General features: G+C 42.8%; 51 protein-coding genes and 1 tRNA gene. 17 read left to right on the forward strand and 35 right to left on the reverse strand.

All coding sequences use genetic code 11. From position 1 onward, the window contains the following. Nucleotides 1-359: 359 nt before the first annotated feature. The 10 genes from rplA to JMY05_RS09520 form a co-directional block, all read right to left on the reverse strand. Complete coding sequence (gene rplA / locus JMY05_RS09475) at nucleotides 360-1,061, reverse strand: 50S ribosomal protein L1 (protein WP_045443901.1); 702 nt, start codon at nucleotides 1,059-1,061, stop codon at nucleotides 360-362. Next, nucleotides 1,062-1,493 (reverse strand): 50S ribosomal protein L11, encoded by a 432-nt coding sequence (rplK, locus tag JMY05_RS09480; protein WP_010201717.1) that lies wholly within the window; start codon nucleotides 1,491-1,493, stop codon nucleotides 1,062-1,064. It abuts the gene before it with no gap. A 91-nt stretch (nucleotides 1,494-1,584) separates the two neighbouring features. After that, nucleotides 1,585-2,115 carry a transcription termination/antitermination protein NusG gene (gene nusG, locus JMY05_RS09485; RefSeq protein WP_045443893.1) on the reverse strand — a complete coding sequence of 177 codons (531 nt, stop codon included), beginning with the start codon at nucleotides 2,113-2,115 and terminating at the stop codon, nucleotides 1,585-1,587. Between the two features lie 57 nt (nucleotides 2,116-2,172). Beyond that, nucleotides 2,173-2,661, reverse strand: coding sequence for a preprotein translocase subunit SecE (gene secE, locus JMY05_RS09490; RefSeq protein WP_083475710.1), 489 nt, complete (start codon nucleotides 2,659-2,661; stop codon nucleotides 2,173-2,175). Between the two features lie 51 nt (nucleotides 2,662-2,712). After that, nucleotides 2,713-2,788, reverse strand: a tRNA-Trp gene (locus tag JMY05_RS09495). Nucleotides 2,789-3,167: 379 nt separating this feature from the next. Beyond that, on the reverse strand, nucleotides 3,168-4,358 hold the full coding sequence (gene tuf, locus JMY05_RS09500; protein ID WP_055124836.1) for an elongation factor Tu: 1,191 nt from the start codon (nucleotides 4,356-4,358) through the stop codon (nucleotides 3,168-3,170). Nucleotides 4,359-4,582: 224 nt separating this feature from the next. Then, complete coding sequence (gene fusA / locus JMY05_RS09505) at nucleotides 4,583-6,709, reverse strand: elongation factor G (RefSeq protein WP_045447991.1); 2,127 nt, start codon at nucleotides 6,707-6,709, stop codon at nucleotides 4,583-4,585. 345 nt (nucleotides 6,710-7,054) lie between these two features. Further along, a complete protein-coding gene (rpsG, locus tag JMY05_RS09510; protein WP_021814163.1) occupies nucleotides 7,055-7,528 on the reverse strand; it encodes a 30S ribosomal protein S7 in 474 nt (157 codons plus the stop codon). Nucleotides 7,529-7,734: 206 nt separating this feature from the next. After that, on the reverse strand, nucleotides 7,735-8,109 hold the full coding sequence (gene rpsL / locus JMY05_RS09515) for a 30S ribosomal protein S12 (RefSeq protein WP_011281154.1): 375 nt from the start codon (nucleotides 8,107-8,109) through the stop codon (nucleotides 7,735-7,737). A gap of 458 nt (nucleotides 8,110-8,567) precedes the next feature. Next, on the reverse strand, nucleotides 8,568-9,761 hold the full coding sequence (locus tag JMY05_RS09520; RefSeq protein ID WP_045447988.1) for an EcsC family protein: 1,194 nt from the start codon (nucleotides 9,759-9,761) through the stop codon (nucleotides 8,568-8,570). A gap of 496 nt (nucleotides 9,762-10,257) precedes the next feature. On the opposite strand from JMY05_RS09520, the gene JMY05_RS09525 reads away from it, so the two are divergent. Both JMY05_RS09525 and JMY05_RS09530 read left to right on the forward strand, forming a co-directional pair. Beyond that, nucleotides 10,258-11,493, forward strand: a complete 1,236-nt coding sequence (locus tag JMY05_RS09525) for a beta-ketoacyl-ACP synthase II (protein ID WP_201614914.1) — start codon at nucleotides 10,258-10,260, stop codon at nucleotides 11,491-11,493. A 38-nt stretch (nucleotides 11,494-11,531) separates the two neighbouring features. Next, nucleotides 11,532-13,202, forward strand: a complete 1,671-nt coding sequence (locus tag JMY05_RS09530; RefSeq protein ID WP_227678156.1) for an anthranilate synthase component I family protein — start codon at nucleotides 11,532-11,534, stop codon at nucleotides 13,200-13,202. A gap of 124 nt (nucleotides 13,203-13,326) precedes the next feature. Here JMY05_RS09530 and hisC read toward each other — a convergent pair whose 3' ends face one another. The 8 genes from hisC to JMY05_RS09570 form a co-directional block, all read right to left on the reverse strand. Further along, a complete protein-coding gene (hisC, locus tag JMY05_RS09535) occupies nucleotides 13,327-14,460 on the reverse strand; it encodes a histidinol-phosphate transaminase (protein ID WP_201614918.1) in 1,134 nt (377 codons plus the stop codon). A 79-nt stretch (nucleotides 14,461-14,539) separates the two neighbouring features. Further along, nucleotides 14,540-15,835: a histidinol dehydrogenase gene (hisD, locus tag JMY05_RS09540; RefSeq protein WP_198330254.1), complete on the reverse strand. Its 1,296-nt coding sequence runs from the start codon at nucleotides 15,833-15,835 to the stop codon at nucleotides 14,540-14,542. Between the two features lie 289 nt (nucleotides 15,836-16,124). After that, on the reverse strand, nucleotides 16,125-16,820 hold the full coding sequence (gene hisG, locus JMY05_RS09545; protein ID WP_045447985.1) for an ATP phosphoribosyltransferase: 696 nt from the start codon (nucleotides 16,818-16,820) through the stop codon (nucleotides 16,125-16,127). Between the two features lie 147 nt (nucleotides 16,821-16,967). Then, complete coding sequence (gene murA, locus JMY05_RS09550; RefSeq protein WP_045447982.1) at nucleotides 16,968-18,236, reverse strand: UDP-N-acetylglucosamine 1-carboxyvinyltransferase; 1,269 nt, start codon at nucleotides 18,234-18,236, stop codon at nucleotides 16,968-16,970. Nucleotides 18,237-18,341: 105 nt separating this feature from the next. Then, the gene (locus JMY05_RS09555) at nucleotides 18,342-18,593 is read right to left on the reverse strand and encodes a BolA family protein (protein WP_010200621.1); all 252 of its coding nucleotides are present in this window, start codon (nucleotides 18,591-18,593) and stop codon (nucleotides 18,342-18,344) included. 122 nt (nucleotides 18,594-18,715) lie between these two features. Then, the gene (locus JMY05_RS09560; RefSeq protein WP_227678157.1) at nucleotides 18,716-19,723 is read right to left on the reverse strand and encodes an alpha/beta hydrolase; all 1,008 of its coding nucleotides are present in this window, start codon (nucleotides 19,721-19,723) and stop codon (nucleotides 18,716-18,718) included. Between the two features lie 275 nt (nucleotides 19,724-19,998). Further along, the gene (locus JMY05_RS09565; protein WP_045447979.1) at nucleotides 19,999-20,838 is read right to left on the reverse strand and encodes a BON domain-containing protein; all 840 of its coding nucleotides are present in this window, start codon (nucleotides 20,836-20,838) and stop codon (nucleotides 19,999-20,001) included. 216 nt (nucleotides 20,839-21,054) lie between these two features. Then, entirely contained in the window at nucleotides 21,055-21,540 is a 486-nt protein-coding gene (locus JMY05_RS09570; RefSeq protein WP_201614920.1) for a YraN family protein, read from the reverse strand. A 135-nt stretch (nucleotides 21,541-21,675) separates the two neighbouring features. Here JMY05_RS09570 and rsmI point away from each other — a divergent pair, with 135 nt between their 5' ends. Together rsmI and JMY05_RS09580 are read left to right on the forward strand one after the other, a co-directional pair. Continuing rightward, nucleotides 21,676-22,644, forward strand: coding sequence for a 16S rRNA (cytidine(1402)-2'-O)-methyltransferase (rsmI, locus tag JMY05_RS09575; protein ID WP_045447976.1), 969 nt, complete (start codon nucleotides 21,676-21,678; stop codon nucleotides 22,642-22,644). A 54-nt stretch (nucleotides 22,645-22,698) separates the two neighbouring features. Further along, on the forward strand, nucleotides 22,699-23,718 hold the full coding sequence (locus JMY05_RS09580) for an adenosine kinase (protein ID WP_201614922.1): 1,020 nt from the start codon (nucleotides 22,699-22,701) through the stop codon (nucleotides 23,716-23,718). A 140-nt stretch (nucleotides 23,719-23,858) separates the two neighbouring features. On the opposite strand, the gene JMY05_RS09585 is transcribed toward JMY05_RS09580, so the two are convergent. Both JMY05_RS09585 and nfuA read right to left on the reverse strand, forming a co-directional pair. Then, nucleotides 23,859-25,181 carry an O-acetylhomoserine aminocarboxypropyltransferase/cysteine synthase family protein gene (locus tag JMY05_RS09585; protein ID WP_201540655.1) on the reverse strand — a complete coding sequence of 441 codons (1,323 nt, stop codon included), beginning with the start codon at nucleotides 25,179-25,181 and terminating at the stop codon, nucleotides 23,859-23,861. Between the two features lie 206 nt (nucleotides 25,182-25,387). Next, complete coding sequence (nfuA, locus tag JMY05_RS09590) at nucleotides 25,388-26,071, reverse strand: Fe-S biogenesis protein NfuA (protein WP_045455268.1); 684 nt, start codon at nucleotides 26,069-26,071, stop codon at nucleotides 25,388-25,390. Between the two features lie 859 nt (nucleotides 26,072-26,930). Between nfuA and JMY05_RS09595 the strand changes: the two genes are divergently transcribed. The 4 genes from JMY05_RS09595 to JMY05_RS09610 all read left to right on the forward strand — a co-directional run bounded on the left by JMY05_RS09595 (nucleotide 26,931) and on the right by JMY05_RS09610 (nucleotide 31,504). Next, complete coding sequence (locus JMY05_RS09595) at nucleotides 26,931-27,890, forward strand: alpha/beta fold hydrolase (RefSeq protein ID WP_045447969.1); 960 nt, start codon at nucleotides 26,931-26,933, stop codon at nucleotides 27,888-27,890. Between the two features lie 177 nt (nucleotides 27,891-28,067). Further along, nucleotides 28,068-29,117 (forward strand): bifunctional nicotinamide-nucleotide adenylyltransferase/Nudix hydroxylase, encoded by a 1,050-nt coding sequence (locus JMY05_RS09600; protein WP_045447966.1) that lies wholly within the window; start codon nucleotides 28,068-28,070, stop codon nucleotides 29,115-29,117. Between the two features lie 133 nt (nucleotides 29,118-29,250). Then, a complete protein-coding gene (locus JMY05_RS09605) occupies nucleotides 29,251-30,648 on the forward strand; it encodes a nicotinate phosphoribosyltransferase (RefSeq protein WP_201614924.1) in 1,398 nt (465 codons plus the stop codon). A gap of 4 nt (nucleotides 30,649-30,652) precedes the next feature. Next, nucleotides 30,653-31,504: an SGNH/GDSL hydrolase family protein gene (locus tag JMY05_RS09610; RefSeq protein WP_045447963.1), complete on the forward strand. Its 852-nt coding sequence runs from the start codon at nucleotides 30,653-30,655 to the stop codon at nucleotides 31,502-31,504. Between the two features lie 140 nt (nucleotides 31,505-31,644). Here JMY05_RS09610 and JMY05_RS09615 read toward each other — a convergent pair whose 3' ends face one another. Continuing rightward, a complete protein-coding gene (locus JMY05_RS09615; protein WP_011281173.1) occupies nucleotides 31,645-31,926 on the reverse strand; it encodes a type B 50S ribosomal protein L31 in 282 nt (93 codons plus the stop codon). Nucleotides 31,927-32,392: 466 nt separating this feature from the next. Between JMY05_RS09615 and JMY05_RS09620 the strand changes: the two genes are divergently transcribed. Beyond that, nucleotides 32,393-33,016: a YceI family protein gene (locus tag JMY05_RS09620; RefSeq protein WP_045447959.1), complete on the forward strand. Its 624-nt coding sequence runs from the start codon at nucleotides 32,393-32,395 to the stop codon at nucleotides 33,014-33,016. A 228-nt stretch (nucleotides 33,017-33,244) separates the two neighbouring features. Continuing rightward, entirely contained in the window at nucleotides 33,245-34,333 is a 1,089-nt protein-coding gene (locus tag JMY05_RS09625; protein ID WP_045447956.1) for a peptidoglycan bridge formation glycyltransferase FemA/FemB family protein, read from the forward strand. Nucleotides 34,334-34,442: 109 nt separating this feature from the next. Here JMY05_RS09625 and JMY05_RS09630 read toward each other — a convergent pair whose 3' ends face one another. Beyond that, nucleotides 34,443-34,877, reverse strand: coding sequence for a hypothetical protein (locus tag JMY05_RS09630; RefSeq protein ID WP_045447953.1), 435 nt, complete (start codon nucleotides 34,875-34,877; stop codon nucleotides 34,443-34,445). Nucleotides 34,878-35,377: 500 nt separating this feature from the next. On the opposite strand from JMY05_RS09630, the gene JMY05_RS09635 reads away from it, so the two are divergent. Further along, the gene (locus JMY05_RS09635; RefSeq protein ID WP_201614926.1) at nucleotides 35,378-36,994 is read left to right on the forward strand and encodes an FAD-dependent oxidoreductase; all 1,617 of its coding nucleotides are present in this window, start codon (nucleotides 35,378-35,380) and stop codon (nucleotides 36,992-36,994) included. A 138-nt stretch (nucleotides 36,995-37,132) separates the two neighbouring features. Here the strand turns inward: JMY05_RS09635 and JMY05_RS09640 are convergent, their stop codons facing one another. Then, a complete protein-coding gene (locus JMY05_RS09640) occupies nucleotides 37,133-37,810 on the reverse strand; it encodes a TIGR00730 family Rossman fold protein (RefSeq protein ID WP_201614928.1) in 678 nt (225 codons plus the stop codon). Between the two features lie 330 nt (nucleotides 37,811-38,140). Between JMY05_RS09640 and JMY05_RS09645 the strand changes: the two genes are divergently transcribed. Continuing rightward, the gene (locus tag JMY05_RS09645; RefSeq protein WP_201614930.1) at nucleotides 38,141-39,031 is read left to right on the forward strand and encodes an alpha/beta fold hydrolase; all 891 of its coding nucleotides are present in this window, start codon (nucleotides 38,141-38,143) and stop codon (nucleotides 39,029-39,031) included. Nucleotides 39,032-39,067: 36 nt separating this feature from the next. Here JMY05_RS09645 and JMY05_RS09650 read toward each other — a convergent pair whose 3' ends face one another. Continuing rightward, nucleotides 39,068-39,754 carry a putative quorum-sensing-regulated virulence factor gene (locus tag JMY05_RS09650; protein WP_201614932.1) on the reverse strand — a complete coding sequence of 229 codons (687 nt, stop codon included), beginning with the start codon at nucleotides 39,752-39,754 and terminating at the stop codon, nucleotides 39,068-39,070. A 208-nt stretch (nucleotides 39,755-39,962) separates the two neighbouring features. Here JMY05_RS09650 and JMY05_RS09655 point away from each other — a divergent pair, with 208 nt between their 5' ends. Then, on the forward strand, nucleotides 39,963-40,565 hold the full coding sequence (locus tag JMY05_RS09655; RefSeq protein ID WP_045447948.1) for a M23 family metallopeptidase: 603 nt from the start codon (nucleotides 39,963-39,965) through the stop codon (nucleotides 40,563-40,565). Here JMY05_RS09655 and phoR read toward each other — a convergent pair. The 3 genes from phoR to dtd all read right to left on the reverse strand — a co-directional run bounded on the left by phoR (nucleotide 40,562) and on the right by dtd (nucleotide 43,062). Beyond that, complete coding sequence (gene phoR / locus JMY05_RS09660) at nucleotides 40,562-41,665, reverse strand: phosphate regulon sensor histidine kinase PhoR (protein WP_201614934.1); 1,104 nt, start codon at nucleotides 41,663-41,665, stop codon at nucleotides 40,562-40,564. The two genes, JMY05_RS09655 and phoR, sit on opposite strands and share 4 nt — an antisense overlap. Nucleotides 41,666-41,745: 80 nt before the next feature. Continuing rightward, the gene (gene phoB, locus JMY05_RS09665; protein WP_201502573.1) at nucleotides 41,746-42,450 is read right to left on the reverse strand and encodes a phosphate regulon transcriptional regulator PhoB; all 705 of its coding nucleotides are present in this window, start codon (nucleotides 42,448-42,450) and stop codon (nucleotides 41,746-41,748) included. Nucleotides 42,451-42,606: 156 nt separating this feature from the next. Then, nucleotides 42,607-43,062, reverse strand: coding sequence for a D-aminoacyl-tRNA deacylase (gene dtd, locus JMY05_RS09670; protein ID WP_045447945.1), 456 nt, complete (start codon nucleotides 43,060-43,062; stop codon nucleotides 42,607-42,609). A 112-nt stretch (nucleotides 43,063-43,174) separates the two neighbouring features. Here dtd and asd point away from each other — a divergent pair, with 112 nt between their 5' ends. Continuing rightward, the gene (gene asd / locus JMY05_RS09675) at nucleotides 43,175-44,011 is read left to right on the forward strand and encodes an archaetidylserine decarboxylase (RefSeq protein WP_045447942.1); all 837 of its coding nucleotides are present in this window, start codon (nucleotides 43,175-43,177) and stop codon (nucleotides 44,009-44,011) included. Between the two features lie 287 nt (nucleotides 44,012-44,298). Here the strand turns inward: asd and JMY05_RS09680 are convergent, their stop codons facing one another. The 7 genes from JMY05_RS09680 to fadB all read right to left on the reverse strand — a co-directional run bounded on the left by JMY05_RS09680 (nucleotide 44,299) and on the right by fadB (nucleotide 53,179). Further along, nucleotides 44,299-44,904: a DUF1287 domain-containing protein gene (locus JMY05_RS09680; protein ID WP_045447939.1), complete on the reverse strand. Its 606-nt coding sequence runs from the start codon at nucleotides 44,902-44,904 to the stop codon at nucleotides 44,299-44,301. 115 nt (nucleotides 44,905-45,019) lie between these two features. Beyond that, on the reverse strand, nucleotides 45,020-45,649 hold the full coding sequence (locus JMY05_RS09685; protein WP_045447936.1) for an HD domain-containing protein: 630 nt from the start codon (nucleotides 45,647-45,649) through the stop codon (nucleotides 45,020-45,022). 180 nt (nucleotides 45,650-45,829) lie between these two features. Further along, complete coding sequence (locus JMY05_RS09690; protein ID WP_045447933.1) at nucleotides 45,830-46,405, reverse strand: isochorismatase family protein; 576 nt, start codon at nucleotides 46,403-46,405, stop codon at nucleotides 45,830-45,832. A gap of 202 nt (nucleotides 46,406-46,607) precedes the next feature. Continuing rightward, on the reverse strand, nucleotides 46,608-48,329 hold the full coding sequence (locus JMY05_RS09695) for a rhomboid family intramembrane serine protease (RefSeq protein WP_201614936.1): 1,722 nt from the start codon (nucleotides 48,327-48,329) through the stop codon (nucleotides 46,608-46,610). A 17-nt stretch (nucleotides 48,330-48,346) separates the two neighbouring features. Then, entirely contained in the window at nucleotides 48,347-49,048 is a 702-nt protein-coding gene (locus tag JMY05_RS09700) for a hypothetical protein (protein WP_045447927.1), read from the reverse strand. A gap of 380 nt (nucleotides 49,049-49,428) precedes the next feature. Further along, nucleotides 49,429-50,601 carry an acetyl-CoA C-acyltransferase FadA gene (fadA, locus tag JMY05_RS09705; RefSeq protein ID WP_045447924.1) on the reverse strand — a complete coding sequence of 391 codons (1,173 nt, stop codon included), beginning with the start codon at nucleotides 50,599-50,601 and terminating at the stop codon, nucleotides 49,429-49,431. A 418-nt stretch (nucleotides 50,602-51,019) separates the two neighbouring features. Further along, the gene (gene fadB / locus JMY05_RS09710; RefSeq protein WP_201614938.1) at nucleotides 51,020-53,179 is read right to left on the reverse strand and encodes a fatty acid oxidation complex subunit alpha FadB; all 2,160 of its coding nucleotides are present in this window, start codon (nucleotides 53,177-53,179) and stop codon (nucleotides 51,020-51,022) included. A 773-nt stretch (nucleotides 53,180-53,952) separates the two neighbouring features. Between fadB and JMY05_RS09715 the strand changes: the two genes are divergently transcribed. The 3 genes from JMY05_RS09715 (at nucleotide 53,953) to JMY05_RS09725 (ending at nucleotide 56,686) form a co-directional block, all read left to right on the forward strand. Next, entirely contained in the window at nucleotides 53,953-55,062 is a 1,110-nt protein-coding gene (locus tag JMY05_RS09715; RefSeq protein WP_201614940.1) for a polyprenyl synthetase family protein, read from the forward strand. Between the two features lie 41 nt (nucleotides 55,063-55,103). After that, nucleotides 55,104-55,922, forward strand: a complete 819-nt coding sequence (locus JMY05_RS09720; protein ID WP_201614942.1) for a DUF72 domain-containing protein — start codon at nucleotides 55,104-55,106, stop codon at nucleotides 55,920-55,922. Nucleotides 55,923-56,041: 119 nt separating this feature from the next. Next, on the forward strand, nucleotides 56,042-56,686 hold the full coding sequence (locus JMY05_RS09725) for an SLATT domain-containing protein (protein WP_045448003.1): 645 nt from the start codon (nucleotides 56,042-56,044) through the stop codon (nucleotides 56,684-56,686). Nucleotides 56,687-56,826: 140 nt separating this feature from the next. Here the strand turns inward: JMY05_RS09725 and JMY05_RS09730 are convergent, their stop codons facing one another. Continuing rightward, entirely contained in the window at nucleotides 56,827-57,456 is a 630-nt protein-coding gene (locus JMY05_RS09730) for a superoxide dismutase (RefSeq protein WP_045448006.1), read from the reverse strand. Between the last annotated feature and the right edge of the window lie 215 nt (nucleotides 57,457-57,671).

Consider the following 57,671-nt stretch of genomic DNA (forward strand, 5'->3'; position numbering starts at 1 on the left):
AATCGCTTAGACTGACTTGATACGACACGTTATCAGCATATTTATTAAAAATAAATTTACTCATAACGACTGATTACGGCACCGTTATCAGAATGACATCAAGTGATAGATTGAACTATCGGCTCTTATCAACAACTGGGTGGGTCACCGTCTGCGTAGGACAACTAAGATTTTCATCTTTCGTCGATTAACAAAAGCAGCTCGTTGTTATTACTAATGATCCGAAAACAATTAATAAAAACGTAAAACTGCTTTCTACCTACGGTCTTAGACAGCATAGCGTTTGCTACGCTGACCTAATTCTTTAAAATATTTTTGCAGCCTTTATTTAAAATCGTCAAATAAAGGCACATATATAATTATTTTGCTGTGCGATATGGAACTGGATCAATACTTAGACCAGGACCCATCGTGCTAGACAAGGTAATTTTCTTAATGAAAGTACCTTTAGAAGTAGCAGGCTTAGCACGTCTTAAATCTGCAATCAGTGCTTCAGCATTCTGGATTACTTGCTCAGCAGTAAAACCAACTTGACCGATAGTCGTGTGGATGATACCTGCTTTGTCTACACGATACTGTGCTTGACCGGCTTTAGCGTTAGTAACCGCTTCAGCAACGTTAGGCGTAACCGTACCGACTTTAGGGTTAGGCATTAGACCACGTGGACCTAGGATAGTACCTAGTTGACCAACAACACGCATTGCATCAGGAGCAGCAATAACGATATCAAAGTCCATGTTACCAGCTTTGATCGATTCTGCTAGGTCTTCAAAACCAACGATATCTGCACCAGCTTCTTTGGCGGCTTCAGCAGCAGCACCTTGAGCAAATACAGCAACGCGTTTGGTTTTACCAGTACCAGCAGGTAGGTTGGTAGCGCCACGAACCACTTGATCAGATTTACGTGGGTCAACACCCAAGTTAATCGCAATATCAATTGACTCTTTGAATTTAAGAGGTGGCAAATCGTTTAGGATTTGAACCGCTTCTTCAACTGTATACTGCTTTTCATGTACGATACGGCTTTGAATTTCTTTTTGACGTTTGGTTAGCTTGCTCATTTACACACCCTCCACGGTAATACCCATTGAACGTGCAGTACCAGCGATGGTACGAACAGCAGCATCAAGATCAGCAGCAGTTAAATCTGCATCTTTGGTCTTAACGATGTCTTCTAGTTGTGCACGGTCAACTTTACCGACTTTAGCGGTATTTGGTGTACCAGAACCTTTAGCGATACCAGCAGCCTTACGTAGTAAGTATGCAGCTGGTGGTGACTTCATGATAAAAGTAAAAGACTTATCGCTATATACAGTGATCTCAGTAGGAATCGGTAGACCCGGCTCTTGGTTTGAGGTCGCAGCGTTAAATTCTTTACAGAACGCCATTATGTTCACGCCTTTTTGACCCAATGCTGGACCAATCGGTGGTGAAGGATTTGCTTTGCCTGCAGGGACTTGTAGTTTGATGTAACCATCAATCTTCTTAGCCATGATTTTCTCCTAAATGGGTAATAGCGCCAAATCAATGTGGTATAAACCTTATTGACTAACAGCTCCCCGGTTGATGAACTTTTTTGCTGATTTAGTCTAGCTTTTCAACTTTACTAAATTCAAGCTCGACCTGAGTCGGTCGATTAAATACGTTTACCGTTAAATGTAGTTTAGACTTCTCGTAATCCACTTTTTCTACCAACCCTTTAAAGTCAGTAAATGGACCATCGATAACCAACAGCTCTTCGCCCGGCTCAAATAGAGTCTTAGGACGTGGGTCAGTTTCAGTCTGATTCAAACGGTTTAAAATACGATCCGCTTCTACTTGCGTAATTGGCGCTGGTGTTTCAGGTGTGCCACCGATGAAACCCATAATACGTGGGCACTCTTTAACGATGTGCCAAGTATTATCGTTCATTTCCATCTGGATCAATACATAACCTGGAAAGAACTTACGCTCACTCTTACGCTTTTTGCCGTCTTTCATTTCGACGACTTCTTCAGTAGGAACCAATACGTCACCGAATGATTCAGCGAAGTCACTACGATTAATACGATCAGTTAATGAACGCTGTACTTGCTTTTCATATCCTGAAAACGCTTGGACAATATACCAACGCATATCACGCTCCTGATCATTATAAGTAAATTTTGGGGTAAGACTCACTAATACGTGCGACTAACCAATAAAGATGCCAACGAACCAATTAAAAAAGTTATCTAATAACCAAACCAGAAAACCAACAATGGCAATCATGACAATGACCTGCCAGGTATATTGAAACGTTTCATCTTTACCTGGCCATGTCACTCGGCGCAATTCAACAGCAGCGTCTTTCAATAATATTTTAAAAGCGCGGCCTTGATGCGTTAATGCCAAGCATACTAAGGCGAATACAATAAGGGCAACGATAATACCAATACGTACCCAGACATCATTGGCAGGTTGCCAATAGCCAGGTAAATACTGATTAACTAACGTCGCCCCGATTAATACTGCTGCGGCAAGTAGCCACAGTACCACATCTTTTATTGAGCCTGTTTTAGCCACTTCAACAGCAGTTGTTTGATTGCCCGCTGAGATGTGCTTACCTTTAGACAGCATTCCACCAGCACCCGCCTTGGCATCAGATAACTTAGTCTCGAGGTTATCTTGATCATTGCTCATAAAGAACTCGCTTCGGAGATGGTGAGGTATAACAAAGATGTGATAAGAAGATGGCAGGCGATGTAGGACTCGAACCTACAACCCTCGGTTTTGGAGACCGATGCTCTACCAATTGAGCCAATCGCCTATGGGTGTAAAGGACAGCATTATACAATATTTGATATAAAATGCAAGCCTTTAGCGGTAAAATTATTATTTTTACCTAGTTTTGCTCTTATTTGAATGTGCTATTGAATCATCATTACTTTAACAAAATGAAGATACAAGCGACTAATAAGAAGCAGCGTTAATATAGCAAGCTCCGCTAAGAATTACAATAGATTGGAAAGTAAATTATAAACGTTATAGATATAACTGGCTAATCATGTTGGCTAAGATAACGAAAGGTGTGTTCATACTACCGAAGAATAACCATATTTCCTGATCATTTGATCTAAAAAAAGCCACCCTTATTCAAGGATGGCTTTTTATGACTAACTTACAATCTCATTACTGAGACGGATAGATTAGTTTAGTACGTTAGCAACAACACCAGCGCCTACAGTACGGCCGCCTTCACGAATAGCGAAGCGAAGACCTTTGTCCATAGCGATTGGGTGGATAAGCTCTACGCCCATCTCAACGTTATCACCAGGCATGACCATTTCAGTACCGTCTTGTAATTGGATTGCGCCAGTTACGTCAGTGGTACGGAAGTAGAACTGTGGACGATAGCCGTTTAGGAATGGTGTGTGACGACCACCCTCTTCTTTGCTAAGCACATAAACTTCAGCGTCAAACTTGGTGTGAGGAGTGATTGAACCTGGCTTAGCAAGTACTTGGCCACGTTGTACATCTTCACGTTTGGTACCACGTAGTAGTACGCCACAGTTTTCGCCTGCACGACCTTCGTCAAGCAGTTTACGGAACATCTCTACACCAGTACAGGTGGTTTTTTGAGTGTCACGGATACCGACGATTTCGATTTCGTCGCCTACGCGTACGATACCAGATTCAACACGACCTGTTACAACAGTACCACGGCCTGATATTGAGAATACGTCTTCGATTGGCATTAGGAATGCTTTGTCAACGTCACGCTCTGGCTCTGGGATGTAGGTGTCAAGAACGTTAAGAAGTTCTACAACCGCTGGTTGGCCGTATTTTTCTTGTGAGCCTTTTAGGGCTTCAGTCGCTGAACCATGGATGATTGGGGTATCATCACCTGGGAAGTCGTAGTCATTAAGAAGTTCACGAACTTCCATTTCTACGAGTTCTAGCAATTCTTCGTCATCAACAACATCACATTTGTTCATGAATACGATGATGTACGGTACGCCAACCTGACGTGAAAGCAGGATGTGCTCACGGGTTTGTGGCATTGGGCCGTCAGTTGCTGATACGACTAGGATTGCGCCGTCCATCTGAGCGGCACCGGTGATCATGTTTTTAACATAATCGGCGTGACCTGGGCAATCGACGTGAGCGTAGTGACGTGCTGGGGTGTCATATTCTACGTGTGAGGTGTTGATGGTGATGCCACGTGCTTTTTCTTCTGGTGCTGAGTCAATAGACGCGTAGTCTTTGGCTTCGCCACCTGAAGTGATTGCTGCTACCGTTGCGATGGCAGCTGTTAGGGTTGTTTTACCGTGGTCAACGTGTCCGATTGTACCGACGTTGACGTGTGGCTTTACGCGTTCAAACTTGGCCTTTGCCATGGGTATTTCCTCTTTTTTTGGGGTCAAATGCTAAGCTCGTATAAATACGATAACAAAGACGATCTTGACCACATTAAGATAATTGTTAAAAGGGTACACATACTAATGTGCAGATATTATAAGAAAATCACCGCCAATAACAAGTCTTTTAACCAATTATTGGCGTATTCTTCTATGACAACATAAAGATAATAGCTACATTGTCATATTTAATAGACGATTACTTACTCGTCATCATCTTTATTGTTGAATTTAGAGATGATGTCAGCAGCAACTGATTTTGGAATCTCAGCGTACTTTTGGAATTCCATTGAATAAGTAGCACGGCCTTGTGACATTGAGCGCATTTGTGTGGCATAACCAAACATTTCTGCTAATGGTACTTCGGCACGGATCTGCTTAGTACCGCCAGGTAGGTCTTCCATACCCTGTACCAAACCACGACGACGGTTAAGATCGCCCATGATATCGCCCATATAATCTTCAGGCGTTTCAACTTCAACTTTCATGATTGGCTCAAGTAGCGCTGGATCTGCTGCCATGAAGCCTTTTCTGAATGCCATAGAACCAGCCATCTTAAATGATAGCTCATCCGAATCGACGTCATGGTAAGAACCGTCATACAAGGTCGCTTTTACGCCAACCACTGGATAACCAGCAAGTACGCCATTTTTCATGCGTTCTCGGATACCTTTATCAACAGCACCATGGAATTCTTTCGGTACAGTACCACCAACAACTTCTTCAGCGAATTCATATTCAGTATCGCCCGCTGGATCAAGTGGCTCAAGACGTAACCAAACGTGACCGAATTTACCACGACCACCAGTCTGACGTACGAATTTGCCTTCTTGCTCAACCGTGTTACGAATCGTTTCACGATAAGCAACCTGCGGCGCACCGATGTTCGCTTCAACGTTAAACTCACGCTTCATACGGTCAACAAGAATCTCTAGATGCAGCTCACCCATACCACTGATGATTGTCTGACCAGATTCTTCGTCAGTGTGTACACGGAACGATGGATCTTCTTTCGCCAAACGACCTAAAGCAATTGACATTCTTTCTTGGTCAGCTTTGGTCTTAGGTTCAACCGCTAGGCTGATAACTGGATCTGGGAATTCCATGCGCTCAAGTGTGATAACATTTTGCTCATCACATAGCGTATCACCAGTTGTCACATCTTTCATGCCAACCAATGCCGCGATATCACCAGTACGAATTTCTTGTAACTCTTCTTGAGAGTTCGCCATCATTTGTACGATACGACCAACACGCTCACGCTTCATTTTAACTGGGTTATAAACGCTGCTGCCTTGCGTCAAAACACCTGAATAAACACGAACGAAGGTTAAGTTACCAACGAACTTGTCATTCATAATCTTAAATGCTAAAGCTGAGAATGGCGCTTCGTCTGACGCTTCACGAGTTCCTTCAGTTTCATCTTTGTCATCAAGGATACCTTTAATAGCAGGTACATCCATAGGTGCTGGAAGATACTGAATAACCGCATCCAACATCTTTTGTACACCTTTGTTTTTAAAGGCAGTACCACAAAGTAGCGGAATGATTGCGTTATCAATAGTCAATTGACGAATAGCTGTGTTAATCTGCTCTACAGACAACTCGCCATTTTCTAAATACTCATTCATCAATTCTTCTGTTGCTTCAGCCGCATTTTCTACAAGAATCTCACGATACTCTTCTGCTTTTTCTTGTAATTCAGCTGGGATTTCGCGCTCTTCAAACTCCATACCTTGAGATGCTTCATCCCAATAAAGAGCTTTCATCGTAACTAGATCAATAACGCCTTCGAAGTCATCTTCTTTACCAATTGGAATAACCAATGGCACAGGATTACCACCTAGACGAGTTTTGATCTGCTCAATGACACGATAGAAATCAGCGCCAACGCGATCCATTTTGTTTACAAATGCAAGACGTGGAACTTTATATTTATTTGCCTGACGCCATACGGTCTCAGACTGTGGCTGAACGCCGCCTACTGCACAATAAACCATGCAAGCGCCATCAAGTACACGCATAGAACGTTCAACTTCGATCGTGAAGTCAACGTGACCTGGGGTGTCAATGATGTTGATACGATGTTCGTCAAACTGTTTTGCCATACCTGACCAAAAACAAGTCGTCGCTGCTGAGGTAATAGTAATACCGCGCTCTTGTTCTTGCTCCATCCAGTCCATAGTGGCTGCGCCATCATGTACTTCACCAAGTTTGTGACTAACACCGGTATAAAATAAAACACGCTCAGTAGTGGTTGTCTTACCAGCATCGATGTGCGCTGAGATACCAATGTTGCGATAGCGTTTTAGGGGAGTTTTACGAGCCATAGTGTTTTCCTAGGAAAAGTCGTGTATATAATAATGTATTGTGTCTCTACCTCATACTCTATGACAAAGCGGTCAGCTTCATATTACTTACTGATTATTGAGCCTAATACGGACAAAAAAAGAGCAAATACTAAGAATAGTGCGGCATCAGATTTGGGATGCTCTCTTGTGACAAGCATACTTAATTAAGAGAGACATCTTGATAGATGTCCGCCATCTCGTTGTTGATAGTCAAAAACTACTTACAACAAGATAAACGATGGCGGCAATCAATAGAATAAATAACAATGTAAGATTAGCTGACTTCAGCCAGCTAATCTAAAGCTACTACTAATAGACAGTAGCTTAGAAGCGGTAATGAGAGAACGCTTTGTTAGCATCTGCCATGCGGTGAACTTCGTCACGCTTTTTCATAGCAGCGCCTTTGCCATCAGCAGCATCATTCAATTCGCCAGCTAAACGCAAAGCCATTGATTTTTCAGAACGCTTAGCAGCAGCTTCAGCTAACCAACGCATAGCCAAGGCAGTACGACGGGAGGGGCGTACTTCCATTGGTACTTGGTAGGTTGCACCACCAACGCGGCGAGCTTTCACTTCTACCATTGGGCGTACATTTTCTAAAACTTCTTCGAAGAAAGATACTGGATCTTCGATTTTACGTTTTTCGCTTACTGTTTCAAGTGCACCGTAAACGATACGCTCAGCAGTAGATTTTTTACCATGACTCATTACATGGTTGATGAATTTTGCAACAGTTTGGCTACCAAACTTAGGATCCGGTAGGATCTCACGGGTAGCAACGACGCGACGTCTTGGCATAATAAATATCCTTTTCTTCAGGAGTGTCTGACATTCACAATCTCGCACCAATTAATATTGGATGGCGTTATATCGAGTTGTCAGTCAGCCTTACTGCACGGCGGTATGTTTTAACAGTGAATTACTAATTTAATAATACTGTCAACACCAGACCCATGCACAGTTAATGTTTGGTATAAAAAAGCTTAGCTAATAACGATTAGTTATTAAACTTTAGGCTTCTTAGCACCATATTTAGAGCGACCTTGCTTACGGTCTTTTACGCCTGCGCAATCCAATGCACCACGAACGGTGTGATAACGTACACCTGGTAGATCTTTTACACGACCACCGCGGATAAGAACAACACTGTGCTCTTGTAAGTTATGACCTTCGCCGCCGATGTAGCTTGATACTTCATAGCCTGAAGTCAAACGTACACGACATACTTTACGCATGGCTGAGTTAGGTTTTTTAGGGGTAGTAGTATATACGCGAGTACATACACCACGACGTTGTGGGCACGCTTCCAACGCAGGAACTTTTGACTTTTCCTTGATGGTTTTGCGACCTTTACGAATCAATTGGTTAGTTGTTGCCATGAGGCATCCTTCTCCCGTTTGGTATAAAACAAAAAAATGGGGAAACGCACCATCCATCTGACTTTAATGACAGATTTTGGTATACCCATTTTTAGGACAGTGTATTATAAAGAGTTGTTGCTGCTATTTCAACCACTTATGCGTGATTGCACTTTACAACATTTGATAGATATGCATTCACCCTACTACTATAACACTTTATCTATTTTTAGTTAAAAATCAGCTAAAAAGTAGATTGTCATACAGTATATCGAAAGTAGCATTACGAACGATTTAAATAGAATGTTTGACTATAAATAAATAGCAATTTATGAGTACTAAATGGCGATATTATCTTGTTTTTCAAGAGAAAGAAGACATTATCGCCAAAATTAGCAGTAGATATCCAGCTCATAATCCTTCTATGATATAAGCTGGCTTAAGAAAAGTAACACTTAAGTCTGATTGTTTAGACGCTCTTATTTGCTTTTCTTGTTAGCCGTCTTATTTGATTTGCTGTCAGAGGATTTGTTATGACTGCCTTGCTTATCATTGTTGTCATTGTCGTCTTTCTGCGTTTCTTTCACGACCTTTTTATCAGCTTCTTGATGGTTATTTTTTTCTTCAGTAGTGTCTTTCTTGCTATCGGTATCCTTGCTTGACTCTTTCTCAGTATCTTGCTGCTTGTCATTGTCAGCTGTTTTGTTTACCTTGGCTTCATTACCGCTATCATCAGTGATTGCACGATTGGCAAGTTTGGCTTCTGGGGCAAAAGTCGCTTGAGCCACGCCAATCACTTCATCAATGAGCTGGCTGTTGTAGCGCATACCAACGATAACAGCGGTAACTGGTAAGAATTTGCGTATCCATGTTAAATTGATTTTATCCAAGTCAATACCGACCTGACTGGCAATGCTGTCAACTTGTTCTGCATAAAAGTTGACGTTTTTATCCTTTAGACCTAGGTTTTTTAGCTCATTGTGTAGACCACTGCTTTGGGCATTATCCAATAAGCCTTTGCCGATACCAATACCTGCTAGCAATGCTTGTTTTTCTTGCATCTTGCTCAGATCAGCATTTGCTAGCAGCTCGTATGCCATTTTGACACCTTGCTTACCTGTGAGGGGTTTATTGTAGACAGCACCCAACTGATAAACGGTACGTAATGATACCAATAAAAGCCATAGCGTATCAGCAAGCAAACCAGGAAGCCCAGCCAAACCTGTTAAGCCCCCTATCGTTGCCAATGCACGGTTTTGATTGGCGATATCAGTGGCTAATGCATAACGCTCTTCATCATCTAAGCTTGCGATATTGGCGAAACGATGCTCATTAGGTAAATCAATCTGACTCCAATTAGAGGCAAGGTTTGCCACTTGTGCAAAAGCGCCATCGACCGTCGACTGAAAAAAACTGTTTGGCACTACTTTTTTGGCATATTTACCGTAAGTGGCAAAACGTGGCCCTAATAATTGCTGAGTGGCTTTTAACGTTTGCTCACGGAATAAATCCTGCTGATAGTCTTCATCGCCTAAGTTGACTGCTTTGTATTGACGCGGTTTTCCCGTCTTAGCATTCACGCTATCAATAATAGCGCCCACGCGCTCTAGATTGTTGCGAGTAAAAGAGCCAACGGTAGTGATACCTTTAGAGAGAGTGCTACGCTTCGCCATCGTGATGTCCTTAATGTGATGAGTAATTTTGTTTTATTGTAAGCGATTTATAATAATAGATGTGCCATTCTAGTCAATCACTATAATCGATGTCAGTGCGAACAATGTTATCGCAATCACAAATTTTGTATCCAAAAGTATCACTTAATGTATGATTGATACCATCATATAAGCTGTCTTCAATCAAATGGTCTTTTTAGATGGCTTTAGACAGCAAGCGCGATTTTGTCGTTATTTTGCACTTGTACAAAGATTTTGGACGCTCGATACGTTATCATGTGCCATAACTCACAGTACACTTGTACTTCTATTTATAAGTAGTTCGTTACTTATAAATAATCAGTTACCAAGCATATAGTTTTACTATGATCATCACAATGATTGTAAAATGAGACTTTAACGCTCAATACCCCCTAATATTAAATAATAGAAATACATACTTAAAAACGATTATTAAAAGTAATTGTGAAAAATCGTTACTCATAAGGAATAGAATATGCGCCGCGTTGTTATCACTGGAGCAGGGATTGTCTCTTGTATCGGACATGATTTAGCCACGGTTACTGCCGCTTTAAAGCAAGGGCAGTCTGGCATTACATTTAATGAGGCTTATGCTGAGCATGGGTTTAAATCACACGTTAGCGGCAGTATTGACCAGTCGACGCTTGATACCAGTGGTATCGATCGTAAGTTGAAGCGGTTTTTTAGTGATGCCAGTCTATACGCTTATGTCAGTGCTTTAAAAGCCATTGAGCAGTCTGGTTTGTCGCTTGAAACCATCAATAATAATCCACGCGTGGGCGTGGTCGCAAGCTCGGGCGGCGCATCGACAGAAAACATTGTCAATGCCATAGATGCCATGCGGGAAAAAGGTCTGCGCGGTGTCGGCGCGATGGCTGTGCCAAAAACGATGGGCAGCTCAGTATCAGCGGCATTGGCAACAGGTTTAAAAATCCAAGGTGTATCATACTCGCTCACCTCTGCTTGTGCGACGTCGACGCATTGTATCGGTCATGCGGCTGAACTTATTCAGTTAGGCAAAGCAGATGTGATACTCGCGGGTGGTAGTGAAGCGGAACATTGGACACAGTCTTGTATGTTTGATGCGATGGGTGCAGTCAGTACGCAGTATAATGAGACACCGCAGCGCGCCTCAAGAGCTTATGATAAAGATCGTGATGGCTTTGTGATTGCTGCTGGTGGTGCGATGGTAGTGGTTGAAAGTCTAGAGCATGCCCAAGCACGTGGCGCCAACATACTGGCTGAAATCGTCGGTTATGGTGCCAGCTCTGATGGTGCTGAAATGGTTGCGCCAAGTGGTGAAGGTGCCGTGCGCTGTATGCAGCAAGCACTGGCCGAAGCTGGTTTGCAAACTGTCGACTATATAAACAGCCACGGTACCAGCACGCCGTTAGGTGACATCACTGAGCTTAAAGCCATTGCTAAAGCATTTGGCGATTATATCAGTCAAGTACCTGCGATCAGCTCTACTAAATCTATGACAGGTCATAGCCTTGGTGCCGTTGGTGCGCAAGAGCTAATTTATTGCTTATTGATGCTACAAGAAGGCTTCATTGCGCCCAGTATCAATGTTGATAATTTAGACCCTGCGGCTGAAGGCTTTGATATTGTCACCGAAATGCGTGAAGCCAAGCTTGAGACACTAATGAGCAACAGCTTTGGCTTTGGCGGTACTAATGCCACATTAATCATTAAAAAGTTTGACGCCTAACTATGCTCGCAGCACATCCTCTCAAAATTGAGCAGATAATGTCTGACCCATCGCCAGCTACTAAACCTAGCTGGCGTTTTGGTGACCTATCGGCTGCAGAACTTATGCCGCTGCTACAACAGTATTTAATCGCACAAGATACTAAGGCAAACTGGCAATTGGTTTGGCTCAACAATGATGGTCGACCAGTGATTGGCTTATTGCCAAAAGTAAGCTGGTCTGTTCATGATTGCGCTGAAAACACGCTAGATTCGAACGAACAAGCAGCCCTTTATCAAGTCACAAAAACCTGCCGTGACGCCATTCACAATGATATCACTAGCACTCATATGAGTTATAGCGACTGGCAAGATGAATTAATCAGTTATAGTCAAACTTATGAGACTGATAATGAAAACTCAGAATCAGTAAACGATTTAAATGAAAAACCAAGTTATCATCATGGTTTGATAGGTTTTATTGGTTATGATATTGCGGCTCATGAGCTAAGCCCGGCCGCCAAAATTGAGCGAGCAGCACAGCCTTGTGCCGTATTAGCACATTACGATATTTACCTAACACCTAATGGAAATGATGGCAACACGGGTTGGGAATTAACGATAAATGCAACTGTGAGCGACTCTGAAAACGACTCTGATAATCAGCAAAAAAATAAAATAATCACGGCACTTGTCTCTTATTTAGATATAGTAGATAAAAATCTGGCTGATGACTGTCTCAATAAAACGCAACTGACAGCATCACTACTGCCTGCTCCTTTAGTGTTAAAATCACGATGGCGCAAACAGGACTATCAACAAGCATTTAATCAAACCCAAAATTATCTACAGCAAGGCGACTGTTATCAAATCAACCTAACCCAAGAATGGCAAGGTTTTTTTGATCATAACTCTAGCGATAATAGCGCTTTGCCGATGCTTATTGATTACTTACCTGCTTTACATCGTAATACTCGAGCACCTTTTGCTGGATACTTAGCGGTTAATCCCTTTAACCGTGAAATCAAAAATAATACATCCCAGCATCCGTTTGAATTATTGAGCTGCTCGCCTGAGTTGTTTTTTACATTTACCAAGGATATCGATACTGGCAAGCACCATATCATCACCAAGCCCATCAAAGGGACCATGCCGCGCAGCACCAATATTCAACAAGACCATGCTTATAAACAGCAACTGACTGATAGTGAAAAGGATCGCGCCGAAAACGTGATGATTGTCGATTTATTGCGTAATGACTTGGGTAAATATGCCAAGATAGGCAGCGTAAAAGTGCCGCAGTTATTCGCGATTGAGAGTTTTAGCAATGTGCACCATATGGTCAGCACCATTACCGCAGAATTACAGACGGACACTCACCCACTCGCCGTTTTGTTTGGTAGTTTGCCTGCTGGCTCAATTACTGGCACACCAAAAAAGCGAGCGGTTGAAATTATATCTGAGCTAGAAACTACACCGCGCGGTGCTTATTGCGGCACATTGGGCTATATGAACTTTGATGGCAGTGGTCAATGGAATGTGCTCATTCGTACGCTGCAAGCTAACACTTCATCACATAATGAGTTAGATAAAAAAAGACATATCAGCTTATGGGCAGGCGGTGGTATCACTGTCGCCTCTGATTGCGATGCTGAATACCAAGAATGTTTGGATAAAGTCGGTAATCTATTAAGCGTTTTAACTCAAGAAAATATCCACAAATACCCTTAAGATTGTTCTAAAAACGTGATCGGAGAAATCCATAAAAAAGCCTGCTCAACACAATGTTGGCAGGCTTTTTATCAATACAAGCATCATGATTCAATTGTTAACTGTCAAAATCGCGAACGAGATATTAATCAGCAATAATTTCAGCCTCTTTCTGCAACATCTGTAAAGCATCTATCAAACGGTTGTTTTGCTCTACTGTACCGGTAGTGATACGCAAATACTCATTGATGCGTGGCTTGTCAAAATGACGGACGATGATACCTTGCTCACGTAACGCATTCGCTACCGTATTGGCATTACCGTCTTTAGGACGGGCAAAAACAAAGTTGGCATGCGATGGCAACACATCAAAACCTAACGCTGTCAGCTCTGCTGTCAGAGAGTGGCGTAAGTCGATGACTTGCTGGCAGGTCTGGGTAAAATACTCAACATCCAGTACACTGGCAGTCGCCCCTACTTGCGCCAGCTTATCCAGTGGATAGCTATTAAAGCTGTTTTTCATACGGGTTAAGGCTTCAATCAATGAGGCATTACCAAAAGCCATACCGACACGTAGTCCAGCAAGCGAACGTGACTTTGAAAAGGTTTGGGTCACAAGAATGTTGTCAAACTCATTGATTAAGCTCACTGCTGAAATTTCTGCATCTGAGCTACCGTCAGCTGCCCGCGCAAAATCAATATAAGCTTCATCAATTACAATCACTGAGTTTGAGTGCTCACTAGCCAGCTTGCGAATATCGGCAAGCGATAATAGCAGTCCAGTTGGGGCGTTTGGATTGGCAATGATGATGCCGCTACAAGGCTGGCGATAGGCATCAGGGTCAATACTAAAATCTTCTTCCAAGGCAATTTGTACCAGCTCGATACCAAAGGTCTGCGCATAGACTGGATAGAAACTATAGCTGATATCGGGTGCTAAAACAGGTCGCTCTTTTAGAAAAAAGCTGGCAAATACTAGCGCCAATACTTCATCAGAACCATTGCCAACAAACACTTGGTTGATATCAATATCATAGAGTTGTGCCAATGCGGCACGCAAATCATCAGACTCAGGCGCTGGATATAAACGCAGATCATCCGCTTGCTGCTCTAGGACTTTTGCGATTGCCTCGCCTACTTTTGGTGACGGCGGGAATGGGTTTTCATTGGTATTTAATTTGCATAAATTTTCATGCTGAGGCTGCTCACCAGGAACGTAAGGTGACAAATTACGCGCTTTAGATGACCAAAGTCTGGTGTCTATCTTTAACTCACTCATAAGTTATCCTACTATTAGCCACATAAATTATTAAATATAAATCTCAAAAGTACAATTCAAAAATAATCATCAAGCTACGTTACTGATAACGATAACGGGCTGAGCGCGCATGGGCTTCTAAGTCCTCACGTTGCGCTAAAATATCTGCGGTCTCAGCCAATGGCTTACTACCGGCTTCAGTACAATAAATAATCGATGATTTCTTTTGGAAATCATAAACACCAAGCGGTGAAGAGAAACGCGCAGTGCCAGAGGTTGGCAACACGTGATTGGGTCCTGCGCAGTAGTCACCAATCGCCTCAGGCGTGTGACGTCCCATGAAAATAGCACCTGCATGACGAATATCGTTGAGTAGCGCATCAGGATGATCAACTGACAACTCTAAATGTTCAGGGGCAACCCGATTAATCACCGCCATACCTTCAACGCGGTCTTTGACTAAAATAAGTGCGCCACGATTTTTTAGAGAATCGCGGGCGATATCGGCTTTTGGCAACTCTGCCAGCGCTTTTTCAATTTCAGCGGCTACGTCTGCAAGCTGCTGTTCACTGGTCGTGACAAAGATAGCTTGAGCGATACGGTCATGTTCGGCTTGTGACAATAAATCCATCGCCAACCAATCAGCACGATCTTGCGCCTCGCCCTCTGCATAGACCAATACTTCAGAAGGACCAGCGATCATATCAATCCCAACTTGACCAAATACTGCCCGCTTGGCGGCAGCAACATATTTATTACCAGGGCCGGTGATTTTATCCACCGCTGGAATCGTTTCGGTACCATATGCCAAGGCAGCAACCGCTTGCGCACCGCCGATAGTAAAGACACGGTCGACTTGTGCTAAATGCGCAGCTGCCAATACCAATGGATTGAGCACGCCTTTTGGCGCTGGCACCACCATGATGACCTCTTTAACACCCGCCACTTTGGCAGGAATGGCATTCATCAATACAGAAGATGGATAAGAGGCCAAACCACCAGGGACATAGATGCCTACTCGATCAAGTGCGGTGACTTTTTGACCCAAGCGATTACCAAGCTCATCTTCATACTGCCAAGTCTCTTGTACTTGGCGCTCATGAAAGGTCTGCACACGCGTTGCTGCGGTGGTCAATGCGGATTTCACTGTATCATCAAGATTCGCAAACGCTTCAGCAAGCGCCTCTTTAGACAGCTCTAGCTCTTGCATCGTCGTCGCCGGATGCTGATCGAATTGCTGGGTTAACGCCAGTACGACGCGATCGCCATCATGCCGAACTTGCGCGATGATATCATCAACGGTCTTTAACAAATCGGCATCATTGACGGTTTCAAAGGCAAGTAACTCTGTCAATTGACTGTCAAAATCGGCATCTTGGGTACTTAGTTGGCGCATGACTTAATCCTATATCTGAGCATAAAAGACTGCTGAAAATTAGCGATGTAAAAATGAGTGGTATTGAGTATTAATAATAATTGTGATGGCTGATATACCAGTTTTGATATATTTAGTTTGTTCAGATTATACTAACCTCATACTTTCTGGCAAGCAAATACAACAAAACCAGTTTAGCACGCTATAACTATCTTATAGCGCTAAACTGGTTTAAAAATTTGTATGACAATGCTTGAGATTACCAATGATTAGTATCGTTTGATAAAGCATTGATTCATTAGGAATTAATTTATGAAGCGCTGGCAATACTGTTTTTAAAGCTATCTAAAATCGGCTCAAGTAACGCAAATTTACGCTTGTAGCTCACTTGATTGACGATAAGGCGTGAGGACACATCACAAATATGATCGCGTGCTTCAAGACCGTTGGCGCGCAACGTATTACCTGTATCAACCACATCGACGATCAAATCACCCAATCCGACCAACGGCGCAAGCTCCATAGAGCCATACAGTTTAATCACATCCACTTGCTGACCTTGGCTGGCAAAGTAAGCGCGGGCAACATTGACGTATTTGGTCGCAATACGTAGGCGACGATTGGGTAGCGGCGCATCTTTTACGCCAGCTGTCATCAACTTACACTGAGCAATTTGCAAATCAAGTAACTCGTAGACATGGTTGGCACCATGCTCAAGCAACACATCTTTACCCGCCACTCCAAAGTCAGCCGCGCCATGTTCAACGTAGGTTGGCACATCACTGGCACGCAAAATTAATACACGCACATTGGGGTTTGAGGTTGGAAAAATAAGTTTGCGTGAGGCTTCAGGATCTTCTAATAACTCAACACCAGCTGCGCGTAGCAGTGGCATGGTCTCTTCTAGAATACGACCTTTTGATAAGGCCAGTGTTAAGCCTGAAAACTCATCATTTACTTCATTTAATAAACCATCATTTGGTAGGCTATTGCTTGCTTCAGTCATAATGACATCGTGTCCATGTGCAGTTAACACCCCCGCTGCAGGGGGCTTTTAGTGGTAGGTTACTAATAGTGGTAGATTGCTAAGCTATTCATATCAATGCCAATCGTGTCAATCATTGAGGTCATGGATTTGATAAGTAAATCGATATTAGTCATTAGTATTGATACGTTCGATATTGACCCCAAGCGCACGCAGCTTTTCTTCGACATGCTCATAGCCACGATCGATATGATAAATGCGGTCGATTAAACTTTCACCTTCAGCAGTTGCCGCTGCCATTACCAATGACATAGACGCACGTAAATCAGTCGCCATCACAGGGGCAGCGGTGAAGTTTTCGACGCCTTTTACTACGGCCGTATGACCATCTACTTGGATAGAAGCACCTAGACGATTAAGCTCAGGGACATGCATGTAGCGGTTTTCAAAAATGTTTTCGATAAAGGTACTCGTACCATCCGCCAAACACGCAATAGCCATGACCTGCGCTTGCATATCGGTTGGGAAACCTGGATGCGGCTGAGTACGGATATCAACCGCTTTAGGGCGACCTTTCATCTGCGCACGAATCCAATCGTCACCAGTGGTAATCACTGCACCCATGTCTTCGAATTTTTCTAACACAGGTGTTAGTAATAGCGCAGAGGTGTTTTTAGTCAACACATCGCCACGCGTCATGAGTGCGCCAGCAAGGTAAGAGCCTGTTTCGATACGATCTGGCACCACTGAATACTCACAACCGTGTAAGCGCTCAACGCCCTCGATGGTCATGATCGAAGTACCGATACCGCTGATTTTAGCACCCATCGCGACCAACATATTGGCCAAATCAACGACTTCTGGCTCAAGGGCACAGTTACCTAAGACGGTCGTTCCTTTAGCAAGTGCGGCTGCCATAATGACGTTTTCAGTACCGCCCACGGTAATCATATCAAAAGAGTAGTTACAGCCAATCAGCTTACCACCTTTTGGCGCTCGTGCTTTTACGTAACCATTTTCGACACTAATTTCAGCACCCATCGCCTCAAAGGCTTTTAGGTGTTGGTCAACAGGACGTGAACCAATGGCACAGCCGCCAGGCAATGACACTTCTGCCTCACCAAAACGTGCTAGCAATGGTCCAAGCACTAAAATCGATGCGCGCATGGTTTTTACTAAATCATACGGTGCATAGAAATTATCGATATTCTTGGTATCGCAGGTGACAGTATCGTCCTGCTTTTGGATTTTGATACCCATACCACCGATCAATTCAATCAACGTCCGCACATCTTGTAACGATGGCACATTGTGCAATGTCGTTGGCGTCTCGGCCAATATCATAGCGGCAAGTAACGGCAAAGCAGCATTTTTGGCGCCTGAGATAGTAACTTCCCCTGCGATACGACTACTACCAGTGATTAAAAATTGATCCATAGAAGTGACAACCTAACGATGAGTATTAAAATAGTGAAAATCAGACCAATCACACCCAGCCAATATAATAGCCAGTCTAACAAGCCCAATCATATGTATAACGGTCTAGCCTTTGGATTGAACGTCCCATTCAGCAGGCGTCAGCGCTTGAATATTGAGCGCATGAATATCGCCACTGGCGATCTTATCATTGACTAATGCATAAATCGCCTGCTGACGTTGCACGGCACGCTTACCTTCAAAGCTGGCATCAACCACGCGTACATCAAACTTATTACCTTGATTGGCAGCTTGAATAAAAGCGTCTGGGAAGTGAGTCTGTAAAAATGCAATCAAATCGTCAGCGTTCATGCTCATAGAATATTCTGCCTTAAAGTGTCAGATAGGGTATAGATTTAAAGTGACGACATTATAACAAGAGTTTAAGCATCTTACAGTACTGTCTTACGCAACTGCACCTAACTTCTGATTGCCATCCATTATTTGAGCATTTTATCCAAGTACGTCAGTACTTGCGCGCGTACATCATTGACCCAACGTAGCGGCGGTGCCATCGCACCAATACTGGTCGCATGACTGGCACCTTTTATTTCACCATTTTCTACGGTGACGCCCGCCTCTTGCAACGCTTTGGTCATTTTAATCGTATTGGTCGCGTACACCACTTTGTCTTTTTCGGCAGTCAACAATAAATACGGGGGCTGCTCGCCTTTGATTTGACGGTCTGGCATGACGTCGTCTGGCGTAGCATCAGCAGCAAAGGCGGTGGCGCTATCAAATTTACGGAAGTCATAACTATAAGGACCAGCAATACCCACGACCGCGGTAATATCCTTTGGCTTAATACCATAAGGCGCTAAAAAATCTTCATTGGCGACCGCTGCAACCGCATTAAACGCACCAGCAGAATGTCCAATTACCGCCAAGCGTTTAGGATCAGCATGTAAGCTCGGAGCATTATTGATACTCCAAGCAATCGCTTGCGCCGTATCTTTGACATAATCAGGGTACACATGCTCAGGCGCTTTACGATAATTAATCACGGCGGTGACATAACCTGCTTGCGCCAAACTCTGACCAACAAAGGCATACTGTTCTTTATTACCACTCTCCCATGAGCCACCGTGGACAAACACCACCATCGGATAGCTATCATTAATCGCACCATCATTGATGGCGCTTTGGGCTTTCATCGCTTGTGCTAATGGCTTGGGATAATAAATATCCAAATCTTGATCGGGCTCATCACCATAGAGAATATTTTTGCTGACGCCAACGCCGCCACTAGCAGTAATGCCATTGACGATAGCCAGTGGCGATAGGGCTTGCGCATTCTGGGTGGCTAGCGCAACGCTACCCAGTGCTAAGGCAGCGACGCCTGTGAATTTTAGAATGCCTACTTTGCTAGCAGTATTATTAATCATGCTTTCATTATTTATTTTTTGACGGCTTTTATTATATTCTAAGCGCTTGTTTGCATCCTTCATTGCCAGCATCCCTATTATATTTATACATGGATCAAAATTAACAGCACTGCGATAGCCCTTTTATAAAATAAGCACTAATCCTGTCTTATCTACTATTCGCTTTTATATCTTACTGGCTGGCTCAGAAGTTCTCGTATTTTTCCTGTTAACAGTGTTTAGGTTTCTTGTCATTAAACACTGTTTAAACTGACGGGGCAAATAGCTTACCCTACAAGCTATTTAGCCACTGTTTTTTTGTTTTATTGATAAATAACAGCTGTGTTTTAGAACACTTTTTACGGATCTTGATACAGGTCTATATATGGGCTTGATGACGGTTGCTCAACGGTTGTGCCATCTTCGGTCACGACGATAGGAGTCGATGTGCCAACGGACGCTGGCGCTTCAGAATTATTAACGCTAGCAGCAGTTACCCCGTCCACAACGACTGGTGCTGAAGCAGGATTTACCAAGTTATTTTCAGACATAATGTCGTCTTTACTTATCTTTACGCCCCTGTCATCAACGACGGTCGTCAGCAGCACCAGCTCAGTCACACCAACGGTGCTATTGGCGATATCGATTAGGTGACTCTGCTGAGTCGGTGTCATACGTCCCATGATATAAACCACGCCATCATTGGTCACGGCTTTGATCTGTGAGGCTTTGACACCATCACTCGCGGCTACTTTTGCCAGCAGCTTTGAGGTGATATAGCCATCATGAACCGTCGAGCTATAGCCTTTAGACGCGCTGACGTTTAGCTCATTATAGACATGACGCACATCTGGCATAGAGCTGACAACTTTTTCGACTTCCACTTTGATGGCCTCAGTGGGTACCTCGCCTGTCAATAACACTTCACTATTAAAGCTATCAATACCCATACGACTGGTTTGCTGCAGGTCTTCTTTTAACCCATAAACATTGATTTTGACGGTATGTTCGATACTGCGATCCAGTAGTCGCTGCGGAATGGTACGCTCTGTCATCGGGACACCATACGTACCTTCTGTACTGTTGGTCAAATAATTGGTGGTACAGCCCGTAGTGACGATGCTGGTCATTAGCATAACGCCTATCGCGGTGAGGCGTGATGAGCCAAAAATAGCAGTGCGCAAATGCATCCGTGTCATGATTTACCTCTTAGAACATAAGTGTGACGATCGTATAAAGTCAATTGATTGAGCCAGTTTTAATCTAGTAACGTTTGTTTTGACAACTGTTAATTCAGTTAATAACAACTTAGCTACTTTACTTAATTTTTACTATCAGCGGTTAGGTTTTTGGTAACGCTCATTTGATAATAAGTACTTACTACCTTCTAGTTGGGTAGCTTTTGCATCCTAATATCACGTATCTGCTATAAAAGCACCTTTGAGCCATTGTGGTTGATTTTCTATGTTTTGACCACTGGTCTTAATATGATTACCTACCGTATCATAAGCGATGACATCGAACCGGCAGTCATAATCCTCATACTCAGGATGCTGTTGCAAAAAATATTGCGCCGTTTTAATCACTTTACGTTGTTTGCTTGCCGTCACGCTCAGTGCAGCACCACCAAAACCTGAACGCTGCCGTTGACGCACTTCAATGAATACCAGTGTCGACCATGCTGAACCTGTCTCCAGCATAATCAAATCCAGCTCACCCACTTTGGGCTGCTGCCAATTTTGGGCAATCAAAATCAATCCTTGCGATTGTAAAAACTCACACGCCTGCTGCTCGAACAGACTGCCTTGGCGCTGCTTTGGTGAAGTGAGGCTCAAAGGTTTATGACTGCACATAAGGTCGATAGGTCTGGTTAACATTTCAAAATTATCATAGCACATCATGCTAAACTAGCCACTTTCGCGTGCAGATGCTGGTATGGTGTTTTATGCTTTGCTTAAGCCCTATTTTTGACCAGTTTTGTCAGTCAGCGCGCCACATTATATTTTAATTCCCGCTTTTAATACTCCGAGGTTTTCATGTCTAGCCCTACCGCGATGCCAGCTTGTCTATATATCGTTGCCACGCCGATTGGCAATATGAGCGATATGACGCCGCATGCCATCGATGTTTTAAAACAAGTCGCCATTATTGCCTGTGAAGACACCCGTACCTCAGGTAAGCTATTGTCGCATTTTGGCATTGATACCAAAGGCAGTAAAGCCGACGACGAAAAAGAGTCAGAAGCTCCTAACACTAAAAATAATACCGATAATAACGTAACAGACGCTGATACCGCGACCAAGCAAAAAGGTCATAACAAGCTTTGGGCATATCATGAACACAATAGTGCCATTCAAACACCCAAAATTATCGAGATGATCGAGCAAGGTCATTCGGTTGCTTTGATTAGTGATGCTGGTACGCCACTCATCAGTGATCCAGGTTATCAACTGGTACAGGCCGCTCATGTCGCAGGCGTTAGAGTCTCTCCTATCATTGGTGCCTCCGCTGCCATTGCCGCACTGTCAGTCGCAGGATTGCCCTCAGACCGCTTTAGCTTTATTGGGTTTTTACCTGCCAAAACACACGGTCGCCAAAAACAGCTTACCGCTCTAAATACACGTACTGAAACATTGATATTTTATGAAGCACCGCATCGTATTATCGCCAGTTTAGAAGACATGGCGGCGGTATTTGGCGCAGATCGTGAAGTGACGTTTTGCCGTGAATTGACCAAAACTTTTGAGACTGTCCATAAAAGCACCCTTGGGGATTTGGTGGAATTTGTCAAAGCTGATGACAATCAACAGCGCGGTGAGATAGTCGTGGTCGTCGCTGGCGTGAATGTGGCGCAGGATGCCGATGACATCAGTATTCATGATAAATTATTGCAGCGCTTGCTTGAAGACTTATCGGTTAAAAAAGCCGCTGCATTGGGCGCTGATATCACTGGCGTCAAAAAGAATGCGCTATATCAGCGCTTACTTGAGCTACAAGCTGAATAATTTTTGGATATTAATATTAAAGACAGTTATAAAACCATTGAGGAGAAGTGAGCAATGTACAATGTAATGGCGATAGGCAACGCATTAGTCGATCACGAATATGTATTGTCAGATGCGGCGCTAGATGAAACTGATTTGACCAAAGGCAATATGACGCTAGCAGGTATCGACGAGCAACAGCAATTGTTGGCGTATTTTAAACTGGCAGAAATTGCACCATCAAAGCAGGCTGGTGGTGGCTCAGCGGCTAATACGATGTATACCTTTGCCAGTTTAGGTGGCAAGCCATTTTATGCCTGCCGCGTCGGTGACGATCAACAAGGCGAGTTTTATCTCAAAGACTTACATGAAGCAGGTGTTGCAACTTCAGAGAAATCTATCCATGCAGGCGGAGTAACGGGTTCATGTGTGGTCGCAGTTACTGAAGATGGCGAGCGCACCATGCAAACTTATCTTGGTACTTCAAGCGAAATCACCGCAGAAAATGTCGATTTTGATGCGCTGACACAAGCTGACTGGCTATATATAGAAGGCTACTTGGCCATGACTGAGAGTATTCAGCCTGCCATGACTCAGTTGCGTCATCAAGCAGGGATTCATTCTGCAAAAATTGCCGTAAGTTTTGCTGATCCTGCCGTGGTGAAGTTTGCCAAAGACGGTTTACTCAATATGCTGGGCAATAAAGTGGCAGTGATATTCTGTAATAGTGAGGAAGCCAAGCTCTTTACAGACAAAAAACAAGTCAAGGCAGCCGCACGCGCACTGCTTGAGTATTGCCAGACGGCAGTCGTCACTGATGGTGCCAATGGTGCAACGATCGCCCATAAAGCTGATGATAAATCAGAGATTGAGATTTATGAAGTTGCTACACCAATCGTTACTAATGTCATTGATACCAACGGTGCCGGTGATAATTATGCAGGCGCATTTTTATACGCGTTGTCGCAGCACTATAGCTTGCCTGAATGTGGTCGTCTTGCCAGCGAAGTGGCGGCGCAGGTGATTCAACAGTTTGGACCACGATTGGCCTCACAAGATTATAGAGATATTGCAAAGCGTGTACTATCTGCTTAACTTATAAAAATCTGTCATTGCCGATAATAAAAAAGCCCATATCGATTGATATGGGCTTTTTTTATTGTTAATCATGAGACAAATTATTCAGTTAACATTGCTCAGTTAACATTACTCAGTTCAATAGAAAGCGTTTAATACTAAGCCGAGGCTAATGCTTGCGCAAGATCCGCTTTGATATCTTCGATGTGCTCGATACCAATTGATAGACGTACCATATCAGTGCTCACACCCGCATTTTCGAGCTCTTGCTCATTGAGCTGACGATGCGTCGTCGTCGCTGGATGACAGGCTAGTGATTTGGCATCACCTATATTGACCAAACGAGTAATCAATTGCAGCGCATCGATAAAGCGCGCACCTGCTTCTAGACCACCTTTGACTCCAAAGGTCAAAATAGCAGATGGCGTACCTTTCATGTATTTTTTGGCAAGCTCGTGCTCAGGATGATCCGGTAAACCCGCATACTTTACCCAAGCAACCTTGTTATGGTCACGTAGATATTCTGCGACGGCTTGGGCGTTTTGCACATGACGCTCCATACGTAGACTCAATGTCTCCATGCCCTGCAAAATACCAAAGGCATTCAATGGGCTAAGTGCCGCGCCCGTATTACGTAGTGGCGCCACGCGAGCACGAGCGATAAATGCCGCTGCGCCCACGTCTTTGACAAAGTTCACACCGTGATAACTATGATCTGGCGTGTTTAATAACGGAAAACGCTCAGGATAGTCGCCCCATGCGAATTTACCACTATCGACAATCGCCCCACCAATCGACGTACCTGTACCACTCATATATTTGGTCAATGAATGAATCACGATATCCGCACCAAACTCAAAAGGACGACATAACGCAGGCGTGGCAACCGTACTATCAATCACGACTGGCACACCATATTCATGAGCAATATCACTTAATGCCTGAATATCTACGATATTGCCCAATGGATTACCGATGCTTTCGGCAAAGACCATCTTCGTCTTATCATCGATTAGATTACGAATCGCTTCAGGGTCTTTATGATCGAAGAATCGCACTTCGATGCCTTGACGTGGCAACGCATGGGCAAATAAATTATAAGTACCACCATACAAGGTCGACACAGCAACGATATTATCGCCCGCTTCACAGATGGTTTGAATTGCATAAGTGATGGCTGCCATGCCAGATGCTACGGCAAGGGCACCGATACCACCTTCGAGCGCCGCGACACGTTCCTCTAACACGGCATTGGTCGGGTTCATAATACGGGTATAGATATTACCTGCAACTTTTAGATCAAACAAATCAGCACCATGCTGAGTGTTATCAAAGGCGTACGAGCTGGTGTGATAAATCGGCACTGCGACCGCTTTGGTCGTTGGCTCAACGCTATAACCGGCATGAATAGCCAAGGTTTCAAGACGTTGAGGAGTCGCTGATTTTTGGGCTGTTTGCTGGGCTGCTTGTTCATCACTCATCATATATTCCTTTATTTCGATAAAAGCTATTAATCAATAAATGACTAATCAAAAAATTATGAATCAACAATATGTCACTGAAAATTCAGCTAAAAAACAATCTACCAAATCATAGCAATAAAAAAAGCCAAGTTCATCAAAACTTGGCTTTTTAATTAAAATAACTCTTCAGATATTACTTAACGCTTTTGCTTTTACTGAGATTTCTATTTATAGTAAGCGTTTTCGGTACGGGTATGATCGGTTTCATCAATCACTTGGGTCAGCTCTGGAATTTGTTGTTTCAGCTGCACTTCAACGCCTTGACGTAAGGTCATGTCAACGGCTGAACAGCCTTGGCAACCACCACCAAACTTCAATACCGCAGTCAGACCAACGCCTTCTTCATCAATCAGTTCAAGCAACTGTACGTCGCCACCATGCGCCGCTAAGCCGGGATTAATCTCTGACTGCAATACGTAGTTGATACGCTCTTCGACACTGGCATCCGCACCCACTTTAGGCACTTTAGAATTTGGTGCACGGAAGGTCAGCTGACCACCAAAACGGTCTTTATTATAATCAATCACCGCATCTTCTAAATAAGGAACTGACGCCGCTTCGATAAAGGCAGAAAAACTGTCATACGTAAAACGCAGGTCAGCGCTATCCTCTTCGCCCGGTTGGTTATAAGCCATACAGCACTCTGCACGCGGCGTACCTGGATGCTCAACGAAAATACGCACGCCGATACCATCGGTATCCTGCTTGGATAACAAATCTGCTAAGTAGCTTTGGGCTGACTCAGTAATAGTAATATTGCTTTTTGCTACAGTTTGCTCAGTATCTAGCGCTGATTCATAGTCTGCTGACTGGTCTAGTTGGCTCTCAGCTTGGTTGTGCTCACTCATAATATGTCCTATGCGTTATGACACAAACGCTATATCTGTCATGGCTACTGTGTCGTGAATTTAAAATTAGGTAGCGGGTATAAGTTATGCGGGTTATCAATCATTACGGTCTGTTGTCTTAAAATACGGACTGCCGTTGTTATAACATTTTGCTCAATTTATAGCAGCTATTATAACGTACTCAGACGACAATTCCGACTGCGCTACTGTGAATTAAACCAAAATGCTCACAAATGACTGCTATCGGTTTTATCAATGCTTTATTAACAATGACGAAATAGTTACGATAAATAGCGCTTATCTAATGATTGATATATCCCCTACTATATAAAGACAGCTACCGTGATTATCAAGCACCTAGAACACTAACTAACCACCTACTTTCTTCCGAATGCTACGGCATGTCTAACACTGTGTGAAACCATACAACCAAAGCACTTATCATGCTTACTATTTTCTAGCGCTAGTTTTAGATCTATTTACAAGGTAAAGTGTATTGTCATAAATACCTTTTTATAGGTTTACTTATTGATTATTATATTAGGCATTCTTGTTGCCCTTATTATAGTCGTCGCGCTTTTAGTACCGGAGGGTGTTGACTATACCAAAGCTGTAAAAGAAATTATGTCTCGCTATATCAAAATTCATGTAGCGTTGGTATTTTTTCGTAATCCATTACTCCAGTTGATATTCTTTTATATTGACTATAGAGATCGCTTAGATATCAAAGAAAAGAGGATGTTCAAACGTTATTTTATAACGCAATTTTTTAGCATCTTTATATTTATTACTATAATTTTCATTGTTAAACATTACATTTGAGCTAGCAGAAATTTCATATTTTAGTTGGATCAATCTTATGATGACACAAACACTGAATCTAGTAACGACCAAAGACGACGAACAAGTAGCCGTTTGGAAGATTGTGGATAATACAAAAGACGAAACAAAGAACGATACCTCTACCACCAATACCTTTGCCATAAAATCGCAAAACATATTTTTGACGCACGGCACGTTTTCGGACAAACAAACCTGTTTGAAAATCGCTGAGTATCTAGCCCGCCTCGGTCATCATTGCTACATCATGGAATGGCGCGGTCATGGCGCAAGCTCAATACCCAAAGAAAAATTCAATTTCGAAACGGTTGCAACCTATGACTATGAAGCGACTTTTCGCTATCTTTTTGAGGATTTAAAACTCGATAATCTACATTGCGTCACCCATAGCGGCGGCGGGGTTGGCTTAACGATGTTTTTGATCCAGCATCCCTGCTATATCGATAAAATTAATAGCGCCAGCATGTTTGCCTGCCAAGCTTATGGCGCTGCAATAAATCCGATAAATCATACTAAAATTCTTGTAGCAAAATTATTCACGCGGCTGGTTGGCTATATCCCTGCTAAAAAAATCAAACTAGGGCCTTTTAATGAAAGCTATCATATGATGAACCAGTGGTACGACTGGAATCTACAAAAAAACTTTAACAGCAGTTTTCTTAAGCAACGTACATTTAATACAGCCAGCATGGATACATGCGCCGCTGATGATGCACCTTTAGACTACCGGCAACAGATGCCAAAAATCACGATACCTATCTATGCTATCAGCGCAAAAGGCGACAATTTCATCTCCCCTACTCGTGGTTGTCAGCTGTTTTTTGAACCCTTTAAAAACCCTGCCAATATTTTTCGAGAATACTCGCTCAGCCATGGAGATCTGGACGATTATACGCACAGCCGCATTATGATCAGTCGTAACGCCGCCCACGAAATTTGGCCAACAGTTACCGCGTGGATTGAGCAGCATGCCCGTTAAAATAGCGGTGCGGTTGTAGCCTAACTACAGCATGGTACGGACTATAATCAGAAACCGCACACCTCTAAACATCTTTATACTTGTCAGCGAGTGATAGGCTGTGTCAGTATTGGCGTCATTACTTTTTACTCAATAAATTTTAACCAATGAAATATCCGTAGTAGGAAAGTGGCGTATATGAGCGAATCATCAGAGCAAATTTCAGCTAAAGATAATAAACACTATCGTTATTTGGTTTTTATCGGGCGTTTCCAGCCCTTCCATCGTGGACATAAAGCGGTCATCGACGAAGCATTAAAGCGTGCTGATAATGTCATTATGTTGATCGGCTCTGCTAACTTACCGCGTAGTTTACGAAATCCTTTCAGCGTCGCTGAGCGTGCTGCCATGATTAAAGGCGCATATTCAGCAGCAGAAGCAGCACGTATTCACTGCGTTGCTCTAGATGATGCACTCTACAACGACACACGCTGGCTACAGTACGTGCAAGCAGGCGTGAAGTCTGTCACTGGTGATTTGCAAACTGATATCGGCTTGATTGGTCATTCCAAAGACAGCTCCTCGTATTATTTATCGCTATTCCCCAACTGGGCGTCCGTCTCTGTACCGAGCTATCACAATCTATCCGCCACCCCAATTCGCGATAGCTATCTAATGGGTGCGACCCCGACTCCTGAACGCACGCCTGAGTCGACGCGCAAGGTTCTGAATGATTTCAAAAAGACAGACGAATATCAAAATCTGCACGAAGAAGCGGACTTTATTGATAAATATAAAAGACAGTGGGAATCAGCGCCTTATCCACCAACCTTTATGACAGCAGATGCCCTGATTGTCCAGTCAGGACATATTCTATTGGTTGAGCGCCGCAGCATGCCAGGGCGCGGACTGTGGGCATTACCAGGCGGATTTTTGAATCCAAAAGAGACCTTATTCGATGCCTGTATCCGTGAGCTACGTGAGGAGACTCGCCTAAAAGTCCCTGAACCAGTATTGCGCGGCTCTTGTCATAGTCAGCATACCTTTGATGACCCATATCGCTCAGCACGTGGTCGTACAATTACTCAAGCCTTTTATTTTCAACTTAAAAATGACCCAAAAGGCTTGCCAAAAGTAAAAGGCGGCGACGATGCAGCCACGGCTTTTTGGTTACCACTCGCTGAGCTTGACGCTACCATGATGTTTGAAGACCATTATGCAATTATTACTAAAATGGTCGGTTTGTAGGATTTTATCAGGCGATTATCCGATTTTTCATTAACAATTTTCCACGCCCAAGCTGATAGACAGCAAGGGCTAACCGCCGTAACTGTTCTTTCATTAACGCAGCTACGGCAACTCAAAGCAGAGGAGTTCTGTGATGTATACCAGCAATTTAAACAATTTAATTCTAAATAGCGACAGCTACAAAACCTCACATTGGGTGCAATATCCAAAAGGTAGTGAGTATCTGTCCAGCTATATTGAGGCGCGTAAAGGCGACTACGATGTGGTGTTCTTTGGCTTGCAAGCCTTTATTAAAGAATATCTAAGCACGCCAATCACTCATCAAGACATTGATGAAGCCGAAATGGTCATTCAAGCACATGGTTTGACCTTTAACCGTGCTGGCTGGGAGCGTTTGGTTGATAAACATGGTGGTTATTTACCACTGCGTATCGAAGCCATACCTGAGGGTAGCATCGTACCCGTGTCCAACGTCGTCTGCCAAGTTATCAACACTGATCCTGAGTTTTATTGGCTGCCAAGCTATATCGAGACTGCTTTGCTTCGTGCCATCTGGTATCCATCAACCGTCGCTAGTGTCTCGCACTATTGCAAAGGCATCATTCGTCAAGCGTTAGAAAAATCTGCGGACAATACCGAATCACTCACTTTTCGTTTGCACGATTTCGGCTCGCGCGGGGCATCTAGTCAAGAGTCTGTCGCGCTCGGCAGCTTAGCGCATTTGGTGAACTTTGCTGGTACCGATTCGATGACGGCGTTAGTCGCTGCCAGCCGTTGGTATCACATGGATAAGGACATGCCCGCGTTTTCTATTCCTGCCGCTGAGCATAGCACCATGACCGCATGGGGTCGTGATGGCGAAACCGCTGCTTTTGCCAATATGATTGAGCAGTTTGGCGGCGCTGGTAAGAGTTTTTCAGTGGTCTCTGACAGCTACGACTTATGGAACGCCATTGATAATATTTGGGGCGGCAGCTTAAAAGATGATGTCAAAAATATGGGCGGGACTTTGGTTATCCGACCCGATAGTGGTGAGCCTGCCAAAGTGGTTCGCGAAGCCTTAGAGCGCTTGGCAGTAAAATTTGGAACGACGATTAATAGTAAAGGCTATAAAGTGCTGCCTGATTATGTACGTGTCATCCAAGGGGATGGCATCAGCCCACAAAGCTTAACTAAGATCATTGATGTGGTCATGAAAGCAGGCTTTAGCGCAGAGAATGTGACCTTTGGTATGGGCGGTGGTCTATTACAACAAGTCAACCGCGATACCATGAGCTGGGCGATGAAAGCCAGTGCTATCTCTATCGATGGCACATGGACAGACATCTATAAAGACCCGATTACCAGCCGCTCAAAACGCTCAAAGAAGGGACGTTTGGCGCTGGTCAAAAACAGCAATGGACAGCTAAAAACCATCAAGGCTGAAGACCTATCTGCAGACGCAGATAACCTACTGCGTGATATTTATGTCGATGGTAAATTATTAATTGAAGACAATCTCACCACTATTCGGGAGCGTGCAGGATGGTAGCAATATGATAAATAGCAATAAAATCGCCTCGGTGGCAAGAGATGTACTGCTTGCTCCTATTTATCTTTATCAAGGGCGCAAAATTAAGCGTGATACGGTACGTCTACCTGAGCCAAATGGTGAAAGGCACGGGCAAGTTCAATTAAATGACGCGATTGAGTCGCCAAAAGATGCGCACAAGCGAACATTAAACCTAATGGTCGTTGGCGATTCGGCGGCGGCTGGCGTCGGTAGTGAGACGCAGCAAGAGGCGCTTGTCGGTAACTTAATTCCTGTTTTGACGCAGCAGTCTGCTATCCAAAACCAGTTTGATATACTGAACTGGTCATTGCAAGCGACGACGGGGCATACCAGCTTTGATATCTTGCGTAGGCTTTATGTTCTACCCGCGCCTAGCCAGCAGCCTGTTGATGTGATGGTGCTGAGTGTCGGCGTCAACGACACCACCTCTAAAGTCTCTGTGGATAAATGGCAACAGCAAATTGAAAGTATTATCGCTATCGCTCAGCGTAAATTTGGCGTGCGAGAGTTGATTTTTTTAAGCCTACCGCCGATGGCACAAATGCCTGCGATACCTGCCCCGCTAAGTAACTTTGTGGGTGCTAAAGCCTCTATCCTTGATAACACGTTGCAGCAAGTTTGCGCCGCTCATGATAGTGTCACCTACATGGCCACTGACTTTCCACGAATGATAGCAGAGCATTCGAACGGTACTCCAATCGATATCAAAGTGATGTTTGCCAGTGACGGTTTTCATCCTAGCAGCCTCATGTATGGCTATTGGGCGCAGCAATTGTCAGAGTTGATTATACAGTTACTGAACCCTTCCCCTTCCGATGCTGAGTTGACTGATTAAGAACCATTGAGCCGTTACTTCTAAAAATTTAAACAAAAAAAACCGCTGAATAGTCAGCGGTTTTTTTATGTTCTTAACACTATAGCTGTGCATGTTTGAAAAAACACATGCTCAAAATAATATCACGCAATACGTGTGAATTATTCTGCAGCGTCAGTATCAGCAGCTTTCTTACGGCCACCAAATGCACCAAAGCGTTTGTTAAAGCTAGCAACACGGCCTTCAGTAGAAGTTTTGCGTTGTTCGCCAGTATAGAATGGATGCGACGCACTTGAGATATCAAGTGGGTAGTATGGATATTCTGACCCTTCGTATTCACGAGTGGTTTTGGTTTTAACGGTTGAACGAGTTAAGAAAAACACGTCAGCGTTAGTGTCATGGAATAAAACTTCTTGGTAATTAGGATGGATATCTTTACGCATAATAAACTCTCTATGTCCGATGTATGTATAGCACTCTTGAACACCATCTTAGACGATGTGTCAAACAAGTCATGACATACGTAACTGAGGCACTAAGGACATTGATAAGTATGGCAGCTGCGTCACTGGCTTATTCCAGCACCCAACACCATTCCTCTGCTCACTTAGCCTTTCCCCAGCGGGAAAATCAAAACGCGATTTTAACGGTTTTTACCGCTAGACGCAAGCAACAGTTGTGAGTGATATATGTGATAAGTTGTCACCAAAACCTCTATTTTGTTGAGAGGCATACGGTATATTAGTATAATATTAAATTAGTTAAAATAACCAATATACATTTTAATTTTAGATTTAGTTAATAATTTATTTTTGATATTCATCATTTGTTAATGATGATGGATACCGTCTGATGTCGCCTCATTAATCAAGCACCCACTATTTATAAACACTCAATAAGGACAATATAATGATAAATACTGTTATGAAGAATAGCGCAAAAGCCCTGCTTATCAGCTCAGCACTGGCACTCACCACTGTTGCAGGTGCGGCATTACCTAGTCAATGGCAATTAGACGACTCGCACACCCGTGTGGGGTTTTCTGTCAATCACTTAGGATTTTCGACCACCATGGGTCATTTTAACGACGTCAAAGGGGTCGTAAATTACGATGTTAAAGCACCCAGTAAAACCAATATGAGCTTCACCATTGCAACTGATAGCATTGACACCAATTGGGATGCACGTGATGAGCATTTAAAAAAGGCTGAATTTTTTAACGTCACCAAATATCCAACCATGACCTTTAAATCAACCAGCGTAAAATTTATAAATCCGCAACAAGCCAAGGTCACAGGTGACTTTACTATGTTAGGTCAAACCAAACCATTAACTTTGGATGTGACTTTGAATAAAATCGCCAACAGCCCTCTTACCAAAGAGCCAGTTATTGGCTTCCGTGCAACGGGTAATATTGATCGCGCAGCCTATGATATGACAGCTTTCGCAGATGGCATTACCACCAATGTCCCGATCCAAATCGATGGTGAGTTGATAGAGAAAAAAGCGCAAACCAACAAAAAATCTAAATAAGTCTAATTTTTAGCCAAGCACAAATCGCTACCTCCTCTACATACTCTAAAAAAAGCAGCCATTATGATGGCTGCTTTTTTGACAATAATGAATCAACTCACTCGACATTTATATATATTCAATAAATCGCATAAATACTTTCCATTTGCTTGTTAACCTCAGTTTTTATTGCTATATTCATATATACGGATTTACGAATATAACACATAACGCTGAGGGAGCAGAAAGATGGATACAGTACAGGTAGACTTTGCCGAGATAAATAAAGACTGGGATAACAACATCGCTGATTATCACTTTGATATTTATCACTTATCTGGTTGGATTGCTGCGTCAGCTATTGTAGATAAAGGCACTCCTCAAGGAGTGATTGCCACTTATAACAATAAAAAGATCTTTTTGCCTCTCATTATAAGAGAAATCGACTCAGAGCATTGGGATGCGACTTCTACTTATGGTTACGGCGGTCCTGTCATGGACAAGTCTCTCACTGATGCCGAATTAGACATAATATTGGCAGAAGTAAGGGGCTTTCTCTTAGCAAAAGGCTGTGTATCTTTATTCATGCGACTGCATCCAATCATCAATAAAGAGTGGCTACCAACGGTCGGCAAAGCACTCACTCATGGATTGACATTGATGTCTGACTTGAGTAAATCTGAAGAGGAGCACTGGAGCGAGACTCAAAATCGTCATCGTAGAGGCATTAAAAAAGCCTTAAAAATGGATGTCGTGACAAAAATTGAGCGCTTAACCAGAGAGAATGCAGTGATGTTTTCCAATATTTACAAAGAAACGATGGCGCAGGTGAAGGCAGATCAGTACTACTTCTTTGATGATGATTACTTTTTTAATTTGCTCGAAAATCTGCAAGACAGAATACTACTGATAACTGCCTATCAGGATAATAAAGCCATTGGCTCCTCTATCTACACGATCTGCAAAGAATCGGGCATTATGCAATTTCATCTCGGAGGCACGCTCAACGCCTATACCCATCTACAACCTTCCAAACTCATTACCCATGTGGCTCGTGATTGGGGCAGAACCAATCATTATAAATTACTGCATCTTGGCGGCGGCGTAGGCTCTAATCTAGATTCTTTGTATGAGTATAAAAAGGGGTTTAGCTCACAAGAGTTATTATTCAAAACCTATAGACTCGTCGTTAATCCAGCAAAATACGCAGCATTAGTCGCTGATAGCTGGTTCACCGAAAATGATTTACGCTCCGACTTTTTCCCTCTATATAGAAAAGAGCCTACTAAAGAAACTATCTTGGAGACTGAACAAGCTGAAGCTTTGGCAGATATTTGATCGCGTTATTTTACGATTCTAATCAGTCAAGCCAATAAAAAAGCAGCCATTACAATGGCTGCTTTTTTGATGCTAATTGTCTTTCATTTCGGTAGACAATGGGCTTACTTTACTTGGTTTTGACGATATGCCAAACGCCCAGTTTATTGTCGCCATCTTTATCGCCCACCTTTGTATCATTGGCATAGAAATATAACGGTTTACCATTTACCGCCCATTGATACTTGCCATCTTCGCGTTGAAATGCTGCAAACTGCCCTGACGCTTTGGCATTACTCGGTGCCATAAATGCTGGCCAAGCAATTAGACAGGCACTACCACACTCTGATTTATTCATCCCATCTTTGTCAAAGGTATATAAGGTCATGTGATTGCTTGCATCGACTAACATGCCGTTTTTACTCGCGACTGGCGCGGTATTTTTATTGGTGGCTTGTACATCATGCATGCCAGAATCATCATTGCCGAATACATTGTTTAATGTAGTACAACCAGTAAGCGTTAAAACACCGGTGAGAGCCGATAATATAAGCATACGTTTCATAATAACTTCCTTGTCATTTTGATTGTGATTATCATCATAAGTTTTTATTTGGATTTTTCTCATCGTCAGATGATTTCAACGGCAAAAAAAACCTACCGCTGACTTCAAGCAGTTTTAATATAGCATATGCAACAGCGCAGTCGTTTCTATCCCTATATAAATTTACAAAAGCTTATGTATTTGCAAATTGGTTAAACTGGCATAGCCATTCATTGACAAAACTCACCTATCTACTTACGTATTTGCCATCATATTGGTTGTCATTTTTCGTAGAATACCCTATACAGATTAAGAATTACTACACAATGATAAATATGACCCTTGCGGCTTCATATGCATATTGAACTTGACGTCCTTTGCACGCATATCAATAATTATAAACGGCTTAGAACAAGATCCATTAGGACAAATTTTTTAACATAAGATTTTTAGAGCAAAACATTTAACAAATACACCGAGCATGACCTGCTGTAACTGCTATTAAGGATATAACAACGACAATGACTCACTCTTTCATTAAAAACCCAGTGAAAAACCAAGCGCACTCTGCCAAACGTGTCGGTATTCTTGGTGGTGGTACGGCAGGAGCAACCATTGCTATTCGCCTTGCGGCATTGGGGCTTGAAACTTATGTATTTGAAAAAAACAAATCGCTGATTGATGGTCCACCGATGTGTCACTTGCATGCTGGCGGCAATCTATACCGCGAAATTCCTGATGAAGATTGTGTGGCTCTCCTCAAACAATGTATCGATATATTGCGCCTTTATCCTTATACCATCGATGTTCGCCCAACAGTATTTGCTGTGCCAACCCGCGATGAAGGCTTGCCAGAAGATTTGCTACCACGTCTTGATATCTTGACTGGTGCGTATCGTAAGCTTATCGCCGAAGATGCTAATAACAAAGTGTTGGGCGAACCTGAAAACTATTATCAGCTTTATAGCCATGAGCAACTCATTGCGCTGTCAGAACGTGAACAAGTCACTGTACCGCGGTCGGTTGATGAATGGATGATACCAGTAGCTAAGTATTTGGACTTAAATAAAGTCAAGTTTCCACTGATTGTCGTGCAAGAGTACGGCTGGAATATTTTTCGCTTGGCAGCCTCTGCGCAATTGGCATTAGCAGATTATGAGCATGCACACGTCTTTACCGATACACAGGTTAAGCAAGTCATGCCTGTTGATTGTGAAAATTGCTCAAACGCAGACCATCATGTTACTAAATGGCGTATTGATTATCAGCGAGCTGCCAGCTCTGAAACTCAGCTTACAATCGAATCTGAGACCAAAAATACAACCGAATCTATCGAAGTGGATTACTTAATCAATGCTTGCGGTTTTCGTACTGGCGTCATCGACGATATGGTCGGGGTCAAAGTCACGCGTATGGTCGAGTTTAAATCGTCTTATATTACCCACTGGGATAATACCGGCGGACAGATACCAGAGATTATCGTTTATGGCAGTCGCGGCACACCAGAAGGCATGGCACAACTCACACCTTACCCCGGTGGTTATTTTCAAATACATGGCATGAGCAAATTTATCACGCTATTCGATGATGGCTTGGTCGCCTCTAGCAAAGACAGCGCCCAACCTAAGCTGCCGCCGCAGTATATGCACTACATCGAAGATGGCTGGGATAAAGCACCGTTACAAGCGCGTAGTCAGCAAGCGATTGATTATGTGGCGGAGTTTGTACCGACCTTCCATAGCGCACGTACGGTCGGTAACGCGCTATATGGTGGGCAGCAAATTCCCGGTGAGGACGATACGCTGCGAGTGGCTGATGTAAGCTTGTACTCTAATATTCGCTATGCTCGTGCGGAAAACGTCAAAGCATCATCAACTTTGATTGCTGCCGATCAAATCGTTGATGAATTGACTGAACTTGGCTTAATTGATCATGACACGCCAGCCAACCGCAATCGTTATGCTCATAATTGGGCGTATTTGACAAAACACGATAGCGTGGCGATTGATGAATTCGCGCGTACACTGGCTGAGCAACGAGGCTTTCCATTGGCAATGGCTGATGTGAATCACGGTATTGGCGAGACAACTTTAAAGGGTTTCAACACGGTTAATGATGCAAGTGCTACTGAGATATAAAAAGCGTTCTATTAAAAATTGAACAAAAAAAAGGAGAGAATGGCTAACGATCAGCCCTTCTCTCCTTTTTTAAAGATGAAACATTTATATATAAAAGCATTTACAGATCAAAGCATTTATAAATAAGAATATGTACTCTTAATTACCAGCCATTCTTTCAGTATCGACTGCATCGTCTATTTTTACGACTGTTTTTAATAGCTCAATGGCTTCATTAATCGTGTTACATACCACCAAACGCTCCAGATCTTCTTGCTTCATAAAACCTTGGTCAGCCGTATATTTTAAGTGCTCGATCATACGATCATAGAAACCATTGATATTCAAAATAATCATCGGTTTTTCATGTTGATAGAGCTGACGCCAAGTAGCGATTTCCATAATTTCTTCTAAGGTACCAAGCCCGCCCGGCAAGGTAATAAAAGCATCTGCATACTCCGCCATCACGGTTTTGCGAGTGTGCATGGTATCTGTCAGATGCAGGCGAGTCAGCTGCTCATGAGCAATCTCATGTTTGAGCATAAAGGTTGGAATCACACCGACCGCTTGCGCGCCGCCTTGAATCACCTCATCTGCAACGGCACCCATCAGCCCGATGCTCGCACCGCCGTAGACCAAACCCATGCCATTGTCAGCAAGCGCACTACCCAGCTCGCGGGCTGCCTGCTCGTAGACTTCATTATTGCCCAAACGCGAACCACAATAAACCGCTACCAACGGCATCGTTAACGTTGATTTATCCACTGCTTTTTCAATATTGGTAATGTCTTGACTGGTAATGACTTCATAAGTGTCATTGTTAATTTTCATTTGCATATAGCTTCCTTAATTTTTATATCGATTGTTTTTGTTAACTACTCGTTAAAACCCTAATGGATAATACCACCCAAGATAAATAGCATAGAACTTGAAAGTCACAATTGAACGCCTTGCTTGCCAGCATTTATCTTAACATAAGCGATGCTATCAGGTGGCTATCAGGTGGCTATCAGGTGGCTATCAGGTGGCTATCAGGTGGTTATCAGCTAATTTAAGCGGTTTATCACTACGTAATGACTACATTTTAAGAGCAAATTATTGATAAATAATTGCAAATAAATAACCACTCCACACCGCATAGAACCCTAACAATATGAAGGTTAAAGCATGGAAAATAAACAGTATCAGGCGGATATTTATTCACTGAGTATCGTGACTGAGCGCAATCAGGCATTGGCAGCGACTGTCTATCGCCCTAAAAACGAGGTAAAAAAAGCGGTTATGCTCGCGCCAGCAACGGGTATCAAGCGCCAGTTTTATCACAATTTTGCCACTCACTTAGCAGAAAATGGCTTTGGTGTACTAACCTTTGACAATGAAGGCATCGGTGAATCGCTGTCGTCTGCATTGGCTAAATGCGATGCATCGCTGATTAGCTGGGGTCGCCATGACATGCCAGCCGTCCTTGATGCGTTGCAAGATGAATTTGCCAACGCCACTTATCATTTAATTGGTCATAGTGCAGGCGGGCAGCTGATTGGTTTGATGCCAAATTATAGTGCGCTCGCTTCAGTGTTCAATGTCGCCTGCTCATCAGGTCGTATTAAAAATATGAGCATGCCTTATAAACTCAAAGCGATAGGGTTTATGGATGCCTTTATTCCACTCGCCAACTTGACGTTAGGGTACACGCCGTCAGATAAAATTGGTATGGGCGAACCGCTACCACGGGGCGTGTCTCGGCAGTGGCGCGAATGGTGTAATGGCGCAGGCTATATCAAAACAGCCTTTGGCAAAAGTATACAAACGCACTTTTATGATGACATTACTATGCCATCATTATGGCTGGGGTTTAGTGATGATGATATTGCCAATAGCAAAAATATGGATGATATGATTCGTGTTTTTACTAAAATGCCAGTCGAAAAGCAGTTTTTAGATCCCAAAGACTTTGGTCTAAACAGCATCGGTCATATGCGCTATTTTAGTAGCAGAACCAACGCTAAAGCACCGCAGCTTTGGCAAATGGTGGTTGATTGGCTAGCTAAGCAGCAATAAGCTCGGTTTAGTTAATCCATTCAAGTACAATTCTATTTAGGGCGTATTTTTTGCTGCCTGTTCTACTTTGACACGCTTGGTTAAGGCAGAATAAAGCGACGGCTGCATATTATGGATATTACCTAGCATCCATTTTACGTAGCTGATTGGCACGTCTTTAATCAGCGTGCCCTTATGTTTGCCAAAGGGCATTTTGCTCACTGGATTGGCTTTATTGGCGATAGCATGGACAGCAGCAAAATCCGTCGGTGCAATGGCTAGGCGCTCGCAGCACGCCTGATAAAGCAGATAACACATACGCGCATCACCCAGCGCATCATGAGCGGCAATCGTCATCCTGCTTGCTTCCTCTTTGCCTAATAATTGCTCGATACATTTGGACTGACCATAAGCACTCCACTCTGGAAAAGCCACACGCGCCAGCCGCACCGTACATATCAACTTAGTAGACGGACTGCCAATAACCCGCCAATCAAAGCGGACATTATGACCAATCAAATACTGCGGCAACTCAAACGCCTTTAAATCAAAGCGCTCAAGACCAGCGACATCATCATCAGTAATGCCATGAATTCTAATGACAACTGGTGATATCGAACGACCACTATTAAAGTACTTCATCCACTCAAAACCCGTCATCGCATTAATAGTCGCCACTTGAATCGGACGCGGATCACGACCTTGATCGGTTTCGGTATCGATAATCAGCGCAGTGTCAGTCATAAAAGTTCAGCCATAGATAACAATAATAGATAGCAATAATAGATAGCAACATTGGTATTTTATGCAACGTTTTAAAAATACGTAAACTTTAAAAGAAGCGTTATATTTATGGGGATAAAAACTAGAGATAACAATGGCATACAAAGAATAGACGACTTCACTTATATAATAATAAGAAAAACTAATTTCAAAAACTAAAGAGAGATAGATGCCAGCAGATAGCAGTAACCCGCAATCAAAGAGAAAGAAAAAGCCGACCTTTTTAAGCCGTGTACTCAGTGTACTCATGAAAGCGGTCGTATTGTTGATGCTATTATTTGTATTTGATAGGCTCTTACCCAGTATCAGCCAACAAACTCAGTCATTTGTGATGGCAAAATGGCAACAGCTCAGTTTATTACAGCAAGAACTACCGACGGAAAACAGCTTACCCAGTCCACTTCCAGAGCAACATCTAACAGATACATGGGGCGCTGCACGCAGTCAAGGTCGCAGTCATGAAGGTATCGATATCTTTGCCGCACGAGGCACACCAATACGAGCCACAACACAAGGCATCGTCAGCAAAGTTGGTGAAAATACGTTAGGCGGTCGTGTGGTGGTCGTGGTTGGACCAGGAGGCGCAGGGCATTATTATGCGCATTTAGAAGATTGTGCAGATATTAGTCCAAACGACTGGGTTAATGTAGGCGATATCATCGGCTACGTCGGCGACAGTGGCAATGCAAAAGGTACGCCGCCGCACGTCCATTACGGGATTTATATCAATGGCAGTGCAGTGAACCCCTATCCACTTTTACAAAAATATTAGGGTATCGCAGCTGATCTAATGTGGGCAGCTGGGAAAACCATACTGAACGTCGAGCCTACCCCTTCTACTGATTCAATTTGTAAATTGGCTTCATGCTGATACAAGACGTGTTTAACGATTGCCAAACCTAGCCCTGTGCCGCCAGTCGCCCGACTACGACCTTTATCAATACGATAAAAGCGCTCCGTCAACCGTGCGATATGCTCAGGTGCAATACCAATACCGTTGTCTTCGACGGCAAATCGGCAACCTTCTGACGTTTTTGTCCAGCTAATGGCGATATTACCGCCCTTGGGCGTGTATTTGATGGCATTAATCACCAGATTAGAAAGCGCACTATTTAGATACATCTCTGAGCCATATAGTCCGTCATAAGTGTCTATCTGCAAGTGAATGGTATGCCCATATTCTTGATTGTACGCTTGCGCATCATCATAAACATGGGTCAGCAGCTTGGTCATGTCAATATAGTTAAGCTCGTGGGTTTCTTCGATTTCGATGCGAGATAACAGCAATAAGTCATTCACAATTCTATTCATACGCGCAGTCTGTTGGCTCATCAGCTCAAACCCGCGCTTCCAATGCGGCGGCATATCTGGCTGATCCGAAAAATTTTCTAGATAACCCATCATGACGGTCAACGGTGTGCGTAACTCATGCGAGACATTCGCCACAAAATCGCGGCGCATCTCTTCTAAATGATGCAAGCGCGTCACATCATAAATGATGAGCAGCTTCTCATCGCCAAAAGGCGTGAGCTCACACTTTAGATAACGCTTGGGCGCGCGCCACGAGACAATGTGTACACCATCCTGAGCACCATCGTTAGGGTTGATCGTTGCCTGATAATACTGACGAAATTCAGGCGCACTAATAAAGTCAAAAATGCACTTACCTTTATCTGACAACTGTAACAACATTAAATCTTCGGCGGCCTGATTCCACCATTCAAGCCCATCATCGTCATTGAGCAAAACCACCGCATCTCGCAATGCGCGTAGTGCGCTTCTAATTTTTTTGAGTTGATCCGTTGTATTCTGCTGAGTTGCTAGCAGTGACTTATTTTGTTGGTCGCCTTGAGCCGATATTAGGGTGTTCATCCATCATCCTTATCACTATTCGCCGTTTTTCACTGTGCTGCGATTAACATGCTGCTTTTATAGCGAATAAAAACCGTCAGTTAAATTGGTTCAATAAAGCTAGAAAATCGATAGCCTGTCCCACGTACTGTCTGTATCAACGTATCACATTGATGCGGTCGTAATAATGTCCGCAAACGTTTGATATGCACATCAATGGTTCTATCTTCGATATATACATTACCGCCCCATACTTGGTCTAGCAGCTGCGTCCGCGTATAGGCACGCTCTGGATGACTCATAAAAAATGCCAGTAATCGATATTCCGTAGGACCAACATCAACCACTTTACCAGCCGCTGTCACCCGCTGACTTTTGGGATCAAGGCTCAGATTGCCGATTTCGATAGATTTATCACTACTGAGCGCGTTACTACGCCGCAATACTGCTTTGATTCTAGATATCAACTCACGTGTCGAAAAAGGCTTGGTCATATAATCATCAGCACCAGCATCGAGGCCATGCACCTTGCTGTCCTCTTCACTTTTAGCCGTCAACATAATGACTGGTATCTCAGCAAGTAGCTCATCGTTTTTGAGCAATCGGCAAAAATCAATGCCACTTTTATCGCCGGGTAGCATCCAATCTAGCAAAATCAGCGCAGGGCGGTGATCGACCACTTGTTGGTGCGCCTCAGATACATCCGCTGCCTGCAGACTATCAAATCCCGCCATCTCTAGCGTCATGACGATCATTTCACGAATCGCCGGTTCATCTTCAACAATCAAAATTTGCTCATTATACATACGGCATTCTCAGTGTTAGAGGACAACATTTGGCTGACAAAAAAGGCGATAAATGCTCGCCTGCTGCTCTCTATTAAACGGGGTAATTATGACAGTTTAATGACATTCAACTTTTAAGCGGTTCATAGGTCTCGTGACGGCTAATGCTTAGTTTACTCAATTCACTTCTAACAAGAAATTCAATGGCCCATCATTGACGCTCGACACTTGCATATTAGCGCCAAACTGACCAGTTGCCACGTTTGAATGTTGCGTGTTGGCATAGGCGACCAATTGCGCAAACAATGCTTGAGCCGCATCAGGTGCCATCGCACCACCAAAGTCAGGGCGACGACCCTTGTCTGTTTTTGCCATTAGCGTAAACTGTGATACCAATAATAGTCCGCCACCAACTTGCTGGACATTTTTATCCAGTTTGCCGTACTTGGCAGGATCATCATCATTGTCAAAAATACGATAGGTGAGGATTTTATCTACCATGCGCTGGGCGCTTGTTAGGTCGTCATCAGGCCCTAAACCAATATAAGCCAATATGCCTTGCTCAATCGTACCAACACACTGCGCATCGACGGTGACACTAGCACGGCGTACGCGCTGTATAAGTGCTTTCATTTACGGATTCCTTACCAATTATGCCCATACAATAATACGCCGTCCATGATAAAATACGGCCATTCTCTTGCTTATTAATTATTACATCACACCCTATTTTGGTAGCCTCATTATGAATGTATTCACTACTTTACAACAGCTTGTCCCGCAGCAGCAACTGAGTAAAGTTGCTGGGCGTCTAGCCGCTAGCCGCCATCCTTATGTTAAACGCACGTTTATCCGTAGCTTTGCTAAAGCCTATAACGTCAGCTTGGACGAGTATGAGCGCCAAAGTCTCAACGCCTATGAGAGCTTTAACGATTTTTTTACTCGTGAGCTAAAAGAAGACGCGCGCCCTATCGACATGACGCCTCATGGTATCGTCAGTCCTGCCGATGGTATTATCTCGCAGTTGGGTCAAATTGACGACCATAAATTGCTCCAAGCAAAAGGTCGCTATTATGACGTTGGTCAACTGCTTGCTGACAGTGAAGATGGCCGCTATTTTGCGGATGGCAGTTTTGCGACGGTTTATCTTGCGCCCAGTAACTATCACCGTGTACATATGCCCTTCGCCGGTACTCTAACCAAAACCCGTTATGTACCGGGCACGCTGTTTTCGGTCAACAATACTACGGCGGCGAACGTGCCGGACTTATTTGCGCGTAATGAACGCTTGGTTTGTCTGTTTGATACAGAATATGGCAAAGCAGCGGTGGTGATGGTTGGGGCGATGATTGTCGCTGGTATCGAAACAGTGGCGACTGGTAAAATTGCCCGCACTGATGATATTCAAGAAGCTGAGCACAATATGAGCTTTAAGAAAGGCGACGAGCTGGGTCGTTTTTATTTAGGCTCAACCGCAATTGTCATTCTACCAAAAGGCGCAAAAGCGGATTGGCAAGACAGTATGAAAGCCGATAGTGTGGTAAAAATGGGACAGCTATTGGGTGTCGCTAACACCCTATAGGCAAGCGATTTAACGACTCAAAAAAGCTCAGATCAGCATCCTAATCTATGTTGAACTGAGCTTTTTATTGTGGGTAATTATCTTATCGCAACATATTAGGGCGTGTCATCAATTAGCACATGAATACATTTAGTGGTCTTAAAATGGCTAAATTTTGCTAAACATCGTCAGAAATTTTGTCAATATGTTCATATTAACGACAATTTCTTCCTTGTTTATCTACAATTTTTCTCATTTTAAGCCTCACAATCTAATTGATGACACACCCTAGTTAATAATGAAAGTAGTTAATAACGAAAGTGTTTGAGAATAGGATAAGCAAATAAGATATTTTCTTCTTGCGTGCCGCGTCCGATATTGTGAATAATCAGCGGTGTACCATCCGCAGCGACTTTATCGGAGACGATACCTGTATGCGGCAAATTACCATTCGGTAGCCGCCACGTCACCACATCCCCTGCTTGAAAACTGGCTTTATCAGTCGTCGATAATGTCTTTGCGTGACGCGCAAAAAACACTTCAAGATTGGGCACTCGGCGATGATCGATATTCTTGTCGGTTGATTTGAGCCCCCAAGTCTTTGGATAAGCCGACCAATTTGACTTCATATCATGGTTGACTAATTGCTGTAGATCTATATTTTGCAAGCGATAAGCACGGACGATAACATCGGTACAGACGCCAGTTTCTATCGGCACATCGCCACGCGGAAAATCCAACTTGCGGTAAGCAGGATCATAGCTAGTGGTAATGCCGATCTGTTTTTTGGCATCGTGCGCCAGTTTATCACCATTACTAATAGGTGCGGCAGCCTGAGTTAGTTGCGCCAAAGTTAATAGGCTAACAAAGACGAGCGATTTAGCAAAAACCTTATAAGTGCCAGTGACTCTCATTTAATAATCTCTCTATATAATGTACTTAATCGCTCATTTAGCTAATTCTAAATACTTTAATATTTAAAAAATACAAATATTTGCAAACATGTAAACGGCAAAATGATGGCTTTACTTAAGCATCAACCAACCATCCTTGCTGGGTCGCATAGTCGATATTTTTTGATAGCCAATCATGAATGGAAGGAAAGCTGTCTTTGATAAAAGCAAGTGCCGCAGTCACTTGCGAACGCGTGATGTTAGCATCAATCCACGTTTTTCCATTGGTATTTAAATTCAATAAAAAAGGCAATAAGCGATCAACCACTCTGATCAGCTGGGTTTCTTTACTACTACCCGTCTCCTGCTCTTCCCAAATCTCATTTAAATCCATGATGCCATTGCCACGCTCAGCTTGCAATCGAGCAATACCAGCGCGTTCTTCAATGTGCGCCTCGCTACGACTGTTTGCGAATAAAAACGTATCGCCAGCGTCAATCTCACCCAAGTCATGTACCAATGCCATCTTGAGTAGTTTTTCATGATTGACATCTAGCTCAAACTGTTCAGCGATAGACCAGCACGCCATGGCTAAATGCCATGAATGTTCGGCAGAGTTTTCTTTGCGTGTGGTATGCGTCACATAGCTACGACGATTGATACGTTTAAGCGCATCAAGCTCTAATAAGAAATGAGTAACATGATCTATATCAATGTTTGAGGCAAGCGTTGGGTTGGTTAATAAAAGGGGTTTGGTTGATGGCATAAATTTTCTCTTAATTTTTCTACGAATATATAGCGCTTCATTTTACCTTTACGCATAAGCAAGTATTATACATTTTATGAGCGCTATAAAAGAGCATGTCAACCTATAGCTAATTAGCACCACTATAAAAAATAGCGCTTATGTGAGTAAGCGCTATCGGTTCTATTTTGAATAAAAGAGCTATTTAATCAAGTTACTAATGGTTTTAAAAGCAGGGTCTTGACTACTACGGCAAAGCTCAAACAGAATGGTTTCAACCGTGGTAATCACGCCACCAGCACGGCGAATACGGCGAATCGCTTGCTTTTTATCATATGGGAAGCGTGAGCCGACCGCATCACCAATAATAACCGGCTGCATACCATTATCTAGCAAATCAAGCGCTGTTTGTAGTACACAGACATGTGTCTCTACGCCAAATAGCAAAACAATACTTCGATTTTGCTGCGCTAAATAATGCCACGAATCATCATTATCACAAGCGCTAAAAGTGACCTTTTCAAAGCTTTTGGCGTTATCGCCTTCTAACACCTCGCGTATTTCAGGTAGCGTATCGCCGAGCCCTTTTTTATACTGTTCATTGAGCATGATAGGAATATTCAGTGCTTGTAGACCTTTAATAAGCGTCACTGTTTTTTTGACGATATTTTCATGGTCATAAATATGCGGTGTTAAGCGTTCTTGAACATCGATTATCATCGCTTGGGTATTTTCGCGAGCGATTCGATAGGTACGATCGGTAATCATAGTAGACATGGCACACTCCTTGTACGGCTGACTTTATTGTTAAAGGCTATGTTAATTTTATCATTGATATTGTCTTTATTAGCCTTACTCTTATTTAGTCATAGTTTGCTGAGGGCGTCAATGGAGATAGTCTCTAATAATGATTAATAACAATTCATCACGTTTGATTCATACTGCTTAGCGTAGGTTTTTGATTATGAATAGCCAATAACTATATATTATGACGCCTAGCATTACGTAATAAAGACTGTTTTTGAGTCATGACTATGACCACACCGAAAACAATACCAAAACACAAGGTTAAAAGATAATACACCATATAAATGAGCGTGTTTATAAATGCAAAGAACATGCTGGTTAAAGTAATGATTAATATCGCAGCGATAGTACCACCGAATAGCTCTCGATATTTTTTATTAAAAATCTTAAAGGCCACCAACGGTATCGCGATACCAAACAAGCCAAATGTAGCACCCCAAACACCTGCCATGTCCATATCAAAATATAGCACCCCTAAAACATTAGCAAAAATACCACATATAAAAAAGGCCATCGCAAAACGTATAGGACCCAATACTTTTTCCAAAATATAACCTGTCGCAAACAGCATCCCCAAACTCATTACTAAATGCATAATTCCTGCATGTACAAAAAGCGATGTCACTACCCGCCAATACTTACCAGCTTGCAGCGCGTCCATCGTCAACCCACCTACACTATTTACCTGTCTAGATAAAGGGTCAATGATATCCATACCCATGAATACGGTCAGTATAAATGTACCTATACAGGTCAGTATTAACACCAACGTCGCAGGTCGCTCTTTATTACTTCTAAACCAAACTACTAGGCTTTTTGATACATCACTTACTGGTGCTCGTTTTTTTACAGGCTTTTGTTTTTGTATATGTTTTCGCTTTTGTATATGTTTTTGCGTACCTTTCTTTTCTTGACTATCAAACTCTGCTGCGAGAACGAGCAACAAGCACAGCACCATACCAATAAAAAACGAACCAAATCCCCAAACAAAATCACGATCTAAGCTATCAGTAAGTAATCCTGTTTCAGGTAATAATACCAAGTGTGGCAAATTAGATTGCCTATTAGCCGTAGAAATCGTGTGTAAGTAAGCATTTCTGCTATTTGATGATTTAAGTTTCTTAAAGTAGCTGATATTAGAGAAGTCTTTGGCTGCGTACTTATGGCGCGAGTCGTTAATAAACGCTGAATATTGACTGTCTTTAATACTTTGGTCTGCGCGATTATCGTATTTCGTGTGGTAGCTAGCACCTAGCCAAATATTCTCCGCGGCTATAAATGGCGTCGCAATGTAATAATCAATATGCAATGTTGAGTCAAAATTTCGTCCACTGATTACTTGTGTTTCTATAAAAGAAACGCTCTCTAATTTGAGTGGCTCAAAATCATTTACTCTGAAATACTTTTGCTTTGGATAATGACGAATATCATTCAAGCTATCTACTTCAATGACCTCGTAAGCCGCTTTGGACAAATAGTTTTGGCTGAGAACGAGCGGTATCACTAATGCTAAAACCATCGTTATAAAAAAGTAGCCTGAACTACTACGCTTAACCCACCTTAAGGTCAAAAGCTCGTACCTCGGCCACATCCAAATACTAACGACTAAAACAGATAAGAGAAAAGGAATACCAAAATCCCAATAGCCTTCCTTTAAAGGTAGAATATCTAGATAAATATCTAGCAACCAACGTAAAGCACCGAAAAGTAGAATGGTCAGGATACTAAGACCTAAATATGGCAAGAATACTTGCTTTAGTTTTAGTTTGATCGATTCTTTAGCGCTTAGGCTTTGTATTCGCTTCTGTTTATCCCTTTTACTTACTCTTTTTTTGTTTCTGCTTCTATTTTTATTCTTATACCTATACTGGCTTCGCTTGTTATTATCATCCATGCACTATCACCACTAATCTAGCGTACCTTAAACTGTTGAAATGCTTTTTTATCAATCGTTGCTTTTAAGACTAATAGTAAGCAAATAAACATTCCAATGATAAAAAACCTAAAGAATTTTGCTAACTCTTTATCTGCTTTTTCGTTAAGTGTGCCCAACTGAGATACAAGTATTATTGGGTCATTAATATGTTGCTGACCTGACAATCTAATCGCTTCTAAATAACCATGCTTAGTATCTGAGTTTTGCAATTTTTCAAAATAATCAGCAGCAGATATCTCTTCATTTGCATATTGTTGTCTAGAAGCCTTTGTAAAACTTACTATCTGTTGGATTTTCTCTTTTTCGTTGAGGTTATTATCAATAACCTTAGTAAAAACATGTACCCACCAGATATCTTTATCTCCATAAAAAGGGGTGGCAAAATATAAGTATATTTTTAACTCTTGTCTAGATTTCCCCATCTCCCTAGTATTGAAGTAAGAAACAATCCCTTGTTTCTCCACACTTTTATTATCAACTTGGAAATATTTTTGTTTTGGATATAATTTAATGTCACTTATATTACTTATATCAATAATGTCATATGCTGCTTCATATAAGTAAGCTTGACTGATTGATATAGGCGGAAATAAAGCAAGTATCATCACCAAGTAAAATACATTAGCGCTATTATCGTCAAATAATTCAAATCTTAGCAGTCGAATCCTTGTTCGCATTATGACAAGCACTAAAATAACACTGATAATTATTGGAAGAATTAAATTCCAGACCGTATCTTTTAGAGGTCATATCCCTAGACAGATGTCCAATATCCATCTTATGATGTTGTAGAATAAAATGGCGCCAATACTAAAACCTAAAAAAGGAAGAAAGATATAACGCATTTTTAACTTAAACGCCTCTAAATCTAAGCTCCTCTTATCTAATGATTTCTGATGTGACATTTATACTCTACCTTTCATTACTATGATTTAAACAAAAAAAAGCGCCTCCAACATTAAGTGAGAGACGCTCATTTTACAAGACATTAGTACAAATTTAATCGACAAATATCAGCTTTATTAATATTTACTGCTATTTGGAGATTAGATAAAAATTAAACACGCTCAATAATCGTCGCGATACCTTGACCAAGACCGATACACATGGTCGCTAGACCGATTTCGGTATCTGATTGCTCCATGGCGTTTAGCAATGTCACTGTGATACGAGCGCCTGAACACCCTAGTGGATGACCTAGTGCAATCGCGCCACCATTGATGTTGACGATGTCTTGCTTATCCGTCAAATTCAATGCTTTTAGTACTGACAAACCTTGCGCTGCAAAGGCTTCGTTTAGCTCGATGGTTTGCATATCATCGATGCTCATGCCAGCACGCTTAAGGGCTTTTTGAGTCGCAGGTACAGGACCATAACCCATGATAGCGGCGTCACAACCAGCAATAGCCATGCTACGGATACGAGCACGAGGTTTAAGACCTAGCTCTTTGGCTTTTTGCGCGCTCATGATCAGCATTGCTGAGGCACCATCAGATAATGCAGATGAGGTCGCAGCAGTTACTGTACCGCCTACTGGATCAAAGGCTGGACGTAGCTTTTGCATTTGCTCCATTGTCGCATCAGGACGAATCACTTCATCAACAGTACATAGTTGCAAGCGACCCTCTTCGTCATGACCTTCGATACCGATTATTTCATTGTCAAAACGACCTTCGGTGGTCGCAGCCCATGCACGGCGATGCGACTCAAGACCAAAGGCATCTTGCTCTTCACGAGTGATATTATTCATACGACCTAGCATTTCAGCAGTTAAGCCCATCATGTTTGAGGCTTTTGCATAGTGCTTTGACGCTTCAGGGTTCAGATCAACGCCATGCATCATGCCGACGTGACCCATATGCTCAACACCACCGATGATGAATACATCACCTTGACCGGTCATGATCTGAGCCGCAGCAGTATGTAGCGCCTGCATAGATGAACCGCACAGACGGTTAACGGTTTGACCGCCAGCAGTCTTTGGAATACCAGCAAGCAAGCCGATGTTACGACCGATGTTTAAGCCTTGCTCTAGTGTCTGATTGACACAACCCCAGATAATGTCTTCGACGTCACGTGTGTCAAAGTCGTTACGCTCAACCAATGCACGTACCAATTCGGCAGACATGCTATCAGCGCGGACATGGCGGAACATACCGTTTTTGGTTTTACCCATCGCTGAGCGTACGCCATCTACGATGACCACGTCTTTTGGACTTAAAATTGTCATACTATCTTCCTTTTCAATTTTTATTGTCAGTATAGTCAGTCCACTTTAGTGCTATTAATTCGTCAATCTCGCTTAACGTACAATACGTACCTCTGTGCTCGATTTCCTTGTACTAACCCTAACTGAAACTAGGGCGTGTCCTCATTTTAAAAATGGGGGTAAAAATGAGATAAATTGCCGTCAAACAAGGAAAGTAGCGCAAATAATATCGAGATATTAATAAGCTAGTTGACGATGTTTGGCAAAATTTAGCCATTTTTAGTCCATTTAGATAATAATCGATTGAATTGAGGACACGCCCTAACTATAATCGTACGCTTGCCATTAAAGAATCTTGCTACTAAAGAGTAGTGATAAATTAATTTTTCTCAGCCTAAATAGCAAACGTACGGCACTTTATCCTAGTAATGACTGTCTATTACGCCGTGGCGTAAAAAGTCTCGCCTGCTGCTGCCATATCGCGAATCTTTTGCGGTGCTTCATAAGCTTTCCCAAGATGGGCGTATTTTTCACACAGTGCCAAGTAGTTATCTAGACCCATTTGGTCGATATAACGACAAGGACCACCGCGGAATGGCGGGAAACCAACGCCCATAATCATCGCCATATCAGCTTCTGACGGCGTGCTGACGATATTGTCTTCTAGGCAACGGACAGTTTCATTACAGAAAGCAAGCATGGTGCGGTCGATAATCGCTTGATCATCAAAGGTCTGCTTGTCGCTATCTGTGGTAGTTTTTAGCAGCTCGTAAGTGGCTTCGTCAGCAACTTTCTTTGGCTTGCCGCGTTTGTCCATTTCATACTTATAGAAACCAACGCCGTTTTTCTGACCTAGGCGTTTGTTTTCATATAAAAGCTCAATCGCGCCTTTATAATCAGGCTTCATGCGGTCAGGGAAACCTTCTGCCATGACTTCTGCGCCATGAACACCAGTATCTAAACCAACAACGTCGATTAGATAAGCAGGACCCATTGGCCAGCCGAATTTTTCCATGACTTTATCGACATGAGCAAAATCTGCACCTTGCTTGAGGAGCAAATCAAACGCACCAAAGTATGGAAACAATACACGGTTCACTAAGAAACCTGGGCAGTCATTAACCACAACTGGCACTTTGCCCATTTTAGACGCTAGCGCAACAGTCGTCGCAATCGCTTCTTCAGAGGATTTCTCACCACGGATAACTTCAACCAATGGCATACGATGTACTGGGTTAAAGAAATGCATACCGACGAAGTTTTCTGGACGCTCAAGTGCTTCAGCCAGATAAGTAATAGAGATGGTCGAGGTGTTTGACGCTAGGATACAGTCGTCTTTTACTAGACCTTCTACTTCTTTTAGTACCGCACGCTTCACGTTTGGATTTTCTACCACTGCTTCGATAACGATATCAGTCTCAGCAAAATCGCCATAATTCAAAGTAGGACGGATACGGCTTAACGTTTCGCCCATTTTTGCTGGGGTCATTTTGCCGCGATCGACCATTTTACCCAGTAATTTGCTGGCTTCGCCCATACCAAGGTCTAATTGCTCAGACTTGATGTCTTTCATGATGATTGGCAAGCCTTTGCTGGCTGCTTGATAAGCGATACCGCCGCCCATGATGCCTGCGCCTAGTACGGCCGCTTCATTGATTTCATGTGCTTTTTTGCTGTGCTGTTTGGCTAATTTTTTAACCAACTGATCGCTTAAGAATAAACCGACCAAGCTTTCTGCTTGTGGGGTTTTCGCCGCTTTTGCAAAACCAGCCGCTTCTACTTCGATTGCTTTATCACGTGGTAAGTTAACGTGTTTTTCCATCGCAGCGATAGCCAGTGCTGGCGCAGGATATTGTTTAGGATTGGCTTTGGCAAAGATCATACCTTTTGCGCTGTTAAATGCCATCGCTTGCTCAAGCTGATTTAATTTAACTGGAACCAGCTTCTCTTCACGCTTCGCTTTCCAATCAAGCTCACCTGAGATACATTTTTTGACCAAATCAATGGCAGCATCTTGCAAGTCATCAGCAGCAACAGTGGCATCAACCAAGCCTAGTTTTAGCGCATCAAGTGGTTTTTTTGGTGTACCAGTCGCAATCAGCTCAAGCGCATTATCGATACCGATGACACGCGTACTACGAACCGTACCACCAAAACCTGGGAAGATACCCAATTGCGTTTCTGGTAGACCGATGATGGCTTTGTCGCTCATGACGCGATATTCACAAACCAAGGTCATCTCACAACCACCGCCAAGCGCCGCGCCATTGATGGCGGCTACTTTCGGGAAAGGCAGGTCTTCAAAGCGGTTAAAGGCATCATTGATACCTACGACCCAATCTTTAATCTCGCTTTCTGGCTTTTTAAAAGAGCCAACGAATTCTGTGATATCAGCACCAGCGATAAAGACGCCTTTACCTGAGGTCACGATTAAACCTTTGACGTCGTCGGCTTTTTCTAAAGCAGTAACCGCTTCACCAAATTGCTTATTGGTTTCAGCATCAAACTTGTTCACGCTCTCATTTTCGGCGTTGTACTGCATGTTGGCGATGCCATCCTCTAGCATTGTCACCGTGATGCGATTTCCTTGGTATACCATTTGGAACTCCTTGCTATATAACGAAAACTACGTTTTAAAATTAAAAGTTTTAAAATTAAAGGTCATAGCCAGTTATTGTTAGTAAAACGAGTAATAACACTGCCAATATACTGTGTTATAAAGTCAGTATAGAGTAAGCAGTGAAGATGTCTTTATTATCCAGCGCTCATGGTTATATATTCATTTTTTATGCTTAATATTACTGCGTTAGCACAAGTGAATACGGCGCTTCATTTATATATATTGTGACCAGTACTGATATTGAACATACTGACATTAAAAATATGGACTGAGAGTTGAGCAAATTTTTCGCTGAAATAAGCACGCAAACCTCTAGCCCTAAATCATCAGATCATTTTTACGCCAATTAGTGTAGGGGATTATGCCCCTAACTGTCACAAGCTAATACCATACTCGCAAGTCACTCTTAAATCAGCAGCAGCCCTTTACCTGACTAGTAATGTGCTTTAAGTGACGGTTTGTATACTGAAATTGTATACTAAAAATTCGTCTTTTAAAGATTATAATGACAGATGCTTATGGTCACACGCCGTCACACGCTTAACGTGATTCTTTATCAAAACATATCCACTGACTAAGTTAAATCACCAATACGTAACGAGGGCTTGTTGCATTATTTCGGTGTACTTAATCGAATTTTTAACAGCAAGCTGCCAAAAATATGGCATTGATGATGCTCAGCCCATAAGCTATATAATCTATCATGCTACACTAGCGATATTTTTATTATTCACCTGATAAATGGTTGGGTTATGACTGTTTCTTCTACGCCAAGCTTTATACCTGAAAGCCTTATGCCTTCAAGACTTGTATCTTTTACTAGCTTTAATAACAACACCGAGCAATTTCACAGTGCCGTTCGCGCGCAACTTGCACAAGATATCGACGTGCTGTTTTCTTACGCTGAGCTGCCAAGCCCACTGATTGATGCCTGTCGTTATGTGATGACCGGTCAAGGTAAATTGGTACGTCCACTATTGGTTGCCAGTGCCTTTGATAGTGTTAATCACACCAATATTAATGATAATGCAAACGATGCCGATAAAAACCCTGATAAAGAAGCTAAGCAAATTCAGCAAAATAATGATTTGGCGTCGCTATTAGAAAACGACTCCGATTATGATATGGCGCGCCGTGCGGCATTGGCGGTGGAGCTGCTGCATACTTATTCGTTGGTACATGATGACTTGCCCTGTATGGACGATGATGACTTGCGCCGTGGTCAGCCAACGGCGCATATCGTCTTTGAAGAATCAACCGCCCTACTCGCTGGCGACGTATTGCAAACATTAGCCTTTGAAGTATTGACCGCAGAGCTGCCCACTTTTGCACCCTTTGATTCAGCCATCTCAAGCCAGCTTATCGCAATATTTGCACCACGTGCACGGCGTATGGTTTCTGGTCAAATGCTTGACCTGAATGCTGAGGCTAGTACTAATATTTCACAAGGCGATCTAGAAGCTATTCACCGTGATAAAACCGGCGCATTGATTGAAGCCGCTATGCTTATGGGCGGCATCTGTGCTGGTGCGACCGCTCCACAGCGTATGGCATTACAAGAGTGCGCCCAGCATATTGGTCTCGCCTTTCAAGTACAAGACGATATCTTAGATGTGACGACTAGCACCGATACGCTTGGCAAACCTGCTGGCAGCGATGAAAAATTAGACAAATCCACCTATGTGAAATTGATGGGTGTCGAAGACGCGACCAGCTATGCGCAATCGCTATTTAATGACGGACGCACAGCCATCATTCGTGAAATGAGTCGTCATGAATCAAGCAGTAGCGAGCTTGGCAGTGACGCAAACAACGATGCTTTACTGGCATTAATAGAATGGCTATGGGCACGTAAAAAATAGTCACAAATTTAATTATCAAAGAACGGTAAGGAGTGGTCAACATGGACAGTAACCCTACCCCGCGTATTTATCTTGGCACTGGTGGCTATAGCGATACCGATCTACTCGGTACGCTGTATCCAACGGGCGCAAAGAAAACGGACTTCTTACGCGAGTACGCCAAACAATACGGCGCGGTCGAGATTAATAGCACCTTCTACGCGCCTATCGGACAAAAAGCCTTTGCCGGTATGGTCAATAAGGCCTATGCCGAAGCAGATAGTGAATTGAAGTTCGCCGTCAAGCTGCATCAGGACTTCACTCATGCGCGTAAGGGCACTGCTGAACATGCGCAAGCGTTTTTAAATGCCTTATCCCCTCTTATCGAAGCAGATGCTCTAGCGCCATTATTATTACAATTTCCACATGGCTTTGATCGTACCCGCGAGCATCGGCTGTATCTCGCAAATCTGGTCAGTTGGTTTAAGGATTATCCATTAGCCGTTGAGTTTCGTCATAATGGCTGGCATACCCCGCAAGTGGTCGATAGCTTTAGCGAGCAAGGTCTCATTTGGTGTAGTGTCGATTACCCCAAAGTCAGCGGACTGCCGCCATCACGATTGATATTTACCGAGCGAACTGGTTACCTGCGTATGCATGGTAATAATCTAAACTGGTGGGATGCGATGAGCGCTGCCGACCGCCATGATTATCGCTACAGCGAGGCGGAAATGCAGGATTGGGCGCAAGCGATTGATAATCAGCGTCAGCATTTTGATACGCTCTATATCTTCTTTCAAAATACCGTCAACGCGCATGCGTATTATAATATTGCGATGTTGAGGGAAGCGTTGGGTAAGTTTGGATTTGAGGTGCTGTAGAGTATAGTTTGCGAAGTGCAACTCACCATTCAACGGCTAATTAAAACCACACCCTACAATAGCTAACAAATTAGTAAGTATATTACGGAAATCTCATATTTTTTAGCGAGGAATCAAGCTTGAGTACGGAAAAAACATTAAAGAAAGAGGAAAGTTTTAATAATCTATATAAGAAAATAGATGCAACTTCAAAAACAAGATTCAATGCATCTGACCGTCTGAGACTTCATAGCAAATATTCAACTTATACAGTTGTGGTAATTTCTTTAGGATTAATTCTTATATCATTGATGCAAGCTTATAGCCTTGGAAAAAATATAAACAATGACTTAGTAACATTGATTCAGATTTTTTCGACCATCGCAGTATTAGTTTACTCACTTTTAATTGATAAAAATGATTACTCAAATTTATCTGAAAAAATGTATTCATGCGCAACACAGCTTGGTGAACTTAAACAAAAGATACATCCATTTCTAAATCAACCATATAGTCAAGTATCTTATGATGGTTTTAGAGATTCATACTACAACATATTAAAACTATTTGAGACTCATTCGAATAACTATTCTAGTAGTGACCACATTAGAGCACGGCTTGTAATGCCCGAAAACTATACTATTAAAGGTATGGAATGGTGGTACTCTAAACTTCATATATATTGGACTCTATTCTTAGATTTCTTCTCTTACATATTGGTTATAGGCACTTTAGCTGTAGTACTGTATTGGGTTTCATTTGACTGGGTTTGGTTTTGGAATTGACTAGACCAAAAAACGTTAAAACATTGACTACGTCTATACAGACTCTTAACTCTGAATAAACAGTTATATCTTTAGAAAATACAAAAAAAAGGACGCCTCTCAGCGTCCTTTTTTCAAATCAAAACCTTAAGTGTTAAAGATTACTCTTCAACACCAGCATCTTGACCTTTATATTTAGCATTTGCGTAGTCCCAGTTCACTAGCTTGTCTAGGAACGTGTCAACATAATCAGGACGACGGTTACGATAATCGATGTAGTACGCATGTTCCCATACATCACAAGTCAATACCGCGATTTGGTCATGTGCAAGTGGCGTGTCAGCGTTAGCAGTTTTGGCGATAGACAATTTGCCACCGACTTTATCAGCGACTAGCCATGCCCAACCTGAACCGAACTGAGTCAATGCTGCGTTTTTGAACTCTTCACGGAATTTGTCATAGCTACCGAAGTCTTCTTCGATTTTAGCTTTTAGATCGCCAGTAGGTTCGCCGCCGCCATTGGTTGGCGTCATGCAGTTCCAGTAGAACGTGTGGTTCCATACTTGGGCTGCTTGGTTAAACATACCTTGCTTGCTGTCATCTTTAGCGGTTGCCACGATGATTTCTGGCAATGTTTTGTCTTCTAGACCAGAACCTGGTAGCAATTCGTTGAGCTTAGTCACGTAGGCATTGTGATGCTTGTCGTGATGATACTCTAGCGTCTCGGCACTGATATGTGGCTCTAGTGCGTCTTTTGCGTATGGTAGCTCTGGTAAAGTAATGTTTGACATAGTTATTTTATCCTTGCTGTTTTTAGCCGTCATTTGATAAAAACTCATTATGGAAACTGAATTTTACGCTATTTTTACATCATAAAAAACACGATAAAATAACGGACTAAATTGGCTGAGTTTATTGTTTGAAATGAATGTTATTGCTTAATACCGTTTATTGTTTAACACAGTATCACGTATTATTATGAATCCAAAATTAACTTACTTTTGTT

It is taken from the genome of Psychrobacter sp. JCM 18902 (assembly GCF_904846615.1).
Taxonomy (GTDB): Bacteria; Pseudomonadota; Gammaproteobacteria; order Pseudomonadales; family Moraxellaceae; genus Psychrobacter.

Coding starts and splice junctions, on each gene's coding strand:
- rsmI (WP_045447976.1), top strand. CDS start 21,676: ATGTCTAGCCCTACCGCGATGCCAGCTTGTCTATATATCGTTGCCACG.
- JMY05_RS09635 (WP_201614926.1), top strand. CDS start 35,378: ATGACTCACTCTTTCATTAAAAACCCAGTGAAAAACCAAGCGCACTCT.
- JMY05_RS09555 (WP_010200621.1), bottom strand. CDS start 18,593: ATGAGCATGAACGCTGACGATTTGATTGCATTTTTACAGACTCACTTC.
- JMY05_RS09565 (WP_045447979.1), bottom strand. CDS start 20,838: ATGACACGGATGCATTTGCGCACTGCTATTTTTGGCTCATCACGCCTC.
- JMY05_RS09650 (WP_201614932.1), bottom strand. CDS start 39,754: ATGACTGACACTGCGCTGATTATCGATACCGAAACCGATCAAGGTCGT.
- asd (WP_045447942.1), top strand. CDS start 43,175: ATGAATGTATTCACTACTTTACAACAGCTTGTCCCGCAGCAGCAACTG.
- nfuA (WP_045455268.1), bottom strand. CDS start 26,071: ATGAGTGAGCACAACCAAGCTGAGAGCCAACTAGACCAGTCAGCAGAC.
- JMY05_RS09720 (WP_201614942.1), top strand. CDS start 55,104: ATGGACAGTAACCCTACCCCGCGTATTTATCTTGGCACTGGTGGCTAT.
- fadB (WP_201614938.1), bottom strand. CDS start 53,179: ATGGTATACCAAGGAAATCGCATCACGGTGACAATGCTAGAGGATGGC.
- dtd (WP_045447945.1), bottom strand. CDS start 43,062: ATGAAAGCACTTATACAGCGCGTACGCCGTGCTAGTGTCACCGTCGAT.
- JMY05_RS09700 (WP_045447927.1), bottom strand. CDS start 49,048: ATGCGAACAAGGATTCGACTGCTAAGATTTGAATTATTTGACGATAAT.
- phoR (WP_201614934.1), bottom strand. CDS start 41,665: ATGAACACCCTAATATCGGCTCAAGGCGACCAACAAAATAAGTCACTG.
- JMY05_RS09625 (WP_045447956.1), top strand. CDS start 33,245: ATGGATACAGTACAGGTAGACTTTGCCGAGATAAATAAAGACTGGGAT.
- JMY05_RS09530 (WP_227678156.1), top strand. CDS start 11,532: ATGTCTGACCCATCGCCAGCTACTAAACCTAGCTGGCGTTTTGGTGAC.
- nusG (WP_045443893.1), bottom strand. CDS start 2,115: ATGCGTTGGTATATTGTCCAAGCGTTTTCAGGATATGAAAAGCAAGTA.
- fusA (WP_045447991.1), bottom strand. CDS start 6,709: ATGGCTCGTAAAACTCCCCTAAAACGCTATCGCAACATTGGTATCTCA.
- JMY05_RS09560 (WP_227678157.1), bottom strand. CDS start 19,723: ATGAAGGATGCAAACAAGCGCTTAGAATATAATAAAAGCCGTCAAAAA.
- phoB (WP_201502573.1), bottom strand. CDS start 42,450: ATGTATAATGAGCAAATTTTGATTGTTGAAGATGAACCGGCGATTCGT.
- JMY05_RS09655 (WP_045447948.1), top strand. CDS start 39,963: ATGCCAGCAGATAGCAGTAACCCGCAATCAAAGAGAAAGAAAAAGCCG.
- JMY05_RS09615 (WP_011281173.1), bottom strand. CDS start 31,926: ATGCGTAAAGATATCCATCCTAATTACCAAGAAGTTTTATTCCATGAC.
- JMY05_RS09610 (WP_045447963.1), top strand. CDS start 30,653: ATGATAAATAGCAATAAAATCGCCTCGGTGGCAAGAGATGTACTGCTT.
- secE (WP_083475710.1), bottom strand. CDS start 2,661: ATGAGCAATGATCAAGATAACCTCGAGACTAAGTTATCTGATGCCAAG.
- rplA (WP_045443901.1), bottom strand. CDS start 1,061: ATGAGCAAGCTAACCAAACGTCAAAAAGAAATTCAAAGCCGTATCGTA.
- JMY05_RS09630 (WP_045447953.1), bottom strand. CDS start 34,877: ATGAAACGTATGCTTATATTATCGGCTCTCACCGGTGTTTTAACGCTT.
- JMY05_RS09680 (WP_045447939.1), bottom strand. CDS start 44,904: ATGAGAGTCACTGGCACTTATAAGGTTTTTGCTAAATCGCTCGTCTTT.
- JMY05_RS09595 (WP_045447969.1), top strand. CDS start 26,931: ATGATGACACAAACACTGAATCTAGTAACGACCAAAGACGACGAACAA.
- JMY05_RS09730 (WP_045448006.1), bottom strand. CDS start 57,456: ATGTCAAACATTACTTTACCAGAGCTACCATACGCAAAAGACGCACTA.
- JMY05_RS09570 (WP_201614920.1), bottom strand. CDS start 21,540: ATGATGTGCTATGATAATTTTGAAATGTTAACCAGACCTATCGACCTT.
- JMY05_RS09690 (WP_045447933.1), bottom strand. CDS start 46,405: ATGTCTACTATGATTACCGATCGTACCTATCGAATCGCTCGCGAAAAT.
- JMY05_RS09585 (WP_201540655.1), bottom strand. CDS start 25,181: ATGAGTGATGAACAAGCAGCCCAGCAAACAGCCCAAAAATCAGCGACT.
- JMY05_RS09640 (WP_201614928.1), bottom strand. CDS start 37,810: ATGCAAATGAAAATTAACAATGACACTTATGAAGTCATTACCAGTCAA.
- JMY05_RS09685 (WP_045447936.1), bottom strand. CDS start 45,649: ATGCCATCAACCAAACCCCTTTTATTAACCAACCCAACGCTTGCCTCA.
- rplK (WP_010201717.1), bottom strand. CDS start 1,493: ATGGCTAAGAAGATTGATGGTTACATCAAACTACAAGTCCCTGCAGGC.
- hisG (WP_045447985.1), bottom strand. CDS start 16,820: ATGACTGAAGCAAGCAATAGCCTACCAAATGATGGTTTATTAAATGAA.
- JMY05_RS09620 (WP_045447959.1), top strand. CDS start 32,393: ATGATAAATACTGTTATGAAGAATAGCGCAAAAGCCCTGCTTATCAGC.
- JMY05_RS09600 (WP_045447966.1), top strand. CDS start 28,068: ATGAGCGAATCATCAGAGCAAATTTCAGCTAAAGATAATAAACACTAT.
- JMY05_RS09645 (WP_201614930.1), top strand. CDS start 38,141: ATGGAAAATAAACAGTATCAGGCGGATATTTATTCACTGAGTATCGTG.
- JMY05_RS09520 (WP_045447988.1), bottom strand. CDS start 9,761: ATGGCGAAGCGTAGCACTCTCTCTAAAGGTATCACTACCGTTGGCTCT.
- JMY05_RS09695 (WP_201614936.1), bottom strand. CDS start 48,329: ATGGATGATAATAACAAGCGAAGCCAGTATAGGTATAAGAATAAAAAT.
- JMY05_RS09605 (WP_201614924.1), top strand. CDS start 29,251: ATGTATACCAGCAATTTAAACAATTTAATTCTAAATAGCGACAGCTAC.
- JMY05_RS09525 (WP_201614914.1), top strand. CDS start 10,258: ATGCGCCGCGTTGTTATCACTGGAGCAGGGATTGTCTCTTGTATCGGA.
- rpsL (WP_011281154.1), bottom strand. CDS start 8,109: ATGGCAACAACTAACCAATTGATTCGTAAAGGTCGCAAAACCATCAAG.
- fadA (WP_045447924.1), bottom strand. CDS start 50,601: ATGACAATTTTAAGTCCAAAAGACGTGGTCATCGTAGATGGCGTACGC.
- JMY05_RS09580 (WP_201614922.1), top strand. CDS start 22,699: ATGTACAATGTAATGGCGATAGGCAACGCATTAGTCGATCACGAATAT.
- hisD (WP_198330254.1), bottom strand. CDS start 15,835: ATGCGCCAACTAAGTACCCAAGATGCCGATTTTGACAGTCAATTGACA.
- JMY05_RS09715 (WP_201614940.1), top strand. CDS start 53,953: ATGACTGTTTCTTCTACGCCAAGCTTTATACCTGAAAGCCTTATGCCT.
- rpsG (WP_021814163.1), bottom strand. CDS start 7,528: ATGCCAAGACGTCGCGTCGTTGCTACCCGTGAGATCCTACCGGATCCT.
- hisC (WP_201614918.1), bottom strand. CDS start 14,460: ATGAGTGAGTTAAAGATAGACACCAGACTTTGGTCATCTAAAGCGCGT.
- tuf (WP_055124836.1), bottom strand. CDS start 4,358: ATGGCAAAGGCCAAGTTTGAACGCGTAAAGCCACACGTCAACGTCGGT.
- murA (WP_045447982.1), bottom strand. CDS start 18,236: ATGGATCAATTTTTAATCACTGGTAGTAGTCGTATCGCAGGGGAAGTT.